Source organism: Clostridium sp. CM041 (assembly GCF_055081035.1).
In genome coordinates, this window is sequence record NZ_CM143648.1 from 519,041 (window position 1) to 576,711 (window position 57,671).

General features: G+C 30.6%; 59 protein-coding genes and 1 pseudogene (2 of these 60 running past the window's edge). 42 read left to right on the plus strand and 18 right to left on the minus strand.

Translation table 11 applies throughout. The annotated features are described in order from the left end of the window. The 5 genes from ACWJJT_RS02525 to ACWJJT_RS02545 form a co-directional block, all read left to right on the plus strand. Window positions 1-149 carry the end of a hypothetical protein gene (locus ACWJJT_RS02525; RefSeq protein ID WP_462955963.1) on the plus strand. 190 nt of this gene lie to the left of the window's left edge, so only the last 149 of its 339 coding nucleotides appear in the window; the start codon falls outside the window, past its left edge; it ends in the stop codon at window positions 147-149. A 248-nt stretch (window positions 150-397) separates the two neighbouring features. Continuing rightward, complete coding sequence (locus tag ACWJJT_RS02530; RefSeq protein WP_216302821.1) at window positions 398-1,195, plus strand: amino acid ABC transporter substrate-binding protein; 798 nt, start codon at window positions 398-400, stop codon at window positions 1,193-1,195. A gap of 12 nt (window positions 1,196-1,207) precedes the next feature. Beyond that, window positions 1,208-1,891, plus strand: coding sequence for an amino acid ABC transporter permease (locus ACWJJT_RS02535; protein ID WP_216302822.1), 684 nt, complete (start codon window positions 1,208-1,210; stop codon window positions 1,889-1,891). A gap of 13 nt (window positions 1,892-1,904) precedes the next feature. Then, the gene (locus ACWJJT_RS02540; RefSeq protein ID WP_462955964.1) at window positions 1,905-2,648 is read left to right on the plus strand and encodes an amino acid ABC transporter ATP-binding protein; all 744 of its coding nucleotides are present in this window, start codon (window positions 1,905-1,907) and stop codon (window positions 2,646-2,648) included. 65 nt (window positions 2,649-2,713) lie between these two features. After that, window positions 2,714-2,920 (plus strand): hypothetical protein, encoded by a 207-nt coding sequence (locus ACWJJT_RS02545; RefSeq protein WP_220286563.1) that lies wholly within the window; start codon window positions 2,714-2,716, stop codon window positions 2,918-2,920. 59 nt (window positions 2,921-2,979) lie between these two features. On the opposite strand, the gene ACWJJT_RS02550 is transcribed toward ACWJJT_RS02545, so the two are convergent. Next, entirely contained in the window at window positions 2,980-3,486 is a 507-nt protein-coding gene (locus ACWJJT_RS02550) for a methylated-DNA--[protein]-cysteine S-methyltransferase (RefSeq protein ID WP_216302841.1), read from the minus strand. A gap of 575 nt (window positions 3,487-4,061) precedes the next feature. Between ACWJJT_RS02550 and ACWJJT_RS02555 the strand changes: the two are divergent. The 6 genes and pseudogenes from ACWJJT_RS02555 to ACWJJT_RS02580 form a co-directional block, all read left to right on the plus strand. Beyond that, window positions 4,062-4,229 (plus strand): annotated as a pseudogene (locus tag ACWJJT_RS02555) (RNA polymerase sporulation sigma factor SigK); the annotation flags it as partial. A gap of 142 nt (window positions 4,230-4,371) precedes the next feature. Continuing rightward, window positions 4,372-4,560, plus strand: a complete 189-nt coding sequence (locus ACWJJT_RS02560) for an alpha/beta-type small acid-soluble spore protein (RefSeq protein ID WP_165413544.1) — start codon at window positions 4,372-4,374, stop codon at window positions 4,558-4,560. A 231-nt stretch (window positions 4,561-4,791) separates the two neighbouring features. Next, window positions 4,792-4,920 (plus strand): hypothetical protein, encoded by a 129-nt coding sequence (locus ACWJJT_RS02565; RefSeq protein ID WP_258280755.1) that lies wholly within the window; start codon window positions 4,792-4,794, stop codon window positions 4,918-4,920. A gap of 75 nt (window positions 4,921-4,995) precedes the next feature. Further along, the gene (locus tag ACWJJT_RS02570; RefSeq protein WP_462955965.1) at window positions 4,996-6,258 is read left to right on the plus strand and encodes a putative DNA modification/repair radical SAM protein; all 1,263 of its coding nucleotides are present in this window, start codon (window positions 4,996-4,998) and stop codon (window positions 6,256-6,258) included. Then, a complete protein-coding gene (locus ACWJJT_RS02575; RefSeq protein ID WP_462955966.1) occupies window positions 6,251-6,982 on the plus strand; it encodes a TIGR03915 family putative DNA repair protein in 732 nt (243 codons plus the stop codon). The genes ACWJJT_RS02570 and ACWJJT_RS02575 overlap by 8 nt, the downstream gene beginning before the upstream one ends. 117 nt (window positions 6,983-7,099) lie before the next feature. Then, entirely contained in the window at window positions 7,100-7,465 is a 366-nt protein-coding gene (locus ACWJJT_RS02580; protein ID WP_216302826.1) for a hypothetical protein, read from the plus strand. Window positions 7,466-7,598: 133 nt separating this feature from the next. On the opposite strand, the gene ACWJJT_RS02585 is transcribed toward ACWJJT_RS02580, so the two are convergent. The 3 genes from ACWJJT_RS02585 to ACWJJT_RS02595 all read right to left on the minus strand — a co-directional run bounded on the left by ACWJJT_RS02585 (window position 7,599) and on the right by ACWJJT_RS02595 (window position 11,851). Continuing rightward, window positions 7,599-8,876 carry an aspartate aminotransferase family protein gene (locus ACWJJT_RS02585; protein ID WP_462955967.1) on the minus strand — a complete coding sequence of 426 codons (1,278 nt, stop codon included), beginning with the start codon at window positions 8,874-8,876 and terminating at the stop codon, window positions 7,599-7,601. Continuing rightward, window positions 8,869-10,818, minus strand: a complete 1,950-nt coding sequence (locus ACWJJT_RS02590; protein ID WP_216302828.1) for a peptidase U32 family protein — start codon at window positions 10,816-10,818, stop codon at window positions 8,869-8,871. The genes ACWJJT_RS02585 and ACWJJT_RS02590 overlap by 8 nt, the downstream gene beginning before the upstream one ends. Window positions 10,819-10,900: 82 nt before the next feature. Next, entirely contained in the window at window positions 10,901-11,851 is a 951-nt protein-coding gene (locus ACWJJT_RS02595) for an ABC transporter substrate-binding protein (protein WP_462955968.1), read from the minus strand. Window positions 11,852-12,271: 420 nt separating this feature from the next. Here ACWJJT_RS02595 and ACWJJT_RS02600 point away from each other — a divergent pair, with 420 nt between their 5' ends. The 10 genes from ACWJJT_RS02600 (at window position 12,272) to ACWJJT_RS02645 (ending at window position 22,461) form a co-directional block, all read left to right on the plus strand. Beyond that, entirely contained in the window at window positions 12,272-14,128 is a 1,857-nt protein-coding gene (locus ACWJJT_RS02600) for an FAD-dependent oxidoreductase (RefSeq protein ID WP_216302830.1), read from the plus strand. A 176-nt stretch (window positions 14,129-14,304) separates the two neighbouring features. After that, window positions 14,305-15,276: a polyprenyl synthetase family protein gene (locus ACWJJT_RS02605; RefSeq protein WP_216302831.1), complete on the plus strand. Its 972-nt coding sequence runs from the start codon at window positions 14,305-14,307 to the stop codon at window positions 15,274-15,276. Between the two features lie 24 nt (window positions 15,277-15,300). Then, window positions 15,301-16,746, plus strand: a complete 1,446-nt coding sequence (locus ACWJJT_RS02610) for a menaquinone biosynthesis decarboxylase (RefSeq protein ID WP_220320193.1) — start codon at window positions 15,301-15,303, stop codon at window positions 16,744-16,746. Beyond that, complete coding sequence (locus ACWJJT_RS02615; RefSeq protein WP_462955969.1) at window positions 16,727-17,590, plus strand: UbiA-like polyprenyltransferase; 864 nt, start codon at window positions 16,727-16,729, stop codon at window positions 17,588-17,590. Before ACWJJT_RS02610 ends, ACWJJT_RS02615 begins: the two co-directional genes overlap by 20 nt. Before the next feature lie 12 nt (window positions 17,591-17,602). Further along, the gene (locus ACWJJT_RS02620) at window positions 17,603-18,184 is read left to right on the plus strand and encodes a UbiX family flavin prenyltransferase (protein WP_220320191.1); all 582 of its coding nucleotides are present in this window, start codon (window positions 17,603-17,605) and stop codon (window positions 18,182-18,184) included. Beyond that, entirely contained in the window at window positions 18,181-18,927 is a 747-nt protein-coding gene (locus ACWJJT_RS02625) for an ATP-binding cassette domain-containing protein (protein WP_216302834.1), read from the plus strand. Before ACWJJT_RS02620 ends, ACWJJT_RS02625 begins: the two co-directional genes overlap by 4 nt. Window positions 18,928-18,929: 2 nt before the next feature. Then, complete coding sequence (locus ACWJJT_RS02630; RefSeq protein WP_462955970.1) at window positions 18,930-19,673, plus strand: ABC transporter permease; 744 nt, start codon at window positions 18,930-18,932, stop codon at window positions 19,671-19,673. Window positions 19,674-19,818: 145 nt separating this feature from the next. Then, a complete protein-coding gene (locus ACWJJT_RS02635; protein ID WP_462955971.1) occupies window positions 19,819-20,169 on the plus strand; it encodes an FMN-binding protein in 351 nt (116 codons plus the stop codon). A 20-nt stretch (window positions 20,170-20,189) separates the two neighbouring features. Continuing rightward, window positions 20,190-21,764, plus strand: coding sequence for an ATP-binding protein (locus ACWJJT_RS02640; RefSeq protein ID WP_462955972.1), 1,575 nt, complete (start codon window positions 20,190-20,192; stop codon window positions 21,762-21,764). Between the two features lies 1 nt (window position 21,765). Beyond that, complete coding sequence (locus ACWJJT_RS02645; protein ID WP_462955973.1) at window positions 21,766-22,461, plus strand: response regulator; 696 nt, start codon at window positions 21,766-21,768, stop codon at window positions 22,459-22,461. Window positions 22,462-22,509: 48 nt separating this feature from the next. Here the strand turns inward: ACWJJT_RS02645 and ACWJJT_RS02650 are convergent, their stop codons facing one another. Further along, the gene (locus ACWJJT_RS02650; RefSeq protein WP_462955974.1) at window positions 22,510-23,688 is read right to left on the minus strand and encodes a DUF4317 family protein; all 1,179 of its coding nucleotides are present in this window, start codon (window positions 23,686-23,688) and stop codon (window positions 22,510-22,512) included. Window positions 23,689-24,263: 575 nt separating this feature from the next. Further along, window positions 24,264-25,091, minus strand: coding sequence for an NAD(+) diphosphatase (gene nudC, locus ACWJJT_RS02655; RefSeq protein WP_462955975.1), 828 nt, complete (start codon window positions 25,089-25,091; stop codon window positions 24,264-24,266). Between the two features lie 407 nt (window positions 25,092-25,498). Between nudC and deoD the strand changes: the two genes are divergently transcribed. Further along, entirely contained in the window at window positions 25,499-26,212 is a 714-nt protein-coding gene (gene deoD / locus ACWJJT_RS02660; RefSeq protein ID WP_165412790.1) for a purine-nucleoside phosphorylase, read from the plus strand. Between the two features lie 123 nt (window positions 26,213-26,335). On the opposite strand, the gene ltrA is transcribed toward deoD, so the two are convergent. After that, window positions 26,336-27,745 (minus strand): group II intron reverse transcriptase/maturase, encoded by a 1,410-nt coding sequence (gene ltrA / locus ACWJJT_RS02665; protein WP_258280593.1) that lies wholly within the window; start codon window positions 27,743-27,745, stop codon window positions 26,336-26,338. 459 nt (window positions 27,746-28,204) lie between these two features. Then, window positions 28,205-28,993, minus strand: coding sequence for an EFR1 family ferrodoxin (locus ACWJJT_RS02670; protein WP_462955976.1), 789 nt, complete (start codon window positions 28,991-28,993; stop codon window positions 28,205-28,207). 196 nt (window positions 28,994-29,189) lie between these two features. Between ACWJJT_RS02670 and ACWJJT_RS02675 the strand changes: the two genes are divergently transcribed. The 5 genes from ACWJJT_RS02675 (at window position 29,190) to ACWJJT_RS02695 (ending at window position 34,876) form a co-directional block, all read left to right on the plus strand. Then, a complete protein-coding gene (locus ACWJJT_RS02675) occupies window positions 29,190-29,426 on the plus strand; it encodes a TIGR04540 family protein (RefSeq protein ID WP_462955977.1) in 237 nt (78 codons plus the stop codon). A 338-nt stretch (window positions 29,427-29,764) separates the two neighbouring features. Continuing rightward, window positions 29,765-32,509, plus strand: a complete 2,745-nt coding sequence (gene pulA / locus ACWJJT_RS02680; protein WP_462955978.1) for a type I pullulanase — start codon at window positions 29,765-29,767, stop codon at window positions 32,507-32,509. Window positions 32,510-32,586: 77 nt separating this feature from the next. Further along, window positions 32,587-33,495, plus strand: coding sequence for an alpha/beta hydrolase (locus ACWJJT_RS02685; RefSeq protein WP_462955979.1), 909 nt, complete (start codon window positions 32,587-32,589; stop codon window positions 33,493-33,495). 14 nt (window positions 33,496-33,509) lie between these two features. Beyond that, window positions 33,510-34,454, plus strand: coding sequence for a TRM11 family SAM-dependent methyltransferase (locus ACWJJT_RS02690; protein WP_462955980.1), 945 nt, complete (start codon window positions 33,510-33,512; stop codon window positions 34,452-34,454). 116 nt (window positions 34,455-34,570) lie between these two features. Beyond that, window positions 34,571-34,876, plus strand: a complete 306-nt coding sequence (locus ACWJJT_RS02695; RefSeq protein ID WP_165412794.1) for a hypothetical protein — start codon at window positions 34,571-34,573, stop codon at window positions 34,874-34,876. Between the two features lie 74 nt (window positions 34,877-34,950). Here the strand turns inward: ACWJJT_RS02695 and ACWJJT_RS02700 are convergent, their stop codons facing one another. Continuing rightward, a complete protein-coding gene (locus ACWJJT_RS02700) occupies window positions 34,951-35,103 on the minus strand; it encodes a lmo0937 family membrane protein (protein ID WP_462955981.1) in 153 nt (50 codons plus the stop codon). A gap of 316 nt (window positions 35,104-35,419) precedes the next feature. Between ACWJJT_RS02700 and ACWJJT_RS02705 the strand changes: the two genes are divergently transcribed. From ACWJJT_RS02705 to ACWJJT_RS02715, 3 genes are all read left to right on the plus strand, one after another. After that, window positions 35,420-35,560, plus strand: a complete 141-nt coding sequence (locus ACWJJT_RS02705) for a hypothetical protein (RefSeq protein ID WP_462955982.1) — start codon at window positions 35,420-35,422, stop codon at window positions 35,558-35,560. Window positions 35,561-35,869: 309 nt separating this feature from the next. Beyond that, on the plus strand, window positions 35,870-36,841 hold the full coding sequence (locus tag ACWJJT_RS02710) for an ROK family protein (protein WP_462955983.1): 972 nt from the start codon (window positions 35,870-35,872) through the stop codon (window positions 36,839-36,841). A 61-nt stretch (window positions 36,842-36,902) separates the two neighbouring features. After that, the gene (locus ACWJJT_RS02715) at window positions 36,903-37,217 is read left to right on the plus strand and encodes a hypothetical protein (RefSeq protein ID WP_462955984.1); all 315 of its coding nucleotides are present in this window, start codon (window positions 36,903-36,905) and stop codon (window positions 37,215-37,217) included. Window positions 37,218-37,334: 117 nt separating this feature from the next. On the opposite strand, the gene ACWJJT_RS02720 is transcribed toward ACWJJT_RS02715, so the two are convergent. Beyond that, on the minus strand, window positions 37,335-37,721 hold the full coding sequence (locus tag ACWJJT_RS02720; protein WP_462955985.1) for a hypothetical protein: 387 nt from the start codon (window positions 37,719-37,721) through the stop codon (window positions 37,335-37,337). A 201-nt stretch (window positions 37,722-37,922) separates the two neighbouring features. On the opposite strand from ACWJJT_RS02720, the gene ACWJJT_RS02725 reads away from it, so the two are divergent. Beyond that, the gene (locus tag ACWJJT_RS02725) at window positions 37,923-39,917 is read left to right on the plus strand and encodes a YgiQ family radical SAM protein (RefSeq protein WP_462955986.1); all 1,995 of its coding nucleotides are present in this window, start codon (window positions 37,923-37,925) and stop codon (window positions 39,915-39,917) included. A gap of 47 nt (window positions 39,918-39,964) precedes the next feature. Here the strand turns inward: ACWJJT_RS02725 and ACWJJT_RS02730 are convergent, their stop codons facing one another. Continuing rightward, window positions 39,965-40,153, minus strand: a complete 189-nt coding sequence (locus tag ACWJJT_RS02730) for a hypothetical protein (protein WP_462956728.1) — start codon at window positions 40,151-40,153, stop codon at window positions 39,965-39,967. A gap of 288 nt (window positions 40,154-40,441) precedes the next feature. On the opposite strand from ACWJJT_RS02730, the gene ACWJJT_RS02735 reads away from it, so the two are divergent. Beyond that, entirely contained in the window at window positions 40,442-40,921 is a 480-nt protein-coding gene (locus ACWJJT_RS02735; protein ID WP_462955987.1) for a PIN domain-containing protein, read from the plus strand. A gap of 67 nt (window positions 40,922-40,988) precedes the next feature. On the opposite strand, the gene ACWJJT_RS02740 is transcribed toward ACWJJT_RS02735, so the two are convergent. Next, window positions 40,989-41,576: a protein kinase gene (locus ACWJJT_RS02740; RefSeq protein WP_462955988.1), complete on the minus strand. Its 588-nt coding sequence runs from the start codon at window positions 41,574-41,576 to the stop codon at window positions 40,989-40,991. A gap of 186 nt (window positions 41,577-41,762) precedes the next feature. On the opposite strand from ACWJJT_RS02740, the gene ACWJJT_RS02745 reads away from it, so the two are divergent. Continuing rightward, window positions 41,763-42,761, plus strand: a complete 999-nt coding sequence (locus tag ACWJJT_RS02745) for a LacI family DNA-binding transcriptional regulator (protein WP_462955989.1) — start codon at window positions 41,763-41,765, stop codon at window positions 42,759-42,761. 274 nt (window positions 42,762-43,035) lie between these two features. Further along, a complete protein-coding gene (gene pulA / locus ACWJJT_RS02750; RefSeq protein ID WP_462955990.1) occupies window positions 43,036-44,928 on the plus strand; it encodes a type I pullulanase in 1,893 nt (630 codons plus the stop codon). Between the two features lie 165 nt (window positions 44,929-45,093). On the opposite strand, the gene ACWJJT_RS02755 is transcribed toward pulA (ACWJJT_RS02750), so the two are convergent. Then, on the minus strand, window positions 45,094-45,276 hold the full coding sequence (locus ACWJJT_RS02755; RefSeq protein ID WP_165412806.1) for a hypothetical protein: 183 nt from the start codon (window positions 45,274-45,276) through the stop codon (window positions 45,094-45,096). Window positions 45,277-45,957: 681 nt separating this feature from the next. Next, a complete protein-coding gene (locus ACWJJT_RS02760) occupies window positions 45,958-46,173 on the minus strand; it encodes a YwbE family protein (RefSeq protein WP_165412807.1) in 216 nt (71 codons plus the stop codon). Between the two features lie 247 nt (window positions 46,174-46,420). Between ACWJJT_RS02760 and ACWJJT_RS02765 the strand changes: the two genes are divergently transcribed. The 3 genes from ACWJJT_RS02765 to ACWJJT_RS02775 all read left to right on the plus strand — a co-directional run bounded on the left by ACWJJT_RS02765 (window position 46,421) and on the right by ACWJJT_RS02775 (window position 48,884). Continuing rightward, complete coding sequence (locus ACWJJT_RS02765; RefSeq protein WP_462955991.1) at window positions 46,421-47,050, plus strand: hypothetical protein; 630 nt, start codon at window positions 46,421-46,423, stop codon at window positions 47,048-47,050. Window positions 47,051-47,288: 238 nt separating this feature from the next. Continuing rightward, window positions 47,289-47,447: a hypothetical protein gene (locus tag ACWJJT_RS02770; protein ID WP_462955992.1), complete on the plus strand. Its 159-nt coding sequence runs from the start codon at window positions 47,289-47,291 to the stop codon at window positions 47,445-47,447. A 288-nt stretch (window positions 47,448-47,735) separates the two neighbouring features. Beyond that, window positions 47,736-48,884 carry an aminotransferase class V-fold PLP-dependent enzyme gene (locus ACWJJT_RS02775; protein WP_462955993.1) on the plus strand — a complete coding sequence of 383 codons (1,149 nt, stop codon included), beginning with the start codon at window positions 47,736-47,738 and terminating at the stop codon, window positions 48,882-48,884. A gap of 23 nt (window positions 48,885-48,907) precedes the next feature. Here the strand turns inward: ACWJJT_RS02775 and ACWJJT_RS02780 are convergent, their stop codons facing one another. The 3 genes from ACWJJT_RS02780 to ACWJJT_RS02790 all read right to left on the minus strand — a co-directional run bounded on the left by ACWJJT_RS02780 (window position 48,908) and on the right by ACWJJT_RS02790 (window position 51,493). Then, the gene (locus ACWJJT_RS02780) at window positions 48,908-49,570 is read right to left on the minus strand and encodes a DUF4489 domain-containing protein (protein ID WP_462955994.1); all 663 of its coding nucleotides are present in this window, start codon (window positions 49,568-49,570) and stop codon (window positions 48,908-48,910) included. Between the two features lie 153 nt (window positions 49,571-49,723). Next, window positions 49,724-50,482, minus strand: a complete 759-nt coding sequence (locus ACWJJT_RS02785; protein ID WP_216303466.1) for a hypothetical protein — start codon at window positions 50,480-50,482, stop codon at window positions 49,724-49,726. 237 nt (window positions 50,483-50,719) lie between these two features. After that, window positions 50,720-51,493 (minus strand): hypothetical protein, encoded by a 774-nt coding sequence (locus ACWJJT_RS02790; RefSeq protein ID WP_462955995.1) that lies wholly within the window; start codon window positions 51,491-51,493, stop codon window positions 50,720-50,722. 242 nt (window positions 51,494-51,735) lie between these two features. Between ACWJJT_RS02790 and ACWJJT_RS02795 the strand changes: the two genes are divergently transcribed. The 4 genes from ACWJJT_RS02795 to ACWJJT_RS02810 all read left to right on the plus strand — a co-directional run bounded on the left by ACWJJT_RS02795 (window position 51,736) and on the right by ACWJJT_RS02810 (window position 56,362). Then, window positions 51,736-53,271, plus strand: a complete 1,536-nt coding sequence (locus ACWJJT_RS02795) for a hypothetical protein (protein ID WP_462955996.1) — start codon at window positions 51,736-51,738, stop codon at window positions 53,269-53,271. 106 nt (window positions 53,272-53,377) lie between these two features. After that, entirely contained in the window at window positions 53,378-53,650 is a 273-nt protein-coding gene (locus ACWJJT_RS02800; RefSeq protein WP_216303469.1) for a DUF3343 domain-containing protein, read from the plus strand. 105 nt (window positions 53,651-53,755) lie between these two features. Next, window positions 53,756-55,270: a YncE family protein gene (locus tag ACWJJT_RS02805; RefSeq protein ID WP_462955997.1), complete on the plus strand. Its 1,515-nt coding sequence runs from the start codon at window positions 53,756-53,758 to the stop codon at window positions 55,268-55,270. 219 nt (window positions 55,271-55,489) lie between these two features. Further along, a complete protein-coding gene (locus ACWJJT_RS02810) occupies window positions 55,490-56,362 on the plus strand; it encodes a tRNA 2-thiocytidine biosynthesis TtcA family protein (protein WP_220286555.1) in 873 nt (290 codons plus the stop codon). Window positions 56,363-56,381: 19 nt separating this feature from the next. On the opposite strand, the gene ACWJJT_RS02815 is transcribed toward ACWJJT_RS02810, so the two are convergent. Further along, entirely contained in the window at window positions 56,382-56,654 is a 273-nt protein-coding gene (locus ACWJJT_RS02815) for a hypothetical protein (RefSeq protein WP_462955998.1), read from the minus strand. A 410-nt stretch (window positions 56,655-57,064) separates the two neighbouring features. Between ACWJJT_RS02815 and ACWJJT_RS02820 the strand changes: the two genes are divergently transcribed. Further along, window positions 57,065-57,671, plus strand: the 5' end (the start) of a protein-coding gene (locus ACWJJT_RS02820; RefSeq protein WP_462955999.1) for a TRAP transporter large permease. It continues 764 nt past the right edge of the window; the window shows 607 of its 1,371 coding nt (coding positions 1-607); its start codon is at window positions 57,065-57,067; its stop codon lies beyond the right edge, outside the window.

The window sequence follows — 57,671 nt, forward strand, 5'->3', positions numbered from 1 at the left end:
TTGAGGCGGATATAGTTGAAATGAAAGTTAATAAAGAAGAGCCTCAAACTTCAAGCGAAGAGGGAAAAAAAATTCGGTTAATGTATGTAAAAGAATATGAATTCATAAGGCAACTTCCAGAAGATGAGTATGTGGAAATAATCAATTGAAATAGATTGTAGGGGGATGAAAGAGTCGAAGAGGTGCTTTGAATATGTATGTTTATATAGGGAAAATGAAAAAAAGAGCTCACTAGGGCTTTTTTTTGTTTTCAAAACAAATGAATATGGTGATAATATATAATTAGTCTTCACTATAGTAACTTAAAAATAAATATTGACAGTAAAAGAAAACCTATGGTATTATAAATACAATGCAATACATTACTAAAACGATAGGAATACTAGGAGGGTAATAAATGAAAAAAACATCTGTATTAATTAGTACTTTATTAATAGCAACACTGGGACTTGTAGGATGCGCCACAAGTAGTAGTAAAAACACTGAATCTAAGGACCTATTATCAAAAATAAAGAGTGAAGGGAAAATACAAATTGGTACTGAAGGAACATACGCACCATACAGCTTCCATGATAAATCAGGAAAGTTAACTGGTTTTGATGTTGAAATTGCAGAGGAAGTATCTAAACGTCTTTCCGTAAAACCAGAATTTGTGGAAACAAAGTGGGATGGTATGTTTGCTGGGCTCGACGCAAAGCGATTTGATATGGTAGTAAATCTAGTTGGAATTCAACCAGATAGACAAGAGAAATATGATTTTTCAGAACCATATATAGTTTCAAAAGCAGTGCTTATAGTAAACAGTGATGATAACACTATCAAAAAGTTTGAAGATTTGAAGGGGAAGAAATCTGCTCAATCATTAACTAGTAACTTATCTAAAATTGCAAAAGATAATGGTGCAATACTTCAACCAGTTGACAGCTTTAATCAAGCAATTGACCTTTTAGGTTCTAAAAGGGTAGATGCCACAGTTAATGACAGTTTATCTTATCTTGATCTTAAAAAACAAAAACCAGACCTTGCTATAAAAGTTGTTGATGAGGAAGGAAATGCACAGCCAAGCGCATTTATGTTTAAAAAGGGAAATAAAGAATTAGTGGATGCGGTTAATAAAGCACTTATTGATATGAAAGCAGATGGTGCTTATTTAAAAATTTCAAATAAGTGGTTTGGCAGCGATGTATCAAAATAAGAGGGTGATAAGATGAATTTTGATGTGCAAACACTAAGAATATTAAACATAATTAAAGACTCTTTTTTTCCTTTATTAATAGCTGGTGTAAAATTTACCATTCCAGTGGCAGTGCTTTCTTTCATACTCGGTTCAATTGTGGCTATGGCAACGGCTCTTGCACGTATATCCAAACATAAATCATTAGTTTTAATATCAAGTTTTTATGTTTGGATAATAAGAGGGACACCGCTTCTCGTGCAGTTATTTATAATATTCTACGGATTACCAGCTGCTGGTATAACCATGGGAGCTTTACCGGCAGCAATTATAGGTTTTACATTAAATGTTGGAGCTTATAATTCGGAAGTAATTAGGGCTGCAATTCTATCTATACCTAAGGGGCAGTGGGAAGCAGCATCTTCAATTGGTATGACTCATACTCAGTCGTTGATTCGTATAATTTTGCCACAAGCAGCTAGAGTATCTGTACCGCCGCTGTCAAATTCATTTATAAGCCTTGTTAAAGATACATCCCTTGCTGCGTCGATTACTTTAGCGGAAATGTTTCAGATTGCTCAAAGAATAACAGCAGTAACATATGAACCACTTGTATTGTACTGTGAAGTGGCCTTTATATATCTATTATTTTGTACTATACTATCTACAATTCAACAGAAAATAGAGAAAAATCTTGAAAAATATGTCGCTAGGTAATTGGAGGAAATTCATGATTAATATAAAAAATTTACACAAGAGTTTCGGAAATAATGAAATATTAAAAGGTATAGATTTGCGAATTGTAAGAGGCGAAGCAACCATTATTATAGGGCCTTCAGGTTCGGGTAAAACCACACTTCTTAGATGTATGAATTTGCTAGAACTGCCTAATAAGGGGACTATGAGCATTGGGGATAATGAATTAGTGTTTGGGGAAAATAAAAATCCAACTGATAAAGAAGTAATATCACTTCGCAGGAATACCGGAATGGTATTTCAAGGATTCCATTTATTCCCTCACATGACTGTGGTAGAAAATATTATGGAAGGGCTTGTTAGTGTACTTAAGCAATCTAAGAAGGCAGCCCATGATAAAGCACTTAAGCTTTTAGATAAGGTTGGGCTTTTAGACAAGTGCAACAGTTATCCTCATGAGCTTTCAGGAGGACAACAACAAAGAGTTGCTATAGCGCGTGCTATGGCTATAGAACCATCAGTACTATTATTTGACGAGCCAACATCTGCACTGGATCCTGAGCTTGAAGCGGAGGTGCTTAAAGTTATGAAGGATCTATCACTTGAAGGTATGACAATGGTAGTTGTTACTCATAATATGAGTTTTGCAAGAGAAGTAGCAGACAATATAATATTTATGGATAACGGAATCATTGTTGACAGGGGAACTCCGAAGGAGTTATTAATTAACACAACTAACCCAAGAATAAAACAATTTTTAAATTTAGTATCTGATTAGATAATAGATTGTTTGAGAAAAAATAATTTCGACACTAATAATTTTATTAAGTTGGAGGCGTGAAAATGTTAAATAAAGAAGTTAAAGAGAATCTATTGAGAGAAGGCATTCATGAAGATGCTGTAACTGCTTTAGATGAAAAGGGAAAGTGCCTATTTGATATAGATAGTACAAGGGATGTATGCTTTGAACTGATTGATGTGGGTGTTAAATTTAGTTGTGAACTAAGTATTTTAGATGATGGATTGTATTTGATAAAAATTTTAAATTAGATTATAGACATAACCATTATTAGGGCTATGTCTATAATTATTATTATGTGTAAAAATTACTATTGGAAATTGAATCCTTCAATTTCCAATAGTAATTTTTGTGTAGGCGTTCTATTACCAGCAAAGCCTACCAACTTACCACTTTTACCAATGACCCTGTGACAGGGTATAATTATAGGCAATTGGTTATATTTATTAGCTTGACCTACTGCCCTTACAGCTTTAGGGTTTCCGATGGATTCTGCAATTTGCAAATAATTCCGCGTTTCACCATAAGGTATATCTCTAAGGGCTTTCCATACTTTCTTTCTGAACTGTGTGCCTTCTATAGATAAAGGTATATCGAAATTTTTCCTTTTACCTTTGAAATATTCGTCTAGCTGAACTATAACTTCCTTGCATAACTCATTATCTTTGGGAATAGCTTCATGTTTTTTCTTGTATTGTATCCAATCTTCTTCAAAAATTTCTACTTTTATAACACCAATCTCATTCACTACTACATGGATAAGCCCAATAGGGGAATCATAAACATCATAACCGATTTTCACAAAACGCCTCCTCAATTGTATAATAGAAACCATAAATAAAAGGTAGCATAAGATTCATATTCTGTCCAGTTTAAAGCAATTTTTTTATCATATAAAATGAGTACGTGAATATTAATTTTCTCCAAATGAAAAAGGCCAGACTTTAAGGCGGGCCTTTCAATTTCTTAATCTATATAAGTTTTTTATTAAATATATTAGTTAAATTTAAATTTTCTATTTTACCTTTAATCTCATCTATATCTAAAGTATAGAGTCCAAGTTCCTGCATTCTTTTAAAATAGTATTATTACTCCTATGAGTATTCATTTATGAATATTGATTTATCAAAACTTGTTTTTGTAATGCAACATTGAAATCAAGAAAATGTCTAATTGTTGGTTATCAATTATAAATGCGTAAAAAAATATAATGTGGTAGAATAAATAAAATTTTTAGGGTATGAGTATGTAAAGAGTCCTCTAGTGGGTCCCTTCTGCATAAGCATTTTAAAAACCGGCCTTAAAAGTTCTTATTTAATAATTAAATAATAGGTACATGAAAACAAATAACAAATCATATTATATTTAGAAGCTCTAGTAGGAGGAACATCTGTGTTTTTCATGAATTGTTTATTAAATATGATTGGAAATATTACATTTTTAACAGCCTATATAACTGGCAGTAGTTCATTCCCTCAACCATTGTGTGAAGAAGAAAAAAAATATTCCTATCCAGGAAAGGATGTAGATGAGCTAATATCTATTGGAATAGTGGGACTCAATTTATATAATAACTAGCCCTTAAAAATCATCTATTTAATTATATTGGAATAGACATAATTTTCTATGAATATTGTTTATAATAATACACATGATAATAGTGTAATTGAAAACGATTATCAAATATAGAGGAGGTTATTATATGTCAAGAAATAGAGTATTGGTTCCGGAGGCTAAGGTTGGATTAAACAAATTTAAAATGGAAGCTGCTAAAGAAGTAGGAGTAAATCTTACAGACGGTTACAATGGAGATTTAACCTCAAGAGAGAATGGTTCGGTAGGCGGACAAATGGTTAAGAAAATGGTTGAGTCTTACGAAAAGAATTTGTAATAAGAAATGTGGAAGAAGTTAGCCTAGCGTAATTGCTAGGCTTTTTTGTAAAATCATTTAAATTTGATAAACAGCCCCATAGAAATATGGAAATTGTCAGTTTGCGTGGGAAGAAAGAGAAAATAAATGGTTACACATGGTAAGTAAAGAAGCTATTGCACTAATAAAAGTTAATCAAGAATAAATATATATTCTTTAGAATTTGAAAAAGAGAGTGAAATAAGTTTTCCCATTAATAATGGAAGACAGGTATATTTAGTTCAAGTAGAGGGATGTTCAAGTATAAATAGTATTAAGATAGGAAAAAGATGCTATGGAAATGGTAGCGTGGTTAATGTGTATTTTAATAGAGTTTCGTGATTATCCAGGAAATATATCTTTCAAAATTGGACAAAACGTGATAAAATAAGAACAAACGTTTGTGGGGTGATGAAAGTGGATATAATGAAAAAACTTGAAATATTATCTAATTCAGCGAAGTATGATGCGTCTTGTTCTTCGAGCGGTTCTAATAGAAAGAACACAAAGGGAGGCATAGGTAATGCAGCATCAACAGGTATTTGCCATTCCTGGTCACAGGATGGTAGATGTATTTCGCTACTTAAAATTTTGTATACCAATAAATGCATATACGATTGTAAATATTGTATTAATAGAGCTAGTAATGATCTGGAGAGAACAAGCTTTACTCCAAAAGAAGTAGTAGATTTAACTATAAATTTCTATAGAAGAAATTATATTGAAGGATTATTTTTAAGTTCTGGGGTAGAAAGAAGCCCAGATTACACTATGGAAAATTTAGTGAGAATTTTAAAGGATTTAAGACTGATTCACAAATTTAATGGATATATTCATGTAAAGGCTATTCCAGGCTCTGATCCAAAGCTCATATATGAGGCGGGATTGTATGCAGACAGAATGAGTGTAAATATTGAGTTGCCGTCAGAAAAAAGCTTAAAACTCTTAGCACCTCAAAAGAATAAGGCAGATATATTAAAACCTATGGGACTTATTAAACACAGTATAATAGAATCTAATGAATATAAGAAAAAAGGATTTAAAGCTCCAAGATTTACTCCTGGTGGACAAAGTACTCAGATAATGGTAGGGGCAACTAATGAAAGTGATTTAAGAGTAATTAGTCTTACTGAAGGATTATATAATACTTTCGGGCTTAAGAGGGTGTATTATTCTGCTTATGTGCCGGTGGTGCGGCATGCAAATTTACCTGCTATTCAAAGCACACCTCCAATATTAAAAGAACATAGAATGTATCAAGCAGATTGGCTTTTAAGGTATTATGGATTTAAGGCAAATGAATTATTAGATGAGCAAAATCCGAACTTTGATATAAATTTAGATCCCAAAGCCTTTTGGGCATTAAATAATTTGGATAAGTTTCCGTTAGAAGTAAATAACGCTCCCTATGAAACATTACTTAGAGTGCCTGGAATAGGAGTAACATCGGCTTTAAGAATTATAAAATCAAGAAGACTTTGCAATCTTTCCTATGATAATTTAAAAAAAATAGGAGTAGTGCTCAAAAGAGCTAGATACTTTATAACTTGTAGTGGTAAATTTTATGGAGATAAGGCGATGGAAAGAGGAAGGATCAAAAATTATTTATTAGACTATGAAAGTTTTGATAAGCCACAACAAATGAGCTTGTTTACTCAAAGGAGTGATTTATTTGGTTAGATACATTTATGATGGAAGTTTTGATGGGTTTTTATCTGTTGTATATGATTGTTACTATGATAGAATACCTGAAGGCATAGATAGGATAGATAGCTATACTTTTGATATGATATATAAGGACAAGTTTATAGAAACTGATATAATAAAATCAAATAAAGTATCTAAGTCAATACTAGAAAAAATCTCAAAAGATGCATTAATTCATGTGTATCAAGCGTTTTTGTCTGAGGTACAAGGAATAGAGTTAATATTATTTAAATATATACAGTTAGGGTTTAAGTTAGGGAATAAAGTTAATGATTTTCTAACAGATGACATTGTAAATGAAGTACAGAAATATTCTAGAAAAGTTGGCTTTGAAGCACATAGATTTTTAGGATTAGTTAGATTTCAAGAATTCAAGGGCATATTGTATGCAGCAATTGAACCTACTTACAATATTCTTGAGCTCATAGCAAATCACTTTAAAGTAAGACTTACAAATGAAAAGTGGATAATTCATGATGTGAAGAGAAAAACAGGTGTAGTTTATGAAAATCATGAATGGATATTAAGGGATTTGAAATTTGAAAAATTAGAAAGTAATGAGAAGGAAGAGTTATTCTATCAAGATCTTTGGAAAGTTTTTCATAAAAGTATTAGCATACAGGAAAGGAGTAATAATAGATTACAAATGCAACATATGCCAAAGAAATATTGGGATAATTTAATTGAAATGAAATAGTGTCACTAGTTGCACTATTTTAAATTTCAGTATTTTTAAAAAAAATGTTAAAAGTCATGTTATAATAGATATAAACACATTATTAGGTTATTGTAATTAAAGGAAGGAACGATGATTATGAAAAAATCAGTAGAATACACAGAAGTTGAAAGTCCTAGCATAAGTATTGAAAGAAAAAAACATATGATGGAAAAAATCTATAAAACACTAGAAGATTTGGGGGCTACCAGTAAAGAAAAAGGTAAAACGAGTAAAGAAATAAACAACTCTATTCCTAAGGAGCCTACTATTAAAGATATAGATAGTGTGAAAAAAATCAAGAAAGTACAATTAAATACACCTTCATTTGTAGGTTCACTTGCAGGACTTATGTCTAAATCTCGAATACTTGGTAAAGTATCAAGCGTAGAGAAAAAGGAAGTTAAATGGTACATACTGGGGACTGCAAAAATGATTAATGATATAGATCCTAGAGATATGTAATATTTATCATTTGTTTTTCAGCAATATAACACATAACCACAATAAAAAACTAAGTCTTAAAAGTTAAGACTTAGTTTTTTTTTATTCGAATATATCATTAATGAACATATTGTATTATATTAGCGCGTGGAAACTAACATAATTTACTCAAAGCTAAATTTAATTTATCTATCATAAAATCTACATCATTTTTTGTTATAACAAGAGGTGGCTGGAAAGCTAGCACATTTCTACCTATTCCATTTTTACCCAAAAGAATGCCTTCATCCTTTAATATCTCTAATACAAAGTCAGTTTCTTTAAACGCTGGTTCACCATTTTCTTTTACTAGCTCTACACCTAACATAAGGCCTATACCTCTAACATCATAAATTATTGGGTACTTTTCCTTTAGTTTTAGAAGGCCACTTTTTAATTTTACTCCTAAATTTTCTGCATTTATACATAAGTTATTTTTAGTAATGTAGTCAAGGACAGCTATAGCAGTAGTTGCAGCTACTGGATTTCCGCCTAAGGTAGATGCAGAAGCTTTGGTAAATGTTGCTGCAATTTTATCATTCGTGCAAAAAGCTGATATCGGCATTCCGTTTCCAAGAGCTTTTGCCACTGTAATTATATCTGGAATTATTTCATAATGTTCTATGGCAAACATCTTACCAGTTCTTGCAAATCCCGTTTGAACTTCATCAATAATTAATAGTATTCCATGTTTTTCAAGTAGAGTTTTTAATTTTTTGAAATACCACTGAGGTGGAGTTATAATGCCTCCATTACCTTGCACGGGCTCTGCAATTAAAGCAGCAATCTTATCTGGTCCTTTAGCCTCAATTAATTTTTCTACAGATTCTAAGGATTCTGTAGCTGCTGCTTCAATGCTTTTCTCTTTAGCATAAGTATTGGGGACAAAGGTAACACAATCAGAAAGCGTAGGATCTGCTCTCCACATAGGTAGTCCTGTAACACTCATAGTTAAATAAGTTCTACCATGTAAGCTATTATTCAATGAAATAAATTCATTTCTGCCTGTGTAAAGTCTAGCAAGTAAAAGAGCACCTTCATTAGCTTCTGAGCCCGTACAGCAGAAGAACGAATGATTAACATCCCCAGGTAATACAGATGAAAGCTTTTCAGCTAGATCAACTATTGGCTGTGTTAAATATATAGTACTTGTATGTTGAAGGGTTTTCATTTGTTCTATTGTTGCATCTAAAATTTCAGGGTTACAATGACCGCAATTAACAACAGAAACTCCTGCAAAAAAATCGAGATATTTTTTACCTTCTGAATCAAATAAATACTGCATTTCTCCACGTGTAATCTGAGGTGGGTTTTTATAAAAATGCTGCGAACAGGGAAAAAGGAATTCTTTTTTCTTTTGAATAATTTTTTCAGGACCTATATAATTACACATTATTATAACCGCCTTCATTATTAAATTGAAATGCTCCAAGGGTAAATCCAGCATCACTAGGACTTAGGGAATGGAATAATTCTTCACATTTGCTTAAGTCATTAATGGCTTCTCTGTAAATGCTTAAAACTTTTCGTAGATTATTAGTATCATAATGACAAGCTTCAATTCTAAAATGGTTTACACCAATATCATTTAGTTCTTTTAAAAAGGGAAGATAACAAAGCTCTTTATAAAGCATCATATGATTCCTGCCATAGTTATCTTGATATATTGGGTGTTCATGTTTTTTTTCATCAACTAAAACTAACACCTTGTTATCAACGTGAGAATTATTCTCGCATATCACAGACTCTAAGACTTTGGTATTCTCATATAAATTATGATCCATATACATAACTGTTGGAGAGCCGTGAACTATGATTTCAATAGGAATTGGTGATTTAGCAATGGTCTGTTTAGCGTCTAGCAGTGGGGTCTCTACAGAAAGTGTAGCAACAGATAAACCTTGCTTTTCATAGAAACTAGTCGCATATTGATTATAAATGTTTAAGGAATAATCTCCAATAAGCTCAAGTCCTAAAGATTTGTATTTATGAATAGCTCCTAAATTGGTTACTAATAAGCCATCAAGTCCTAAGTTATTTTTCACAAGTAAATGATTGTATTTTGAAAAATCCTCTTCAAACATCATTTTTGGAAAGCCTAGATATATTTTTGTATTTCCTTTTCCATTTGTTAATTTAAGTATTTCACTCTTGCTAAAAGGAAGGTTTGGCGCAAAAACTTCTCCAGATAAATAAATCGCGTCTACACCGACCTCTATCGCGACTTTAGCTTGTGAATAGGAATTGACTTTTACACTTAGATTAGGTTTCTGTGCTAGAGAAGTTTTTTCATTCAAAAGGGTCTTGATTTGTTCTACCGTTTCTTTACTAATTTCGATTTCTTCTACAGGCTTACTAAAAACTTTACCATGGCTATAAAATTTCCCCGTACCTTCATAGCGTCTATTGATATTTGAGAGCCCTGGGTTTCCAAAGGCACTGCAGGTAGATAAGTCTCTAATGCGGGTTCCATAAATACTTTGGGCATCTTTTTTTCTATCATAGCAAATAGGGTCATCAATATATCTATTTATAGCATCGCTGTAGTAATTAATCATGGTAACTAGATAATCTGCATCTTTCATTCTTCCTTCTATTTTAAAGGAGAGGATACCTGCCTCAATCATTTCAGGTAGATGTTCATACATATACATATCTTTTACAGCCATTGGATATTCTGTAGGATAAGCTAGACCATCTTGTTTCATTGTAAAATTCCAACGGCAAGGCTTCATGCAAAGTCCTCGATTACTACTCTTTCCGAAAAGCATGCCACTATACAAACATTGAGCACCATGGGCAATGCACATATCTCCATGAGCAAAATATTCGAATTCCATATCGGTTTGGTAATGCAAGTTCTTTATGGTTTGTAAATCCATGTCCCTGGACGCAACAATCCTAGTAATTCCACAACCTCGAAGTGCTTTAATAGTCTCTAAGTTGTGAACATTCATCATTACAGATGAATGGATAGTTAGGTTTAAATTTAAACTATTTATTAACTCTAATATGCTAAAATCTTGAATAATTAAAGCATCTGGTCCAGCTTTTTCTAAGAATTTTAGATATTCCACCGCATCTTTTAAATCCTGCTGACTAAAAAGATTGTTTACTGTTACATAAACTTTTTTATTTAAAGAATGAGCAATATTGATTGCTTTTTCTAATTCATCATTTGACAGGTTGTAATCTTTTCGATGCATACGCATATTTAATTTTTTGCCGCCCAAATATACAGCATCAGCACCGCTGTGAATAACCTTTTCAAAAATTTCGAAAGTTCCTGCAGGAGCTAATAATTCTATTTCATTGTTGTTAAAAAATCTACTCATATTAAAGCACCTTCCTTTACTAGTGATGTAGCCTCTTTCTACACTAAGTGAAAAAGAGGTTATATATTATTACAGTGGTATATTATTTAATAAATGAACTATTTGATAAGTCTTGTAATTTGTAATTATTAGTAGTTAGTTTTTTTGCTTTAAGCCAAGTCATAACTTCCTGTAACTCTTTTTCTGGTGGCATAGAAGCCTTTGAATAATTCGGAATAGTTAGTGTGCTTTTTATTGTATCAGGGAAGCCAGCTTCTTTAATTACAAAATCAATATAGCTTTCAGGTTTTTCTTTATTCAAGTATTCAACAGCTTTATTATAAGCTCTATAAAATGATTTTATCTCTTCAGATTTTGAGGATACTGCATCTTTTGTGAATAACATTACACCAGGGTTTATACCTAGTTTATCAGAACTACTCAAAATTTTGCCACCTGCAGAAATCGCAGTACTTGCAAGAGGTTCTGGTAATGTAGCCATATCTAATTTACCATTAGTTAGCATCTCAAGGCGAGTAGGTATTTTTGGTATTGCAACTTTTTTTTGTGAGTTAACATCTATGTTTGAACTTTCTATAATTCTATCTGTTAAGTAGTCAATAATAGTATTTTTAGAAATCCCTATGGATTTTCCATCAGCTTGTTCAATTTTAGAAATATTAGAATTCTTTCCAGAGATCAATTTAAAGCTACCTTCTGTCTTTGATGTGATTTTAACATCAAAGTTATTGTCGTTAAAAAATACTACCGAAAGCATATCAGATATTGCTCCATGAATTTTCCCGGTTTGAAGAGCTGTATCCCTATCCGATGCACTTTTAAAATGCTCTAGTTTTACCTGGAAACCTTCTTGCTTAAAATATCCATTGTGCTCTGCTATAATAAGTGGAAGGGAATCTAAATCAGGCATAACACCAATAGTTAGAGTCTTTAGGGATTGTGAACTTGTATCTTTTTTTTGATTGTTAGAACAACCAATGATGCTTATACTCATTATTAATACTAACATAAGTGTTAAAAAAATTTTTTTCATAAAGTGCCTCCAATAATATAATTTTAGAAAGTTTAAAAAAAGTGAAGTATGGATAAAATAATATAAAGCGCTGTAATGAAATGTAAATAACGCAGTTATCATAACACTTATTTAAACTAGTGTAAACAGCTATAGACCCAGCTCGTGGAACATATACATGAACTAAATTAACAAAATACATTATTAATGAACAAATCGCTTTCTTATTTGCTTAGCTAAAATTATTATGATAAAATTTTAACTAAGGAAGTTCAAAATAAATAAAGACTTGGTGATAGTGTTAATAACATATTTAATTTTTTATAAAGTAATATATTTTAATCTAATGTATTAATAATTCTATGGTTTGATATTTATAAACTATGATTTTTATAAAAACAGTCCTATAAAATAATAATTTTAAACAGAAGGGGATATAGTATGAGTGAAAAGAAAAGAATAGCTATACTTGGAGGCGGATATGGCGGAATATTAACCGCGAAGAAACTAGCTAAAAAGTTTAAAAAAGATGAGAATGTTGAAATTACTCTTATAGATCAAAATCCATACCATACATTACTTACTGAACTTCATGAAGTGGCAGCTGGAAGGGTAACGGAAGAATCAATCAGAATTGATCTGAAAAAAATATTTGCAAAAAGAAAAGTAGAGGTTGTACTTGACGAAATTACAGATTTAGATTTTAAAAATAATGTGTTAAAATCTAAAAATAATAACTATAATTACGATTATCTAGTTATTGGTGCTGGCTCCAAGCCAACTTACTTTGGCATAAACGGCGCGCAGGAATACTGCCACAAATTATGGTCATACGAAGATGCTGTAAATTTAAAAGAGCATATCCTTCAAATGTTCAGAAAAGCTGTGAAAGAACCAAACAAAGCAGAAAGACAAAAACTGCTAACGTTTATTGTTGTTGGCGGTGGGTTCACAGGTGTTGAAATGATGGGTGAATTAGGGGAGTGGAAAGAAAGATTATGTAAGGAATTTTACATAGGAGAAGAAGAGGTAACGTTATATTTAGTAGATGACTTGCCTAAAATATTACCTACTTTTCCGGATAAGTTAATTGCAAAAGCTAAGAAAAGACTTAACAAATTAGGAGTTAAAGTACTAACTAATGCCGGTGTTACGGAAGTTACAAAAGATTGTGCTACAATAAGAAATAATGGTACCATTAATACCTACACGGTAATTTGGACAGCTGGTGTTGAAGGTTCAGATATTGTCGGTAAAATGGATATAGCGCAAAAGGGTAGAAAAAGAATAGTAACTGACGACAAGTTACAATCTTTAGATTATAAAAATGTTTATATTGTTGGTGATAATATCTTCTTTATTCCTGAAGGTGAGGAAAGACCTGTTCCTCAGATGGTTGAAAATGCAGAAGCATCTGCTGAATTAATTGCACATAATGTTTATAGTGATATATTAGGCTTAGAAAAAAAATCTTATAAACCTACATTCCATGGTGCAATGGTATGCATAGGTGGTAAATATGGATTAGCAAGCATTGGATCCGGCAAAAAATTCTATAGTTTATCTGGGTTCTTCGCATTATTTGTTAAACACTTTATAAATATTGTGTACTTTATCCAGGTTGCTGGGTTTAACAAATGCTTTTCATATTTATTGCATGAATTTTTCCATGTTAAAGATAATAGAAGCCTTGTAGGGGGACATTTTTCAAAGTCATCTCCAAATTTTTGGCTAGTAGTACTAAGAATATTCGTTGGTTACAAGTGGTTATCAGAAGGGCTTGCAAAATTACCTAAAATAATAGCCGATCCTTCAAAAATATTCTTAATACCTGCTCCAGTAGTTGATGGAGCAACTGCAGCAACGGCTGCGGCAGAAGGAGCAAAGACTGCAGTAGAAGCGGCAACGACTGCAGTGGCATCCTTGCCAGTGCCAGGTTTTATAGGGAAAATGGTTAAATTGTCTATGGATACTTTCTTTTATACAGGGGACGGTGGATTTACGACTTTAGCTTCAGTTTTCCAAACAGGTATGGTAATTGCAGAAATATGCGTAGGATTATTATTGATAGTTGGATTATTTACAGCATTAGCTTCGCTTATGTCAATTGCTATGGGTATAATGATTTGGACTTCAGGAATGGCTCCTACTGAGATGTTATGGTACTTAAGTGCAGGAATCGCGCTTATAGGTGGATCTGGAAGTACTTTCGGGTTAGATTACTATGTATTACCAGTACTTAAAAAATATTGGAAGCGTATAGGATTTGTTAAAAAATCTTATTTATACGTTGATTAACAATTATACATTTAAACAACAGTTATATAATTAAAAATTGAATTTTATAAATCAAATGTCCTTTTAAAAATAATTAAAAGGACATTTGATTTTGTAGTGGAATAATTATAATAAGAAATTAATAGTTATAGAATGAAAAAAAGATTTTAAAATAATAATTGGACATAGGTGATAAAATGAGTAAGTTTTGGGGTGATTACCCTGATATTGCAGAGGAATTGAAAAGCATTCAGAAAATAATTAAGAACAATGTAAAATCTAGTGAGAAAAAGTTTGATGAAGCTATTTCTCCATTAGTTGACGCAGGAGGCAAGATGTTAAGGCCTGCCTTTCTGTTATTAGCAGCAAAATTCGGGGAGTATAACTGTGATAAAATGTATAATTTAGCGGCTGCCATTGAAATGATGCATATGGCAACATTAGTTCATGACGATATTGTAGATGAATCAAAACTGAGGCGCGGCACAGAAACTATACAACATAAATACAGTAAAGAATATGCAGTGTATATAGGTGATTTTTTATTTTGTCAATGTTTTATAATGCTATCTGGATTTGATTATTCTACGGAAAACTTAAGAGATATTTCAAAGGCTATATCTAAAATATGTATAGGGGAAATAAGACAATACAATATAAGATACGCAAGAAACACAAGCCTTAAAAAATATATAAAGATTATATCTGGAAAAACAGCAGCTTTATTTGCTATCAGCTTTTACACTGGTGCAAAGGAATCTAACTGTAGTGAGAAAACTTCAAAATTACTCGGAAGAGTTGGTTACTATATTGGAATGGCTTTCCAAATTATAGATGATTCGCTGGATTACAGTGGAGATGCTAATAAACTAGGGAAAAATCCTCAAAGTGATTTAATAAAAGGGTATTATACACTACCCCTAATATATGCTATGGTAGGGGACAAAGAAAATAGGATTGCTACTATTTTAGATAACTCTTCATTAAGTGATGAAGATGTACGCGAAATAACTATATTAGTTAATAAATACAAAGGAATAGATAAAGCTCAAAACTTAGCGAATAAATATACTAAAAAAGCTTTTGATTATATAGAAAAATTGCCTGATTGTGAAAGTAAAGAAATAATTAAAGATATCACACAAAAATTATTAACTCGGAATTCTTAATGAATTCTAGAAAGGAGTCATTTTATGGCTTATAAAGATTTACAGGATTTTATAAATTATTTGAAAGAAAAAAAACTTTTAGATGAAATTGAAATAGAAGTAGATAGTGATCTTGAAATTACGGAGATAGCTGATAGGGTTTCAAAAAAAAATGGTAACGCATTGCTTTTTAAGAATGTGAAAAATTCTGACTACCCAGTATTAATTAATTCTTTAGGAAGCTACGAAAGAATTAACTATGGACTAGAAGTGGAAGATCTTGATGAAATTGCGGAGACTATAATGGATTTTATGGACGTTACTAATTACATAACGTTAATGAATAAGGTAAAATCTATTCCAAAACTTGCTAGGCTTGCAAGGGTATTTCCTAAAAAAGTCAAAAATGCACCTTGTCAAGAGATAATAGAGGAAGCGGATTTAAGTACACTTCCAATATTAAAGTGCTGGCCAAAAGATGGAGGACGATACATAACACTGCCACTCGTAATAACAAAGGATCCAGAGACTAACCAGCAGAACGTTGGAATGTATAGGCTTCAAGTATATGATAAAAATACCACTGGTATGCATTGGCATCTACATAAAGACGGCAAAGAGATATATGAAAAATATAGGAAGCTTGGAATGAAAATGCCTGTATCTGTAGCCATAGGCTGTGACCCGGCAACTATATATGCAGCAACTGCACCACTTCCAAAAATGATAGATGAAATGATTTTTGCAGGATTTCTTAGAAAATCACCTTTAGAAATTGTTAAATGTATCACCAATGACATTTATGTACCTGCTAATGCTGAATTTGTACTAGAAGGATATGTAGACTTAGATGAAAAAAGACTAGAAGGCCCCTTCGGTGACCATACAGGATATTATTCTCTTGAAGATATGTATCCCGTGTTTCATATTGAAAAGATTACAAGAAAAAAGAATCCAGTATATGTTACAACCGTTGTAGGTAAGCCTCCTATGGAAGATTGTTACCTAGGAAAAGCTACAGAACGGATTTTTTTACCCCTAATAAAGGTTCAATGCCCAGAAATAATAGACATGAATTTCCCTTTAGAAGGAGTATTTCATAATTGTGTAATTGTTTCTATTAAAAAAGCCTATCCAAAGCATGCTCATAAAGTTATGAATGCGCTATGGGGTCTTGGACAAATGATGTATACAAAAATGATTATAGTTGTAGATGAAAATATAGATCCACATGATATTTCAACCGTTGCATGGAAAGTATTTAACAATATTGACCCTAAGAGGGATCTGGTAATTTCAGATGGACCTTTAGATGCACTAGACCATGCATCAAATACTCCTCATTATGGATCTAGAATAGGTATAGATGCTACAAAAAAATGGCCCACAGAAGGACATTTAAGACCTTGGCCAGATGATATAGAAATGTCGGATGAAATTAAGGAAATGGTAGATAAGAGGTGGAAGGAATATGGTATTAAAGAAACTTAAAAAATATGGAGAGTTAGTTATGTTTTCGCATACATTATTTTCACTTCCTTTCGCTTTAATAGCAATGATTTGGGCAGCAGATGGGTTACCTTCAGGTCCTACAATATTTTGGATATTAATTGCTTTGATTGGAGCTCGCAATGGAGCTAATGCTCTCAATAGAATTGTAGATAAAGATATTGATAAAAAGAATCCTAGAACGGCAAGTAGACATATGCCAAAAGGAATAGTAAAGGATTATGAAGTCTGGGGAATCATAATACTGTGTTTTTCAATCTTTATTTTAGCAGCCTATGAATTAAATGATTTATGTTTTCTATTATCACCAGTGGCGCTTTTTCTTTTTATAATTTATTCCTATACTAAAAGATTTACATGGATATGCCATATTATTCTAGGTATTACTTGTGGAGGAGCTCCTGTGGGAGCATGGCTTGCAATAACAGGAAAATTTGCGCTCACACCAATTATTTTAGGTGCTGTAGTTACTCTATGGGTAGCAGGGTTTGATATAATTTATGCAACTCAAGATATTGACTTTGATAGAAAGGCAGGTTTATTTTCTATACCTGCTAAATTTGGCCTAAAGGGGGCTTTATACATATCCACCTTGTTTCACTTTATTATGATTTTACTTTTATTTAGCTTATATTTTATAATGCATACAGGTCTTATATATTTATTTGGTATTTTTATAAGTGCTATTTTATTAGCATTAGAACATTATATTGTATCGCCAACAAACGAAAAGAAGATGAAAATTGCTTCTTATCACATAAACCAAGTTGTAAGTGTTTTGATATTTGTTTTTACTGTATTAGATATGTTTATATATTATAATTAAGAGGTGATTTATTTGGGAAGATATATAGTAGGGATTACTGGAGCTAGTGGTAGCATTTACGGTGTACGACTTATAGAAGAACTAATAGTAAAAGATAATGAAGTTTATTTGGTTATTACAGATAATGGTAGAAAGGTTTTAGAATATGAGGTTGAAATTAATTTTGAGGAATGGCTCCAAAATATGAATAAAACCAAAGGAACGCTTAAACTATGTGAAATAGACGATATGTTTTCCTCTATAGCAAGCGGTTCCTTTAAGACTGATGGAATGGTAATTGTGCCATGCTCAATGGGAACCCTTTCAAAAATACGAAGTGGTACTTCCGATAATTTACTAATAAGAGCTGCGGATGTAATTATTAAAGAAAAAAGAAAGTTGATTTTGATTCCAAGAGAAACTCCTCTAAGTTCTATTCACCTTCAGAACATGCTTTTTTTAAGTGATTTAAATGTTAGAATAATACCGCCTATGCCAGCTTTTTATCAAAAGCCTAAAACCATTGACGATATTATAAATATCACTGTGGGGAGGATTCTTGAAAACTTAGATATAGATAGTGATTTATGTCATGAGTGGAGTGGAAATAAATGATAAAAATAAATAATTTAAATGTTTGTTATAAAAATGTAGACAAAAATGTAAAGGCGATAGAAAATGCAAATTTAACAGTGAAAAAGGGGGAAATATGTGCTGTAATTGGCCCCTCAGGGGGAGGCAAATCAACCTTATTAAAAGTTTTAGCAGGAATTATTGTAGACTATGAAGGTGAAGTTTTAATAGATGGAAAAACAGTAGATCCTAAAAATCATAGAATTGGGTTAATACCTCAGAATTACGGACTAGTTAAATGGAAAAACGTAGAAGAAAACATATTTCTTTCAACTAAAATTAAAGATGGCAAGGTGAATATAGATATAGAATTTTATAAAAAAATTCTAAAAGAGTTAAAGCTTGAAGACTTTGTTAAAAGGTACCCCAGTCAGCTAAGTGGGGGACAAATGCAGAGAGTTTCCCTGGCTAGAGCTCTATTATTAAAACCAGATTTACTTTTAATGGATGAATCTTTTTCTGCATTAGATGCTATGACTAGGGAGGATGTTCAAAAATTGTTTTTAGAAGTATGGGAAGAACATAAGGTTACCACCATCCTTGTAACCCATGATATTAAGGAAGCAATATATTTAGCAAAGGACATAGCTGTAATCTCATCGTCTCCAGGAAAAATAGTTGAAGTTATAAGCAATCCATTGTTTGGACGTGTAACTACGGAGGTAGATTTAGAATATATCCATGTAAATAGTAAACTTAGAAAAATTCTTAAAGGGGACGCATAGTAATGAGACTTAAAGAATATAAAATAATTAATTTTGTTATTGCTTTTATCATTATTTTTAGTTTATGGAAAATAATAGCAATGATTATTAGTAAGCCTTTATTTCCACCACCATATGCAATAGTTATAAATATATTTAGAACTTTTCATAAGGATATTTCAATCCATGTTATTTACAGTTTTAATAGAATTATGGTAGGTATATTATTTACATTGGCAATAGGTGTGCCAGTGGGTATTTTAATGGGATACTTTAAAAAAATTGATTTAATATTTTCACCAATTATATATTTTAATTATCCAATACCCAAGATTGCATTACTTCCTATAGTAATGCTTATTTTTGGGTTAGGAGATTTGACAAAAATAGTTATGATATTTTTAATTACCTTTTTTCCCGTAGTAGTTAATATACGAGATGAAGTGAAAAATATTCCTGAAGATGTTTTTTATCCTATGTATTCATTGGGAGCAACAAATTTTCAAATAATAAAAGAAATTGTTTTTCCAGGGATTCTTAAAGCTATATTAACATCTCTTAGGATAGGCATAGGCACAGCAATATCGGTTTTATTTTTTACTGAAAATTTCGGAACTGAATACGGCATGGGATATTTTATTATGGATTCATGGATGAGAATTAACTATATACAAATGTACTCAGGAATTTTAATTCTAAGTATAATTGGCTTATTTTTCTTTATTATAATCGACATTTTAGAGGGGATATTTTGTCCTTGGATATAAAAATATTAAAATAATTCTCAAGAGTTTTATAATGGACTAGTAAATGGTATACTTGAAATGAGAAGAAGCTCAAAATCGATTTTATTATAATAACCGATATTTACTCCAGAGAAGGTCAAGGGTAATAACAAGAGGGGAGACTTATTTGAAAAAATTATTAGGACTAACTTTAACAATAGTTTTAGCAACTAGCCTAGTGGCTTGTGGTTCTAAAAATATAATTTATAAAGAAGGAATCTATGAGGGAAATGCAGAAGGACATATTGGGCCTATAAAAGTGCAAATAGCAACTGACAAATATGAAATAAAAGAAATTAAGATAGTGGAGCAACAAGAAATACCAATAATAGCTAATATAGTTTATGAAAAGATCCCAGTGAGAGTAATTAAAGCCAATAGTTCAGAGGTTGAGGTTGTGGCAGGAGCTACATATACGAGTGATGGGCTCATAAAAGCAATTAAGGATGGGTTAAATAAAGCAAAAGTTAAAAAATGACAATATGAGGTGGAGTGTTATTGAAATTACAGTATAGATTAACAATATTTGTGAGCATTATAATATTTATCGTGATCGGTAGTATAGGAGTTGTTACTTATTACCAAGCTCGATATTCTGTGGAAACTCAAATGGGAAATAATGCTATGGATTTAGCTGTAACTATTGCTTCTATTGATATAATTGAAGAAACGTTAGCAACCTCAAAAGATTATGGAACTGTTCAAAAGACTATAGAAAGTTTCAGAGATAAAACTAGATTTAAATATATTATTGTTATGGATATGAAGGGAATAAAATATTCTTATCCCTTTGGAAATTCGCTAGGCAAAAAATATGCTGACGGTGGAGAAGAACGTGTAATTACAAAGGGTGAGTCTTATGTATCTAAGGACAGGAATGTGCTGATTTCTGCAATAAGAGCCTTCGTACCCATATATTATAAAGGAGAACAGGTAGGAGCAGTTTTAGTGGGTCTATTAACGGATACCGTGTATGCTGAACTTAGCTTTCATTTGTTTTGTTTAAAGATAGCTTTAGTAGGTGGACTTTTAATGGGTATAATTGCTGCAGCCATTTTATCAAATAGAATAAAGAAGAGCATATTTGGTCTAGAGCCAAAGGAAATTGCACTTCTATTAGGTCAGAGAGACTTAATTTTGCAGAATCTAAAAAATGGAATTCTAGCTATTGATAAAGATGGTAAAGTAATACTCTTTAATAAAATAGCTAAGGAAATATTAAAACTAGAAGATGAGGATATAGGGAAAAAGATTGCTAATTTTAACTTTAATTATACAGATGAAATGATGGAAGTATTGAGGACTCATGAAGGGGTATATAATCAAGAAATTAAAATACGTCAGAATAGAACCCTTATGTGCAGTCATACCTTATTAAAAAATCATAGAGAAGAAATTATAGGTGTTGTATCCAGTTTTCAAGACTTAACAGAAGTTAAAAATATGGCAGAAGAATTAACGGGAATTAAAAAAATGACCTGTGCATTAAGAGCCCAAAATCACGAGTTTATGAACAAACTTCACACTATTTCAGGACTTATACAATTAGAAGAATATGATGAGGTAATTGAATATATTTGTCATATATCAAAGCTACGAGGTGAAATTTCTGATATTCTCAATAAAAAAGTTAAGAATGCGCACATAGCAGGGATCTTACTTGCCAAATATAACAAGGCAACAGAAGCAAAGATTTCTTTAGAAATTGACTCAAATTCTTATATAGATAAAATTCCTGAAAACATAACAGTAGATGAAATTTGCTCTGTTATTGGAAACTTAATAGAAAATTCTATTGAAGAATTAGTGAAATTTGAAAATGGTAGAATATTTATAAGATTAAATTCTACTAATGAAGCACTTAGAATAAGGATCCAGGATAATGGACGTGGAATTAGTGAAAATATAATAGATAGTGTTTTTCTTCGCGGATTTACAACTAAAGTTGGTAATAGAGGATTTGGGCTTAGTATTGTAAAACAAATAATAGATTATGCTGGTGGAGATATAAATATTCTACAAGAAAATGGAACAATATGGGATATTTTTATACCAATGAAAAGGGGTAGATGATATGATTAAAGTTCTTATTGTTGAAGATGACCCAATGGTGGCAAAAATCAACGAAAAATTTTTAAAAAAGATAGAGGGATTTACACTATATGATAGCGTTAACTCAATTGAAAAAGCAAAAGAAGTTGTATTAAGTGGGAAACCTGAATTAATATTATTAGATGTTTTTTTTCCTCAAGGGAAGGGTATAGATTTATTAAAGTGGATACGACTCCAAAATTTAAAATGTGATGCTATATTAATCACTGCAGATAGGAACGCAGAAACGGTTGAAGAAGCCTTTCGATATGGTGCAGTAGATTATTTAGTTAAACCCTTTATATTCAATAGATTTAAAGAAGCACTTCTTCAATTTAAAAGTAGAAAGAATAGTTTTAAAAACCTTGATAGTATGGAGCAAGGAGCTATTGATAAATATACCATAAAAGAGAATAGACATGTAATAGAATATGATGGGAATATTGGTGACATCAAGGGATTTAATCAATACACCTACGAAAAAGTTTTAGTGGGTATATCTAACATGAAAGATAATTCTTTTACATCAGAGCAGATAGCAAAGAATATCGGAGTTTCTAGAATTACTGCTAGAAGATACTTAGATTATTTAGAGAAAGAACAAAAACTTGTAGTTGAAATGGAATACGGTAAAGTTGGTAGGCCTAAGAACAAATATAGAATAAAAGGAGAATATTAGTGACATCTAAGATGCACTAATATTCTCCTTTTATTCTGAAGGTTAGAATTAAAACTCTTCAGTTTCTAATTTAAATCCTTCTATAACAATATCCTCATCAATTTCAATAAGTAGACATCTTCTACCGTCCTTATTTTTAACTTGTTTAATTGAATTTAGTTCCTTAGGTGTTAAAGTAATATTTGCAATTTCACTAGTAATTTTAATGGATTTTGCATTAAATTCAGGTACAATATTGTTTATCTTAAAATCATATTCGCTACCGCAAGTTTCCTCAAAAGCAGTTTCTATATCGCATATAATCTCTGCACCAGAGTTATTAAGGATATTTTTAATATCTTTAGCGCAAAGAGTAGGAGTTTCACCTTCGTCAGCTTGCTCCGCAAATTCGTGGATATTCGCATAAATATCTTGCATAAGTTCAGGTTTTATTTTATCTCCAATTATAGATTTTAATATATCACTAAAGCAATTTTTTTCATCCTCAGCAGTAAATTTAAAAGCACAGTTGAGAACATTTTCAATAAAGGCTGTGTTTAATTCCTTAGGTTTTGAAGCGTAATATAAAATTTTATTAATATCTGAATACCCATTAGTGAGGCTAGGAAACATAAAGCCTTCCAAGGGGACATTAAGATTAATAACCGAATCTAGGGCTGAATTTGCTTTAAATTCCTTATCAGTGTAGTCGAATTTTAGGGTTCTCTTTGGAATATCTATTTTGTTTACACTTGCTAGGATAAAATTAAAGGCTTGGACAGCATCATCGATACTTTCATTTGCATCCATATTTTTGTGGCTAGAGCCTAGCCAGTATTCAGCTTTAATGAAAGTAACCACCACATCAGTTTCATATTTATAGTTAGCCGCAATTTTTTCAATAAGCTTATTAATGTAGCTTTGAATTTCATTTTTATCACTTGATTTTAAAGCTCCACCTAAAATTTCTTGAGTATTATTTTCTTCTTCTATATTTTGAACATTCAACTCGAAAATTTTAGTATCAATAGCACCGGTAAGAACTTTCTTAAAATTACCTAAGAACAACTCTTTTTTATCCATATCCATTCTATCGAAGTAATCAAATTCTGAATGAATAACTGGCTCATAATCAATTCGTACATTATCTTTTTTTAGATAAACACTATAAATTTCCTGGATTTTCATCATGCCACTATCTAATTTAAACTCTTTTCTTATGTTCGCCAACTCTTTTTTATTCATCATTAAACCTCTTTTCATTGTTATTTTATATTAAGCAATTCAAGAAAATATTCTCGAAATCGGTGACTTGTTATTTTCCTTCATATGAATAAAATTATAACACAAAATTATGGATTGTAATTATAAAATTTCCTTTATTGATTAATAATAACTATTGACAAATTATAATTATCATGTTATATTGTAAATATAAGAAGCGCAACTTATCATATATTTAGTAAAATCTTTAAACAAGCTTGATACCCCCAATAAAATATAATAGAGTGGGGAGAGGTCATAAAAAATATATAGAAACTATACGTAAACTAAGAATTCAAAGATGATTGCCATTGCAATCGGCTAAGAAGCCATTTTATTAATTACTTAGGAATACAAAAGTTAAATTTAACCGTAATAAATTAAGTATTAAGATTGTAACACTATACTGATTTAATGATTAAAATTTAAAAAAGAAAATATAGTTTAAGGAGAAAAAATATTGTTAAATATATTAAGGAAAATAGAAGTTAGAATCTAATTCGTTGTGAATTAAGAATTCTAACTTCTATTTGTTTGTGTATTAATATATATTTTCTGGTTTAATTATTTTCAGTAAACCAGTCAATCAATTTTTTAGCTATGCTTATACTATCAGGTGTTAAAGGTAGTTCAGTAGAACTATACCATTTAGCATGCCCAATTTCTTTTCCGTCTACTTGTATTTCTCCGCTTTCGTATTCGCAAGTAAATCCTATCATTAAAGAATTAGGAAAAGGCCAAGGTTGATTCCCAAAATATTTTATATTTTTTACAGTAATTCCTGTTTCTTCGCAAACTTCGCGAACAACACACTCCTCAAAAGTCTCTCCAACCTCTACAAAACCAGAAACTACACTATATAAATCTTTAGGAAATTGATTATTATGAGCAAGAAGTAATTTCCCATCCTTTACAACAGCTACAATTATAGCAGGGCAAATCCTAGGGTAATTTACAAGACCACACTTGGAACATTTTTTAGATCTTTCTCCATCAACGCTCTGAGTTAATGTGCCACATCTGCCACAATATTTATGATCATTATTAAAGCTTACTATTTGTTTAGCTCTCCCAGCTATCCAAAACATTTCGTTAGGTAACTGGTGAGTTAAAGATTTAAGGTCGAGCAAACACATACTGTTTGGGATAATAGCATCTTTATTCATTTCTCCACAAAAGCAATTTTCACCATTTATGGAGCCAAGATATTGAATATTATTTAATTTTAAATCTACTAGATCTCTAATTGTAGGTATTGTTGTTTTATTAGCGTCAGATTTAACTAATAACTCATCCTTGTAAAATAAAAAATAAATATCATTATTTGTTTCAGGTAAAATTGAAGCTACTGAGGGTATAAAAGTTGATATAATTTTATCGTTATGCATTAGTATCATATCTCCAATCTATAATTTTAAATTGTCTAAACAATTAGAATTCATTTTAATTATCATACAATTATATCATACACGAATAATTATTAATATTATAAAAATTAATAAATAAAAAGAATTTGAGATATAACGAAAATAGGTTTACATAATGGTAATTATGTAAACCTTTAAAAATGTAAACCTACATTAATAATTAATATTGTAAAAAAGCCGAAATAACAATCTATATATTAGATATGCTTGAGTTTGTAAATTAAATCAAAAATATTGTCAAATAAATAGCATATAGCATTTTTTTATACTTTTAATTTGGTATAATATGAATGTACCTTAATTGTTATTAGTAGGAATACAGTTCACTATATTTCAAAAAATAAATATAAGTATAAGGAGGTTTCAATATGATACCAACAGCGCATATTGAAGTAAAAGAAGAAGGAATTATTGCAAAAACAGTCTTAATGCCGGGGGATCCATTACGGGCACAATTTATTGCAGAAACATTTTTACAAAATGTATCCAAATTTAATAACGTACGAAATATATTTGGATACACGGGTACATATAAAGGACGTAAAATTTCTGTAATGGCTAGTGGCATGGGTATGCCTAGTATTGGTATCTACTCATATGAATTATTTAATTTTTATGGTGTAGAAAATATTATACGAATTGGTTCATGTGGTGCTTACACTGCTGATTTAAACTTATATGATGTAGTACTTTGCACTGAGGCTTGGAGTGAATCCACTTATGCAAAAACTCAAAGTGGATATGAATCCGATACAATTGCTGCATCATCTGTCTTAAATAGTAAGTTAGAGAAAACGGCAGAGGATTTAGGCATAAAAATTCATAAAAATAGAGTTCACTCATCGGATGTATTTTATCGTGAAAATTTTGATGAGTATAAGGATATTTATGAAAAGTATGGTTGTACTTGCGTAGAAATGGAATCATTTGCTCTATTCCATAATGCAAATATATTGGGGAAGAAAGCATCTTGTTTATTAACAGTCTCTGATAATTTAGTAACTCATGAGGTGACTACGTCTCAAGAAAGACAAGAAGCCTTTACTAATATGATGAAAATAGCTTTAGAGATGGCTGAATAATAGTCAAGTAGTAAATCTAGTTCCATTCATGCTTAAAATCGAGTAGGAGCTAAATAATTAATTTATTTAGCGACCTCTCACACCACCGTGCATACCGTTCGGTACACGGCGGTTCAATAGAAATTAATGTTTTAATAAATATGTCTCAGATATAGAAACTAATCCTATATTTTTAAGGTATTTATTGGTCAATGTTTTGTTTAATATAGGGCTATTGGATGTTCTCCAATAGCCTTTCCTTGTATTTGCATATTGCAAAGCTTTATTGTTTGGTATTCCTAATTTAACAAGGTTCCCATATTTTGTTTTAATCTTTTTCCATTGTTTCCAAAAACACATTCTAATTCTTCGCCTTAACCATTCATCAAGTGTTTTAAGAATACTTTTAATGTCTGCAATAGCAAAATAATTTATCCATCCAACTATCACTTGCTTAAGTTTCATAAACCTATATTTCATGCTCATCGCATTACTTCTTGAAGTTAATTCTTTTAGCTTTGCTTTGAATTTGATTATAGGTTTTTGAGGAACTCTCATTCTGTATTCACCTTTTGCCCGGTAAAATGAAAATCCTAAAAATTTAAGTTTCCAAGGTCTATCTACTGTACTCTTTTCTTTATTCACTCTAAGCTTTAACTTTTCCTCAATAAATCTCGTAATACTCTTCATTACTCTATTTGCTGATTTCTCACTTTTGACGTATATATTCGCATCATCAGCATATCTACAAAAGTTTAGTCCTCGTTTTGTTAGTTCTACATCGAGTTCATGTAACATTACGTTACTTAATAATGGGGACAAAGGCCCGCCTTGAGGTGCTCCTTCTTCTGTATTCATAAATACCCCATTTATCATCACTCCACTTTGTAGATACTTTCGTATCAGAGAAATTACTCTACTATCTTTAATATCTTCCGATAGTATCCTTATTAATTTATCATGATTTATCGTATCAAAGTATTTAGAAAGGTCTATATTCACCGTCCATGTATGTCCAGCATTAATATATCCCCTACATTTTTCAACAGCTTGTTTTCCACTTCTTAAAGGTCTAAAACCGTAACTATTATCAGAAAATTTCTTTTCATATACTGGTATTAGAGTTTGTGATATCGCTTGCTGAATAACTCTATCTAATACAGTAGGTATTCCAAGTAGCCTAATTCCACCGTCAGGTTTTGGTATTTCTACCCTTCTTACGGCTAGAGGTCTATATCTACTTTCTAATAATGATTGCCTTAATTCTTGTCCATGCTCTTTTAGATAATGTAGAAGTTCATCTACTGTCAAACCATCAATCCCATGACTTCCTTTATTGGCTTTTACTCTTTTATATGCTTTATTCATATTATCTCTCGATAATATCTGCTCGAGTAAACCATTATCATATTCATTCACATCGTTTCTTCCTTCTTCTGACATAGAGGAAATACTATGCACTTCTACATTACCTTCGAGTTCCACTCTATTCTCTCGTAGAGAGCCTTCTTTATGAAGTTGTCTGCTTTTATCATATTTTCTCGTATCCTTCAAAATTCCAAAACCTCCTATTGTTCAGTCCTTCCCACGCTAACGCGTTTTGCATGGTACTATGACGTCTGCTGACTTCTGATAGTTCAGCCATACATCACTGTATGGGTTGTTATTTCTAAATTCATATCCACAACTTACCTATCAGATCTCCCCGGGTAAGAACGCAATCTTTCACTCCATCTATCTGCTACATTTACACCACTTGTTTCGAATAGTTTTGGGCTTCGTTTTGTATTGCAAACTTACCCACAAGCATATGCCTTATATGTAGTTTCTGTTCGTCAGACCGGAGTTTGGCCGCCAACTTCCTTCAGATTCCATCTCACGATGGACACCCTTGTCTTAAGCTATGCACTTGGCACTATTAACCAGTGCTAGGGACTTTCACCCATTAGATTGCGCCCATGCCGGGCGCACAATAAAAACCCTCAATATAAAATTATTGAGGGTTTTTTACAGTTAATTTATTATCATATCATTAACCCTAATTTTAGGATTCTTATACCTGCCTTTCTTTTCTGTATTTTTACCATATTGAATTGCATTAGTAGGACATAAATGAATGCAAGATAAACATCGGGTACAATTTTCGCCCCATATAGGCTTTTCCTGAACTTTAATTGTTCCGCTGTTGCATACCTTTTCGCATAACCCACAGCCATTACATTTCTCATTGACATGAAAATTCTTTGTGTCAAGAGCGTGCTTATTAAATAGTGGATTTGCTATATAAGTCATCACTCTAGGTATCAATCCTTTTTCAAGATGATAAACATTATTTAGCCTATTCTTTAATGTATTGTTTATGATAGCTAGTACCTTCTTAGATTCTAAAAGTTTTTTATTTTCAACTTCCTTAGTGTCAACATCCCCTAAAATAATATAATTATTGGGCATTACTACTGAAAATCCACTATTTAGATGGAAATTATTTTTTTTCAAGACTTTATCAAACATCTGAACAGTATTGCCTATATTTGCTCCACAAGTTGCCACAGTAAATATATAGTTATTATTATAGTTCATAAATTTGAATTTATTAATAAATTCAAGAACCTGTTTTGGTGGTCCCCATGCATAAACAGGATAAACAAATCCTATTAACTCGTTATCTTTTAATGTGTATTCATAGGATTCGTTATCTTTCTTCAGAGTAGCTGCTATGGAAACTAGATTTTCGTTATTTTGAATTGCTATGCTTTTAGCAATATAAAGTGAATTACCAGTTCCTGAAAAATAAAATATCATAAACTACCTCCAATTAGCAATTACATCATGCTTGCCTAATATTAGTATAATTTCTTTAGTTAAAATTGTAAACAATACATTTTCAAAGGTAATTATATAGAAAGTAGCTACAATTCCTTCAACATATCTTTAAATTTTAAAGATATTAGACTATAATAAGAAGATACACATTAAAATGAATAATAAGGAGTACAGTATGAGAAAAGTTTATAAGGACCCAAAAGCATTAGCATCATGTTTAAAGGATTTAGTGGATTTTTATTTGGATGATGTTATTGCATATGAAAAGTTAAAAGAAAAAATAATGGTATTAGTTAATGCAAATGAGGATAGAATTTATAAGGATGGTAATATATCTTTAAAAATATCTAATATAATAGGTAGTTCTAGAGTAGATATTATTAACAAGGTATTCTCAGAAAGCCAAGATTAATTATGTAGCTATAAGAAATGAAAAGAGTAGCTCCGCAGGAGTTGATTTAAGTAAAAGTCTTCTTATTTAGATGATGTTACAAATAAAACTAATGATAACCGTACACTTTAGATAAAGTGTACGGTTTTTCACTTGTGGAGTAGGATACAGCCCATGCCGAAGGCGTTAAGCCATCTCCTGCGGAGCTATCGCAGCTTCGCAGAAGATGATTTAAGAGAGTAATAAATTACTTGTATATATCTCTCTAAAATTATATAATGGATTAAGATTAAAAATGTTTATATAGTAAGTGGTAGTACATAGATTAGATGACCATAATTTTTTTAGAGGAGAAATTTATGAACTTTGATATACAGAGTAACAAAAGTAAGGCATTTAGCATTTTTCTTGCAGCTATTATAGTTATAACAGAGTTGTTTTTTCAATTCCCAAGCATGCATACCTTTGCTAAAAGCGGTAAGATGAAGATAATTGTTCATTATGCTAAAAATCCAACCAGTGATTTAAAATGGAACATGTGGTTGTTGACTGATGACGAAGAGGGAAGTAAGTTCGCTTACACTGGCAAGGATGCATTTGGTCAGATATGTGAAGTTAAATTCGATGGTGAATTTAATAAAGTAGGGTTTATAGTACGTACAGACAAAGGGGAAAAGGACACTGAGGAGAATAGATTTATTGAGAAATTTAATGATGGTGCTATAGAAGTTTGGATTAATGGAGGTGACCCTAAAGTATACTATTCAGTAGCTGAAGCTAAAGCAGGTGCTCCAAAGGTGGTCGTACCTGCTGGAAATGATTTGGATAATTCAGGTGAATTTGTAGTTGCAAAATTAGACGACTTGAATAGCATAAGCATAGAAACAAACTTAGCATTTCAATTTATTGCGCAAAGTACTGAAGGCATTATAGTTAAGGCTGATGGTAAGTCTGTAAAAATAAAAGAAGTAACAAGTAATGAAGTAAAAAATGGTATTACAACAGTTGCAAAACTAGAGCTTAGTGAAAATGTTAAACTAGGTCAAAAACTTACGGTTTCTAAGGATGGTTTTCCAGAAAAGGACGTAGTGCTTGGGGATGTAATGGGAAGTGCTGGTTTTGAAAAAATGTATTATTATGAAGGAAATGATTTAGGTAATACTTATTCTACTAATAAAACAAGCTTTAGGGTATGGGCACCAACTGCAACCGAGGTAAAGCTTGTAACATATAAAAAATGGGATGATAAAATTGGTAATGAATCTAGCATGAAAAAAAGTGTCAAAGGTACCTGGTCCTTTGACTTAAATGGAGATCAAAAGGACATATTTTATACTTATAAGGTTAATATTTCAGGAGTTTGGAACGAGGCCGTAGATCCTTATGCTCGTTCTGTGTCAGTAAATGGTGATAAGGGCGCTGTAATTGACTTAAAGGAAACAAACCCTAAAAAATGGAGGCCGAGTGAAAAACCTAATTTTACAAATTTAAATGATGCAATTATATACGAACTACATGTTGGAGATTTTTCTATAGACCCAAATAGTGGCATAGAAAACAAAGGTAAATATTTAGCGTTTACTGAAGCTGGGACAAAGGGAACTGATGGTACCAAGACGGGTGTTGATTATATAAAAGACCTAGGAGTAACTCATGTGGAGCTTATGCCAATATTTGATTATGCTAGTGTGGATGAGACTTCAAAAAAGCCACAATTTAACTGGGGTTACAATCCTAAAAATTATAATGCACCTGAAGGAAGTTATTCAACAGATCCATACAATCCTATCACTAGAGTTAAAGAATTGAAACAAGCAGTACAATCTCTTCACGATAACGGATTAAGGGTAACCATGGATGTAGTTTATAATCACATGTACAATAGCTATGATTCTAATTTCAATAAATTAGTACCTGGATATTATTATAGATACGATAAAGATGGTAGCAACACAGATGAAAGTGGGTATGGAAATACCCTTGCTTCAGAAAATGCAATGACAAGAAAGTTTATTGTAGATTCCGTAATGTATTGGGCAAAAGAATATAATATAGATGGATTTAAATTCGATAATATGGGGCTCATTGATATAAATACAATGAATGAAGTTAGAAAAAAATTAAATAATATAGATCCTTCCATTATCATTACAGGAGAGAGCTCTAATATTGGGACTACTCTTCCAGAAGATAAAGCGGCAATACAGAAAAATACCAGTAAAATGCCTGGAATATCACATTTCAATGATAAAATGAAAGATGGAATAAAAGGTAGCGTATTCGAAGTAAAATCTAAGGGATTTGTTAATGGTAAAACTAATGCGGAGACAGACATTAAAAAGGGAATAGTCGGAGGTATAGATTACTCAAGTGGTATAAAAACTTGGGAAAAAGTTGACCCTGTACAATCTATTACTTATGCTGAGTCTCACGATAATAATACATTATGGGATAAACTTATTTTAACAAACCCAAAAGATAATGATGAAGCAAGATTAAAAATGCACAGAATGGCAGATGCTATAATTCTTACTTCCCAAGGTATTCCATTCTTTCAATCAGGACAGGAATTTTTGAGAACTAAAGGTGGCGATAACAACTCCTATAAGTCTCCTGATAGTGTAAATAAACTTGATTGGACTCGAAAATCAGAAAACATCAACACTGTTAATTATTTCAAAGGTTTGATAGAGTTAAGAAAAGCACATCCGGCTTTCAGAATGTCTTCAGCGGACATGATAAAGAAAAACCTTAATTTTTTAACAGTCCCTGAAAATGTGGTAGCATATGAAATGAACTACAGTGCAAATATGGATACTTGGGCGAATATTGTAGTAGCTTTTAATGCAAATAGAGAAGACACAACCATTAAATTATCTAAGAAAGGAACGTGGAATATTGTAGTAGATGGAGAACAAGCAGGTGTTAAAACTATAAAACAATTTAAAGGTGATTCATTAGTAGTCCCTGCTCTAAGCTCTACTGTAATTTATTTCGAGTCAGAATATATTTTTATGACATTAACCTTTTGGATTTATGCCGTGTTTATCTTAGCTGGGATTGCTTGCATAATATATGTTTTGAAGGTTAAAAAGAAATCTTAGTATTATAACTTATTGTGTATTTTGAAGGGCCCTTATTATAAAATACAAGGGTCTTTTTTTTAGAGGGGGGTATTGTCATGATAAATATAACATTTTTTATATTAATTTTAATTATTATTACTATTTTTATTATAGGGTGGCATTTTTCTAGTATAATTATATATCCTAGGGTTGCAAAATATAATTACACATACGATTATGAAGTAGAACAAGGTAAAATAGATATAGAAAAATTTAATAATTTGGAAAAACAAGAAGTATACCTAGATTCCCAATATGGTTATAAAATTCATGGTTTCTTCTTTCCAAATAACAATTCAAAAAAAGCTATAATATTGTGTCATGGAATAACTTCGAGTTTGTATGGCTCTGTTAAATATATGGATATGTTTTTAAAAAGAGGTTTTGCTATCTTTATTTATGATCATAGAAATCACGGTCTAAGTGGTGGTAAAAATACCTCATTTGGTTATTATGAAAAGTTTGATTTGAAAAAATGCACTGATTGGCTGTTTAATAAATTAGGAAATGATATCATCGTCGGATTGCATGGCGAGTCCATGGGTGCCGGCACAGTTCTTCAAAATATTGCAATAGATGATAGAATTAAGTTTTGTATAGATGACTGTGGATACTCTGATGCACAAGATTTATTTAAACACATATTAGAAAAATATTACGGTATAAAAAGATTTCCACTCATAAAATTATCAAGTAAAATCAGCAAAATTCGAGTTGGATGGGACTTCAAAGATGTATCACCTATAACTACCTTACCTAATGTGAAAATTCCGATATTGTTTATTCATGGTGAAAAAGATGACTATGTACCTACTTTTATGTGTAACCAAATGTACTCAGTAAAGAAGGGCTACAAAGATATATATATTGCTCCGGGTGCAGGGCATGCCGAGGCGTATTGGAAGAACAAAGATGAATACGAAAAAAAAGTTGATGGATTTTTAAAAGCTATCAATATAATTTAAGAGGATGTGCTTTAATGTTTCAGCTACCACAAAATGAAAAGAAGTATTTATACACAACTAATTATTCGAGTGATGAAGAAAGCCTATGCAAGATGGAAATAAAGTGCCTCTTTAATAAACCCCTTGATGAAAAGCACTTGTTTTCTGATATTTATGTGGATCCATCTAGAAGTCCTTTTATAAAAAAATGCATTTCTATAATGTATACCGGAGAAACAATGAAACAGGTCATTGATCAAATTGTTATGGACAAACTTACCGGCATAAATTATAAAGTTGCTTATATCAATGCTACTGATGAAAATATTGGTTTTCATGAGAGGCGTAGGATTGAATTCGAAATAGGCTTTAAAATACTGGGAGAAGCTGAAATGAAAAATCCCAGAATTATCTTTGGCATAACAAAAGTAGCTAACAACTGGATATTTGGTGAATGTGAGAGCAATGCTTCTGAATGGCTATTGCACAATAAAAAACCTTTTTCTTATTCAAATGCACTAAAGGTGAATGTATGTCGGGCCCTTGTTAATATAGCTGTAGCTAATAATTTAAATTGCAGCGTTGTAGATCCATGTTGTGGCATTGGGACGGTACTAATTGAAGCTATTTCAATGGATATTAATATTAAAGGTTATGAGATAAATCCATACATTGGTGAAAATGCAAAGGCAAACCTCCGGTATTTTGGATATGATGATGTAATAACTATTTGTAATATGAATGATATTGCGAATAAATTTAATGTGGCCATCGTTGATCTTCCTTATGGTATATTCACTCAAATTACGACCGAGGAACAGTTAGCCATTATGAGTAGTACTCGTAGAATAGCGGATAGAATGGTAATAATTACTTTTGATAATATGGAAGAGCAAATTACTTCCGTTGGCTTTCACATAGATGATCGGTGTACGGTGTCTAAAGGGACCTTTAAAAGACACATATTCATATGTAGTTAATATATTAAATCATCTCCTGCGGAGCTCTGCAATATAGAACTGGGAGACTTTCCTTCTGAAATGTCTTTAAAAGTAATGTTAAATATAAAACTTCAAAAAATAAAGAGGTGTTAGATATGACAAAAAAAAGCAGTAAAAATAATGATCTTTTATATAATTATAAGGGGACGGCTTCTCCCCAAATATATTCTATATTAATTAATTTAATAAATGAGGATAAGGAAGACTTAGCAAAAGTAGTTATAAAAATTGATTATTTACTAGAATATGCAAGTTCTTGCATAAAGCAACTGGACTTTGATGAAGCAAAGGAAGTTCTAGATAAGGCTAAAAGTAGAATAGATATATTAAAAATGGGAGACGTTAATACGAATCACCTAGAATATTTATATGCTGGAATAGCAAAAAAGGCGAAAAAATAATGTTACACAGGATATTTAACAATAGATATCCTGTGTAGCATTATTTTTTCTCATGAATCCAATAGGATATTTCCCTAGGTTCTTCTTTTTCCTGAAAGCATATCCACGATGAATACAATTGCAGCTATTAGAAGTAATATATGAATCATACTGCCACCGATTCTAAATATAAGCCCCAATACCCAAAATAATACTACTATTCCGCCTATCCAACGTAAAACTCCCATATAAAACACCACCTTTCACATTTATATTTATTTGTTAAATTATTTTAATATTATAATTACCTAAATTCAGCTGAAATATGCGAAGTGATTTTAACGAAATTTCAAAAAGATAGTCTCCCACTTATATAATTGGGAGTTACATGCCCTAACAAATAGAAAACTTCAGTGGGAGTATAAATCTCCTTCTGAAGTCGTCAATGCATCTTCTGCGAAGATGTTGCAGCTTCGCAGAAGATTATTTAACTCCATTTCTTGTATAAAAATAACGTATAAATATTTTTTTTATGGCAACCATATTATAGAAAGAGGTGGATACATGGCTAATAAACTTAAAACTACTAATAAACAAATGGCATCTTTAGGAATTAGGAAAAATGAAGTAGGTGATTATGAATATATAAATCCGGACGAAAAAAATAATTCAAAATATAAATCTATTAAAAAAGAGCCCAAGTAATTTAAAATTACTTGGGTTCTTTTTTTTAATTTACAAAGTAAAAATACGTATATATGGTATAATTTATTCATATACAAAAGCAAACCAATTTTAAAAATATTCACTACTAATCCGTCTGAAATTGTTTAAACTGATATCTTTCTAATCCTTTATGAATATAATGTCAAAGCATATTGGAATAAAATGATGAAATTTTAATTATTTTTTAGGTTGATGGCGAATACCTTTAAATGAAATTTATGGTTTTAAATTGAATATATATTTATTGACTAAAAGAACTGTAGCAGAGGCTATGAAAGGAAGAAGTATATGTATATAGGTATTGATTTAGGAGGCACTAATATTGCAGTTGGCATCGTTGATGATCAAGGAAACATAAAGTATGAAAAATCATGTGCTACAAGAGTGGGGAGGGACCCCAATGAGATAATAGAGGATATGGTAGCTCTAGTTTTAAACACTTTAGAGGATTTCAATATGCCACTAAAAAGAATAAAAGCGATAGGTATAGGTATTCCAGGCTTAGCTGATAAAAATGGTAATGTAATATTTTGTGTCAATCTTGGATGGAAAAATGTACATTTAAGAGAGATGTTGGGAACTGCACTTAATAAACCAATTTATATAGATAATGATGCTACGGTGGCTGCACTTGCGGAATATGAGAATGGCTCAATGAAGAATTGTAAAAGTAGCTTGATGATTACATTAGGAACAGGTATTGGTGGGGGAATTATTTTAAATGGTGAAGTATATAGTGGATTTAATGGTATAGGCTCTGAAATTGGACATATGGTTGTTGGTGAAAATTTTTATAATTGCAATTGTGGAAGAAATGGTTGCTTAGAAACCTTCGCTTCCTCTACTGCCATAATAAAACATACAAAAAAATTAATTGGGGAAATGAATGAAAGCACTATAATAATAGAAAGGGCAGGAGGAAATATTAACAATCTAGATGCAAAAACAATATTTGATTGTGCTAGAGAAGGAGATATAATAGCAAATTTAGCAGTGAATCGCTTAGTAAAATATCTAAGCATAGGAATACTTAATATAGTCAATTTCATTGATCCAGAAATAATAGCATTAGGTGGTGGTGTTGCAGGGGCAGGCCAATATCTTTTGGATAAAGTTATAAATGAAGTAGCGGCGAACAAGTCTTATTCTGAATTACCTATTGCTAAAATTGTTTTAGCAGAACTAGGTAATAAAGCAGGTATAATTGGTGCAGCGATGATTGCAAAACATGGAACTAAAGACCCCCTTTCTAAGAACTAAATAATTATATATATTGTTTAATAAAAGTACATTTTAAAACAGAAATTACTAAGGAGTGGTTATGTTGGAAATTCAAGATATAATTTCAGGAGATTTTTCTGCATATCCTGAAGAAACACAAACTTTTATGAAAAAATATACTGAAAAGCTACGAGAAAATATAAAAGAAGAATTAATAGAGGATATATCATATAAGATGCTTAAGGATATAGATAAAAGTAAAGATTATTTCATAAGTGTTTTAACTGATATATTGGACAATGGATATAAGGGCTTTAGTAAATTGTCTACTCAGTCACTTATAGACACATATTTAGAACGTAAAAATGAAGAAGACTTTTTTATTTTGTTAGAAAAAGTTAATGAACAAGTCTAATATTATAATCACTTTTTAAATTTTCTATAAACCATAAAATCCATTAAAATCTTAAGGTTTTAATGGATTTTATGGTTTAATATGAAAAGGTTTTTATTTTCAAACAATAACAGCGCTTTAGTACTTAATTGATAATTCTCCACTTAAAATTGTGTCTTTAACTTGGTTCCAAGTAACCTCAATTAAAAGATTTACTTTTAAGCTTGTTTTATAGTTAAATGAAATCTCTTTATCATGTACCACATGATAATTTTCATAAACCACTAAATTTTTTCTAGCCTTATCTTTAATTTTAATTGCCCATTCTCCCTTTTCAGGCTGAAAAATTTTTGCTGTAATCATTAAAGTTGACCAAAAAGCGGTGCTTACCCCAGTTTCATAAAAGCCTTTTCCATCATGAATACTTATTTCAAAAGCTTGTTGAATATTGTCACTGCTACTTGTTGCTGCTTCTTCTGTTAATTCAATATTTTCATTTTTTATATTATTAATTAACTTTTCCATATATTTTCTCCTTTTTATTATTCTCATCGAATGTTAATTTTCTAAGATAAATTCATTATATTTTATTATACGTAAGTACATAAGAAATGTTATTATTAATGTTATTTATTATTTTCAAAGAATTAAATAGTAAAGAATGATATAATTATATTTTAAATTATATATTGAGATTCACGATTAAAGCAAAAGAAGGTGGAAGTAATGAGTGATAATAAATATTTACCTATTAGTAAGAAAGATATTATAGATAGAGGTTGGACTGAATTAGATTTTATTATAGTTACTGGTGATGCATATGTAGATCATCATAGTTTTGGAACTGCAATCATTTCAAGAGTTCTTGAAAGTGAAGGTTATAAAGTAGGAATAATAGCTCAACCCGATTGGAAAGATATAGAGGATTTTAAAAAATTAGGCAAACCAAGACTTGGATTCCTAGTTAACTCTGGGAATATGGATTCTATGGTTAATCATTATACAGTAAGTAAAAAAATAAGAGAAAAAGATATGTATTCCCCTGGTGCAAAGATGGGCCTAAGGCCTGACAGAGCAACAATAGTTTATTGTAATAGAATAAAGGAAGCATATAAAAATGTTCCTATTGTTATTGGAGGAATAGAAGCAAGTTTAAGGCGCTTTGCACATTATGATTATTGGAGTGACAAAGTAAGAAAATCTATGCTAATTGATAGTGGAGCTGACCTGTTAATATATGGTATGGGAGAAAAACAAGTCGTTAAAATTGCAAAAGAATTAAATGAAGGTGTAGATATAAAATTCATTACTCAGGTACCTGGAACATGTTATGTGGTAGATAATATTGAAAATATATGTGACTACATTGAAATAGAATCATATAAAGAGGTCTGCAGAGATAAAAAGAAATATGCACAAGCCTTTAAAATACAATATGATCAGCAAGACCCAATTAGGGGAAATGGTATAATTCAAAAACATTCTAATAAGTATCTTGTGCAAAACAAACCAGAAATGCCCCTTACTAGAGAAGAATTAGATACTGTTTATGGACTGCCATATGAAAGAAATTATCATCCTATTTATGAAAAGCTCGGTGGAATACCTGCTATAGAGGAAGTTAAATTCAGCTTAGTTAGTTCAAGAGGATGTTTTGGTAGCTGTGCTTTCTGTGCCATAACCTTTCATCAAGGCCGAATTGTGCAAAGTAGAAGTGAAAATTCAATAATAGAAGAAGCAATTCAAATTACAAAACTCAAGGATTTTAAAGGGTATATTCATGATGTAGGAGGGCCTACCGCTAATTTTAGGCGACCTGCATGTGATAAACAATTAAAAGTAGGGGCTTGCATAGATAAGCAATGTTTGCATCCAAGCCCTTGCAAGAATTTAAATGTTGATCATATGGAGTATTTAAATTTACTACGATCGCTTCGAGAATTGCCGGATATTAAAAAAGTTTTTGTGCGTTCAGGGCTGCGTTATGATTATATTATGGCAGATAAAAATGACACCTTTTTTAATGAACTTATTAAGCATCATGTCAGCGGCCAACTAAAAGTTGCACCAGAGCATGTTTCTCATAAAGTTTTAAAATTCATGGGCAAACCAGCAGGTAAAACTTATGATAAATTCAGGGAAAAATTTTATAAAGCTACTGAAAAAATTGAAAAAAAACAATATCTTATTCCTTATTTAATGTCTAGCCACCCAGGATGTACAATAAGTTCAGCAGTAGAACTAGCAGAATACCTTAGGGATACTAATTACCAACCTGAACAAGTTCAAGATTTCTATCCAACTCCAGGAACACCATCAACAACCATGTTTTATACAGGACTTGATCCAAATACCCTTGAAGAAGTTCATATACCTAAAACTAAAAATGAAAAAGCTATGCAAAGGGCATTGCTTCAATATAAAGATCCTATGAAATATGATTTAGTATTATCAGCTTTAACAGAGGCTAATAGAGAAGATCTCATTGGTTATGAATCTAAGTGTTTAATAAAACCAAGAAGCAAAAAAAATAACACAAATATAAACCCAAAACAACAAAATGGCAAAGATAAAGGGAAAAATATAAAAAGTAAGAGCAAAGATACTCCGATAGATAAAAACTTTAAAAAGAAAAGCAAGCCCCTAAGCACCCAAGACAGAGCAAATTATGGAAGCAGACAAGATAATAAAAATAAGGCAAAGAACAAAAAAAGAAAATAGAACGTTATTATAAATACCTACATCCACGGCGTGGATGTAGGTGTTTATTACAATTCTGTTTTAACTATTTTGATTATACTTTCTTCTTCTACCAGTTCACTTTTACTGAAACCCTTTTTAAAATATCTGATTTGCTTATATTTAATTCCATTCATTTCAAAATCTAAAACATCAATTCTGTCACCTTTGTAAATAACAGCCTTTTTATTACCTTTTAAAAATATGTGTACTTCCATAGTTTTATTTATTAGCTGCAAAGCAGCTACTCCTTCCTATTTATTTTTGATTTATTAAGATTTTTGTTTAAGTATTCTTAAAATTATATATTACTATTTAAATTATAATGCCATTATTTATATTTATCAAGGTTAAGAAGTAACAATTTAATAGAAGCCTATGACCTTCCTTCTGAAATGTCGTTAACCATTTAATTATTAATGAATATAATATAAATAAAACTAATGATTCAGATATCTTTTTATTAAAAATTCAATATAGACTTACTTAGAAAAGGAGATAGTACAATGATTTGTAAAGAGTATTTGTTGGATACTAATATAATTATAAAAATGTGGAATAAATATCCTACCTTGCTTGATACTATTGAAAATATGAAATGTATTAATTTTAAAATATCTGAAGATATAGCTGGAGAATTATCAGTGAAAGAGTATGTAAAATTCAATGAAGACTTTGTACTCTCTAATAAATTTTTAAAATTATTAGGACATATAATTACTAATAATGATCATGCTTTTATTGAAGAGTGTGTAGGTCGTGATTTTATTAAATATGAGCAGAATAAAAATATATATTTAGTTAATGGAGATAAAATTTCTATAAATGACTATAGTTTAATTGATATTTGCAAGCAGAATGAAGACTACATCCTTGTGACGGATGATAAAAAACTAATTCGAAGCGCAAAAATTATATTAGATTCTTCAAGGGCAATAAACTTTCAAGAATTTCTAGATGAGTTAAGAGAATTAAATGTATTATAATAATACACTAATATAAGAGGCTGCTCCTTTAGTGGATTACAGCCTCTTATACTATTTTGATGTTCACTTATTTAATGGTTTCTTCTAAATACTGCTTGAATTTAAGATTCCACAACTTATAGATTTCAGGATTTTCATCACTAACTGTTGATAAAAATTCATCAACTACACCTAAGTTGTTTAGGCCTTTCATTAGATGTCTGGGGTAAATTACATTTTTAGAATAATTGTTTTTAGGATCGATTACTTTAATCGAAAAATCATCCGTTAAGTATAAGTCTTTACACCTAATATCTAGTCGTTTAAATTTAAGCTTCTTAAATTCTACAATAAGTTTGATTATGTTGAGTGATATTTCTTTGTTTATACCATGCTTCTTGATATACTTATCTAACCGCTCTCCACTTGCATAATCTCGTACAATGTAGTAGGCTCCATGTTCATAAACTTTAGGGAAGTATTTACTTCTCCTAGTTTTTATGAGAATATTATATTCACCCTCACAAACTTTCTTATCTTTAAAAATTTTAATTACTTTTTTGCCAGGAAGTAAATAAACTATTCCATTATGACCCGAACCTAAAAATTCTGATTTTCTAATCATTTTTTCAACCCTACTATTTAATTGAATATAATAATTTTTGTCCTCATTCATATTAGCATCTTCTTTATAAGAGATATTACTATATTATATGATTAAGTCCTGTAAATATTTCCTGAATAAAGATGAATAATATAGGTATTTCATTAATAAAAATAAACTAAGCTAGCCTTGATTAATATTATGTTTAATAATATAATGAGCATAGAATATTTTTAGAAATTAGGAAGTGAAGTTTTCATGTCTGTAACTATAAAAGAAGTGGCTAAGCTAGCCAATGTATCGCCATCCACAGTTTCAAGAGTAATTGCGGATAATCCTAAAATTAGTGACGCAACAAAAGATAGGGTTTATAAAGCAATGAAGGAAATAAATTATCATCCTAATGCAATAGCTAGAAGTCTGGTCAGCAAAACAACAAAGACTATAGGACTTATTTTACCTAATACGGATGAAGATTTATTTGTTAATCCTTTTTTCATTCAAGTTATGAGAGGCATAAGTCACTATGCTCAAAAAAAAGGATATTATATCATGTATGCTTACAGCAGCGATGAAGATCAAGAGGTTGAATACATATCAAGTTTAATGAATAGTAGAAGGGTTGATGGGATTATTTTACCAACAGTAAGGAAGGATGACAAATGTGTTGCTTATTTAAAAGAAGCGGAGTATCCTTTCGTAGTAATAGGTAAACCCGAAAGCACCGAAGGGGTTTTATGGGTTGATAATGATAACTTTAACGCCATGTACAATGTTGTTAATTCGCTTATACAAAAGGGTGAGAGAAAAATTGCATTTATAGGGGGTTCTCCTATGCTTAATGTAACTATAAATAGATTAGAAGGTTACAAGATGGCTCTTAAAAATATCGGAGTGGAAATAGACGGAAATATGGTACAATTAGGAGAGTTTACAGAAATTAGTGGTTATAATGCTATGAAAAAAATTTTAAATACTTCTACCCCTACAGCTGTTGTCACTACTGATGATTTAATTGCCTTTGGTGCATCCAAAGCTATAAGCGAAATGTCAGAGCGTCATATTTCAATTGTTGGATTTAACAACACGCCGCTTGCAGCTTATAGAAAGCCCTCGCTATCTTCAGTGGATATTAATTCTGAAGAATTAGGATATTTTGCAGTTAAGCTGTTAATAAACAAATTAGATAACGAAAAAGAGTCAATATACAATTATATTATTGAGACAAAATTAGTTGAAAGGGAATCAACTAAATAACTATAACTTTTTAGGATTATTTTTCATGCGTACTACATATTATGAATAAAGAATCACTTACCCTATTTATACCCATGCAAACGCATGTCCTATTTCATAAAATGTCTAACAGCATTTTACAATAAAGTCCGTCATTTTTATATGTGGGTGTTTATTGCCCTAGAAAAAAAGAACCTCAGTTGGAGTATAAATATCCTTCTGTCGTTAGTACATCTTAAAAAATATGTACTGCTCTGCAGGTGATGATTTAATGGATTTTTAAGGAGAGAGATTGATGATGATAAAAGTATTAGAAAACCCAGAATTCACATACTATGGGAATGATTTAGGCGCAGTTTATACTATTGAATACACCACATTTAAGGTTTGGGCACCTACTGCTCAAAAACTTGTAGTAATAGTGTATGAAACTGCCGGCGATGACTTAGGGCAAAAATATGAGATGAACAAGGAAGAAAAAGGAGTTTGGGAATTTAAACTTAAGGGTGATTTTAAAAATAAATACTATAATTATTTAGTATCAGATGGTGCCGAAGAAAAGGAAACACCAGATATATATACTAAAGGATCAAGTGCTAATGGTGAAAAGGGTATGATTATTGATTTCCCTTCTTTAAATCCCCCTAATTGGGATAATCATAAAAAACCTGTACCAATTAATAGAACTGAGGCAGTAATATACGAAATTCATGTTAGAGATTTTTCAGTATCAGAAGATTCCGGAATTGAAAATAAAGGAAAATATTTAGCATTTTGTGAAAAAAACACCAAAACTTCTAAGGGTGTTATTACAGGACTAGACCACCTTAAAGATTTAGGGATAACTCATGTTCATTTGATGCCTGTTTTTGATTTCAAAAGTGTGGATGAAACTAAGGGTGGATATAATTGGGGATATGACCCTTATTTATATAATGTTCCAGAGGGTTCTTATGCTACCAATCCCTATGATGGTACTGTGCGAATTCGCGAGTTTAAGATCATGGTTCAAACTTTGCATGAAAATGGCATCAGCGTAATTATGGATGTTGTATATAACCACACTTTTACAACCGGTAACTCACCAATGGATATCTTGGTGCCTGGCTATTATTATAGAACAGATGACGAAGGCAACTATACTAATGGTTCAGGCTGTGGAAATGAAACAGCGTCAGAGAAACCAATGATGAGAAAATTTATAGTTGATAGTGTTAAATTCTGGGCCCAAGAATATAAGATAGATGGTTTTAGATTTGATTTAATGGCGCTTCATGACATTGATACAATGAAAGAGGTAACACTACAAGCAAAAATTATTAATCCGAATATTATTATTTATGGTGAACCATGGACAGGGGGAACATCATCATTACCATCTTCTATGCAGCTTAGAAAAGGTAGCCAAAAGGGTATGCAAGTATCTGTATATAATGATGCTCTAAGAAATGCAATTAAGGGAGATAATGATGGTATCCAATCAGGATTTGTAAGTGGTAGAGTAGGCCTTGAGGTAGAAATTAAAAAGGGGATTGTTGGTGGGATTCAATATAACAATGAAATATATGATTTCTCGCAAGATCCTGGAGAAACAATAAACTATGTAAGTGCTCACGATAATTTATGCTTATATGATAAATTTGAAAAAAGCAATTCTAATAATACTCCTTTGGAAAGAGAAAAAATGAATAGATTGGCTTTATCTATAGTCCTTACATCTCAAGGAGTGCCTTTTATCCAAGGTGGAACAGAAATACTAAGGACCAAACAAGGAAATCATAATAGCTATAACTCTAGTGACGCTGTGAACGAAATACTATGGAGTAGAAAAGCTGAGTTCGCAGAAACCTATGAATATATTAAAGGGTTAATCTCTTTAAGAAAAAGCCAAAAAGTTATGACCTTAGAAAATGCTTGTGAAGTAAGAGAATCCTTGATATTTCTTGAATCGCCTTGTAACTGTGTAGCTTATGAATTAACTTCCCCATTCAAAGATGGTTATAGTAAATTAATTATAATTCATAATGCTAACAAAGAAGAAATAAAAATAATTTTACCAGATACTAAAGAATGGACTATTATAGCAAACGAATATGAAGTTGACAAAACAGGGGTAAGTAGAGGCATTAGAACTTGTATTAATGAGGTAAGTGTACCTTCTCTTTCTACCTATATTTTATGTAAATAATCATTAAAAAGGAGACCTAAAGGTCGTCTTGTTGTATAACATGAAAATACGTAAGTTTATAATTAAAATATACAAAAAACCTGCATCCTTATAGAAATGCAGGTCTTTGTATTTTATTCCAATTCATATCAAGAATTATTCATTACTTTGATATATCACTAAAACCTAAGGCTCTATCTCAATATAAGCTATTGCTTTCTTATTAAACAAATATTTTTTACCCATAGAATTAACTTCATGAGGCCTGGAGTTTTCAAAATTATAAAACCAACTTTTAAACAGATCACATTCAGATTGTTTTAAATCAAATAGCTCCGTATCACCGCTAATAAAAGAAATCGTTAACATTATAAACACTCCTTTTTAATTACATTCTCTATACTAACATATATTCTATACTTAAAAGAAATTCCCTCTATTTATAGCATTATTTATTTTAAAATATTCATTAGAGATTAAGAACTAGGAAACACTCCATAATATAACTTTAAAGTGAATATTTATAAATCATTTTTATAAAAAAAAAGAAACCTACACTAGAACGTCAATAGTGACAGATTTGCTTTTTTGTTGTTAGTCTAAACATTCTAAACATTCATTAATTACATCTTCTGTAATTTCAACTAGTTCGTCTTTTCTCATATAAACACCTCCTTGCTATTCTATGAGAGCACATGAAACAAATATTAATTGATTTGATTCCTTAGAGTGATTTGAAATCCTGCTAAAACATATTAGGATATGTTTTAAGCGGTATGAGTGCGTTATTCAACAAAATTTTAATAAGGGATACATTAAGAAATTTCAGAGTGAAAAGGGTAAGAATTTAAGAATTGGAATTTAAAATTCAGGTCTTCTCTTTTGATAAGTGTTTTAATGATCCGACTTTGCAATGTATTTGAAGATATTCTAATTTTACTAGGTAACTTTATTATTATATATCATTTGGGTTAGAAATGCAAGAAAATGATATATAATAAAATTTAAAAGTCAATTTACAATAGTAAATTGACTTCAAACTATTAGTTCTTATTTTGATATAATGGCTTGGACTCTTCCTACCTGGCCATCTTCTAGCATAACCTTTATACCTCTTGGGTGTACTGCAGAGTTGGTTAACAACCTTTTTACTACACCTCTGGTTAGTTTAGTTGTTCTTTGGTCTTTTTTTAATACAACGTCTACTGTAATACCTATTGGTATATTATTTCTTATTTGTCCTCTGTTATCACTTTGTGTATTCATGAGTATGTAGTCTCCTTCATTAAAATTACTTTAAAGCATATTTTTAATCTTTAGTAAAGATCTTATTTTTGTAAGCTTTACATACAAATAATACTCTAATTACTGCTTACTTGTCAAAATATATTTCAACCTGTTAATTCCTCTATGATTAGAATATAAATTAAAAGTATAGAAGGGTAGACGAATAAAATAAATTTGTAAGGAAACTATATTGTAGAAAATACTTTTTTAAAAAGGAGAAATTGGAATGTTAAAATCTTTACTATTCATACCTGCTAATCTTATAAATCCAATTATATCCTCTGTCTCCATTATAATTGGTGCTATTTTAGGCGGCGTTTTTAGTTGGTTCATAAATAAAAATTCTACTAATATTGCAATTGAGAGGGAAATCAAAATTGAAAAAGCTAATAGAGAGCAGCAAAAGCAAAGTAAATCTTTAAGACTTAGTGAATATGCTGCTATTATTCAATTAGATATATGTACCACTTTATTTCAAAGTTTAAGAATGTTGAAAGAAATTGATGGTAAGAATAAAATTAGTATTTATCCTATACCTATGAACTTTAAATATGCTGAAGCTATTGTAGCTTTAGATAAAATTTTCAGTTTAAAAGAAAAGAGCTATATTTATCAATTATATGGAATTATAGAAAAATTAAATAATGATATAAAAGGGTATCATTGTGATGAAATACATTATACATTAATAAAAGGAGATTTTGAGATGTTTATTAAAAAGATTTACGGAAACAATTTCTCAAAAGCATTAGCCTTTGATATCGATAAAGCAACCTATGAAAATTTGTATGATAATGAAATTATAAAACCAGGATATAAAAATGTACTTATTAAGTTAAATAGAATTACTTATTAATTTCTATGTATATGAAAATCTAAAAATATTTTACAGACTAAATAGCATTTTAATAAAAAAGTACTGTTATCTTTCAATATTATATTGAATTTTTACAAGAATTGAGATAGACTGATTAGTAGGGAAAACAACAAGTTGAGATTGAGTGTAGAAAATAAAAATGTAGAGACTATAAATTGAAACATAAATTCTATAGGATCTAACATTCTTTGATTTGATGCCAAAGGAGGAAAAATTTATGTCAAGTAATAATATTGAAATGATGAAAAAACTTATCGAGGAAAAGAAAAAGAAAAGTTCTGAGCAAAGTGGTATTTCAAGAGCTGATAAAGTAATCGGGAAATCAAAAAAAGCAGCAAGGAGCACTAAAAAAACTGGCGGTTTATTTGATAAATAGGATTATATTATTAATGGGACCTTGTTTCGATAATATATTTATACGATAATACTAAAATTAAATTAATAATGGTTAAAATAAATGAGCTCTTATTTTTAGAGGCTCATTTTTTGTGTTATTATTTTAATACATTAGTTTAAAATCCAATTTGAAATTTACAAACCGAGAAATGTCGTTAAAAATCAGATAAGTAAAAAAATTAACACTTTATTAAGCATACTATTAAGTATATCAAAATATTTATACTATATAAAGAATAAAACGCTATATTCAAAATAGGAGGATTTTATGATATATCTTGATAATGCTGCCACAAGTTTTCCAAAGCCTGTGGCAGTTTATTCCGAAGTGTTAAGATGCATGGAGAATTACGCTGCAAATCCTGGTAGGGGTTCGCATGATATGGCAGTTGAGGCTTCATCTAAAATTATGGATACCAGGCAAGAGATAAGTGAATTCTTCAACATCCCTGATTTATTAAATATTATTTTTACATGTAATGCTACCCAGGCTCTGAATATAGGTATAAAAGGAATCTTAAAGTCAGGAGATCATGTTATTAGCTCAATAATTGAACATAACTCAGTTCTTAGACCATTAAATTATCTAAGTGAAAAAGGGATAGCATTTACCCTTCTTGGTGTAAATGAAAATGGATATTTGAATATGAATAATTTAAAAAGAAAAATACGTAGAAATACCAAAGCAATAATAATAAACCATACTTCCAATGTATTAGGAACCGTTCAAGATATAAGAGCTATAGGGGAAATCGCGAAACAATCAGGAATAATATTCGTAGTTGATGCATCCCAAAGCGCTGGTGTTATCCCAATAGATGTAGTACGAGATAATATTGACTTATTAGCTTTTCCGGGTCATAAAGGATTATATGGTCCCCAGGGAACAGGAGGCTTATATATAAGAGAAGGGATTGTACTGGATTCGTTTATTCAAGGTGGCACTGGAAGTGAGTCCTTTTCTATGAAGCAACCTAACTTTTTACCTGATAGATTTGAAAGTGGAACCTTAAATACGCCAGCAATAGCAGGACTATGCGCAGGTATAAGGTTTATTAGAAAAGTCGGAATAGAAAATATAAGAAAGCATGAGATAATGCTCGTAGAATATTTAGTAAAAGAATTGTGTAAATTATCTTATGTTAAAATTTATGGAGGATGCGATTATAATAACAGAGGAGCTGTAGTTTCTTTGGCTATAGACGATATTGATGTTTCTGAAGTGGGATATTTCTTAAATAAAAAAGGAATAGCTGTGAGAACCGGGTTTCACTGTGCACCACTAATACATGAAATACTTGGCACAAATCGTAAAGGTACAGTTAGAATAAGTCCAGGATATTTTAATGATTTAGAAGATATTGAAAAACTTATTAAAGCTTTAAAGGATATACATGAAAAAAGGCCCTTTTTATAGAGCCTTTTTTATCTGTTATAGTACTAACAGCAATGACGTTTGTTTTCTGTTACTAAAACTGAAAGTGTTGGATTGTTAAAAGTGATGCTTGCGGGCTTACGATCATCACCGGGTGTGCCCGTAGTAGTTGACTGTACAAAATAGGTGCAGCATTCGGAATCACAATCACAATCACAATCACAATCACAAACGATAAAAGTAACAATATCATGCTTCATTAATTGGAAATCGTCTGAAGGATTTGATAAATCAAATATCCATTCAGGTCCAACTTCGGTTGCAACTCTATCACGTTTACAAAGCTTAAATAGTTGGAATCTAACAGTTACACTTGCCATTTTTTTATCATTACCTTCATCATCTGCTTTTGGTAGTGTAGAAAATATATTGGTTGAAAATTCAAACTTAAAGCATGGATTACAAAATCTTTCAGTATTTATACTAAGAGTAGCAAGTCTTTTAGTAACTTCATCATCAGTTGCTGCTGCCACTGATGCTGCGGTTCCAGGCTTACACTTTAATAAAATTTCAGCTTCATTTTCTCTATCCCTATCTCTATCTCTGTCTCTTTTACAACATTCCTCTTTTTCTCTATCTCTGTCTCTTTTACAACATTCCTCATTTTCTCTTTCTCTTTTAAAGCAATCCTCTTTTTCAGATTTACAATGACATGACATTGAATTCATATATTAATTCCTCCTAAATTTTAATTCGTTATATCTAGTAAAAGAATTCTAAATGTACTGTTTACGAGGTCGGATATCTTAGAATTCTCATATTACAATATATGAGATAGGCCTATAAATGTTCTAATTATTCGTAACTTTTCTAGAATTTACTTACTCATCATCTTCACATTCATCATCAAATAAAGGTCTAAGCTTTTGATCTGGGAAGAATTTTGGAACTGGTGCGCGATCAAATTTTTCACAAGCATCTTCTTCACATTCTTCTTCGCATTGACAAGGTACAGGACAATAACCATATGCAGGAATTAGTAATTGAACAATTAGTTCACATTTTACAATAAGATGGAATCCTAAAGTTATATCTAAAAAACTATGACAGTCATCATCTTTACAAAAAACTCCATCTAAACATTCTGCTACCAATTCAAGTTTTATAATTTCAGAATCAAGATCCTCTGATTTACCAGGCATAAAGCTAGCAGATATTTGGGCTATTGAATCTGGGCAATATAGTTTCGATATAACCTCTGTACGATTAATTTCAAAAAACTCGCATTTAGTCTCTCCATTACAATTTATATAATCTGCATAAAATGAAATTCTAAAGCAAATTAATACTTTCTTGTAACTAGGATTTTTCTTTAGTGGGATTTTCTCTACCGAAATAAGTTTAAGTTGAAAATCCCTACATCCTGTAAATATTTTCGGGTTACAAAGGGAGTCGCTTCTTAATTCTTCATCTGTATCCACCGTATCTTGTCCGCAAGAATAAACTAAACATCTTTTAATTAGGCACTGGTCAAAAACTTTTGGGATTTCAACGCAAACTAGTTCTGATGGATCAGGAAGGTGCCCTTGTTTGTTAATAATACCAGGTCTTGCAATAAACTCTTCACGAGTAATAGCCATAAATTATCCTCCTTTATTATGTTAAGTGATACACTTTTAATTCGTGTTCTCTATATTATAGTATGCAGGTGGTTATAAGTTGTGAATGAAATTTTTATTGATTAAAATTTATATATGGAGATTTAGAACTAACTCTGTAAACAATATCAAGCCTCAGTACGTCTACCATTTGTACTGAGGTTTGATTTCAACACTTAAAAAACTTTAGTTGCTTTGTGTTTTTTTATTAGAATTCACTTATTTATCAGATTCACTTTCATCATCTTCACAGTCATCATCAAATAAAGGTCTAAGCTTTTGATCTGGGAAGAATTTTGGAACTGGTGCGTGATCAAATTTTTCACAAGAATCTTCTTCACATTCCTCTTCGCATTGACAAGGTACAGGACAATAACCATATGCAGGAATTAATAATTGAACAATTAGTTCACATTTTACAATAAGATGGAATCCTAAAGTGATATCTAAAAAACTGTGACAATCATCATCTTTACAAAAAGCTCCATCTAAACATTCTGCAACCAATTCAAGTTTTACAATTTCAGAATCAAGATCCTGAGATGAACCAGACACAAAGTTAGTAGATATTTGCGCTATTGAATCTGGACAATATAATTTTGATATAACTTCTGTACGATTAATTTTGTAAAACTCGCATTTTCTCTCACCGTTACAATTTATAAAATCCGCATAAAATGAAATTACAAAGCAAATTTTTACTTTCTTATAATTAGGATTTTTCTTTAGTGGAATCTTCTCTACTGAAATAAGCTTTAGATCAAAATCCCTACATCCTGTAAATGTTTTTGGATTATCAAGAATGCCACTTCTTAATTCAGCATCTGTATCTAGCGTATCCGGTCTGCAATCATAAACTAAACATCTTTTAATCAGGCACTGGTCAAAAACTTTTGGAATTTCAACGCAAACCAGCTCTGATGGATCAGGAAGGTGTCCTTGTTTGTTAACAATACCGGGTCTTGCAATAAATTCATCACGAGTAATAGCCATAAATCATCCTCCTTTTATGTCAAGGGATACACTTCTAATGCGTGTTCTCGATATTATAGTATGCAGGTATCCAGGAGGTGTGATTGGTATACTTGTTTAGTAATACAAATAGTTCCTAAGTGTTAATTTTAAATTATCTAATACTATATTATGTAAATACTTTATATATGGCCTTTAATATTAATTTTTAGGTCATATATTACTTTGGAATAAAATATAATTTCTATAAGGAGATGAGTAATATGAGGATATGTAGTCCATGTTTATTTTATGATAGTGAAGATCATATATGGAGCTTCTATGTAAATGATGATAGGAATTTAATGTACAGTATTATGTATGATGAGAATAAATGGACTAAGGAAAACAAAATTGACGATGAAGTTATTGATTTTACCGTTAATTTTGATATAGATAACAAAATTTACATTATATATAGTGTTGGAGATAGCGATCTTAAGTATTGCGAATGGGAACAGAATAAATGGTTTGGAAAAACCATTTATAGTTTTGAAAATGAAGGCTATGAGATGACTGAATTAAATGTTATTACAATTGGTGAACAAATGCATATATTTTTCATTGGTAAAAATAGCATAAAGAGAATCCAATGTTCTTTAATGCATTTGTGCTTAAATAAAAATGAAAGTTTATTTAATACAATAGATACCATACCATTTCTAAAAGAGGTTTTCTGCCATTACCAGGTACAAAATTTAGAAAATGGTGATTTATCCCTAGTATTTATTAAGCATGAAAAAAATGAAATAGTAATTAATTTCACAGAATACAAAAACAATAACTGGAGTATTCCAAGAAGATTATATGGTATTATCGGCAATAGTATTAATTTTTGCACATTATTATATTTAAATAAAATAAATATAATAAATCTGTCTAAAGAGGGATCATTGTATTTTATAGAACATGTATTAATTGAACCTGATGGAAAAATGAAAAGCTATAAAATTCATGAAGGTTGTGATAAGCCAACTAATTTATCGCTAGTTGAAATTAGTGGAGTCCTTTGGTCGATATGGAGTGAAGGCAAAAACATTCTAACTTCTTCATATAAAAATCAATGGAGTGAACCCAATAAAGATTACACCCAATTAAACAATGAAATTTCACTGTATAAATTTTTATCTTTAAGTAAAAAGCATAGTAATATACAGTGTAAATATATGATAGGAACTAATCCTCCTGAAATAAATTTATTATTACCTCATTACAAAGATAATGACTCTAGAGATGACTTTCCAAAACTAAATAGTGTAGCTCCTGAAAATAAATTAGATTCTAATGTGAAAAAAAACAAACTAGATATTCAAGAAGAGATTTTAGCTCTAAAAAAAATTAACAAAGATTTAGAAAAAAAACTAATAGATTTACAAATAAAATATCAGCAAAAACTAAGAATTCTAGCGGAATCAGATAATAATTTCTTTAAGATTTCAAATGCAAAGAAAAAAGCTGAAGAGAAATTAAATATAATAGCTGAAATACAACAAACTTCTATAAAAAAATTAGAAGTAATGAAAATAGAAAAAACATCTACGGACAGATTAATAAATGAGTTAAAGAATAAATCAGAGCAACTTACTAATGAATACGAAGGGTTGAAAAAACAGAAGATGTTCAAAGATATTGTAGTAAATGAATTGAACAATAAATTAGAGCAACTAACTAGTGAAAAAGAAGGTCTGAAACAAGATCTAAAATATGAAAAAAACATAGGAATTGTAGATAGAATTTTAAAAAAAAGACCGGTCAGATAGATATCACATTAAGATGATATTTTCATATTATGGATTGGTCTACTAGTTTATCTATGATACAAATTAATTTATAAACTTGATTAGCTATAAGGGAGATGTTCAAGCTATGAAGGTAGAAGTAGTAGAAAGTGAATATTTAGTTGTTTACCCAGGTCATAATGTTGCAACACTTTTGTACCAAAGGCTTCTAAAAAAATCTTGCAAGGTTGAATTAGTATCAACCCCAACAAAAATATCCTATGGTTGTAGTCTATCCATCAAATTCAAAGAAGTCTATATGAATATTGTTAGCGATGAAATTCGAAAGATTAATATAAAAGCAAAAGGTGTGTACAGAATCGTTAAAAATGGAAAATTTGATAGCTACGAAAGGGTCTAGTTTGTATCCAAAGAAATTAGTAGGATTTGGAATTTCCAAATCCTTTATAATTTTAGCATATTTTCTATCGTTAGAGCATATTTTCTATTAAGAAAGATAAAGGGTGTGATTGAAATAGCTGAAAATATTAGAAAAAGTTTTTATTTTGTTTCAAACGTTAAAACTGGAACCTTAACTATAATTGATAGTCTTTGCAATACTATATTAAAAGAAATATCTGTAGGGAAAAGCCCATTTAGATTAGCCTTGAAAGATAACAATACCATTGGCGTTGCTTGTGATATGAGTAATACTATCTCATTTATTAACTGTATTACTGGTGAAATAAAAGAAAATATTATTCCCAATAATGGCAACTTTCAAATTGATACCATAAACAAAAAAATATACATTTCAAATACTTCTGAAGTAACTGTATATGATATAAACTTAGACAATTTAATAGGTCGCATTAAAGGATTGTCAGCAATTATTGATTTAAGACTTAATAAAGAAGGGACTAAACTATATGTATTAGATACATTACTAAAGGAATTAAGAATTTATAGTACAGAAAATTATGGACTTATACATTCATTTAAAAACTTAGGTATAAATCCAACTTATCTTTTAATATCCGAAGATGATAAAACTGCATACATTTCAATGCGAAATACTATATTAAAAATAGATATTAACTCAGAAAAGTTTACTGATTTAATTTTACCTAAGGGATCATTAATTGCTGGAATGATCTTAAAAGACGCTACCTTATACGCATCAAATTTTGGACTAAACAGAATAGAGTTAATAAATACTAATACTAATGAAGCATATGATTTTATTATTACATCAAAACCCGAACCTACCAGACTTTTTATAACTGACGACAATACTAAGCTCTTGGTAGCTAACAGAAACCGTGAAAATCATGGCGGGATTGATATAATTGATTTAAAATCTAATTCTGTAATTGGTTCAATTCTGATGAATACACTTAATAGCCAGCCCTATGATGTTATTTCACTGAGACTTCCTTATACATATGTTCCACCAGCTGCAATAACTAATCTACAACCAGGCAATCAGATAATAACCATTATAGCAAAAAAAATATTTGCATCATACAATGAAAATCTTAATTTCCCTATCATAAATATAAATTTACCTAAAAATATAAATTCTTCTTATATTTTTGAAAAAATAAAATTTGAACCTGGTATTATTGTAGAGCATTCCGAATTTAGAAGCCTTTTATCTACAACATCTGGGTTCGCAAGTATTAAATTTATTGTAAGAGTTAATTATATAATTGATTATCTTGAAGACAACAAAAATAACAGTATAAATGGATTTTTTGAAAAACCTATAGAAGTTTTTTTAGATATTCCTAAAGACCGTGAATTAAATGAATTTCAACTCAATATTAAAACAATCACTGAGCTTACAGGTGCTCCAAAAATTCTTCAGAATGTTATAAGCTTTGGTGTAACTACTTTGATGGAGTTAAATATAATAGGTGACGATGAAATATCTATTATTAATTCGAAAGAAACCCCTGATAATGTGGAAGAGCACTTCGAAGCATTCGATGGTTTTAGAGGCTCAATTTTTCCAGATGACACAGTGTTTACTCTTTAAATAAACATGCCAACATATTTATTCTGCTTACAAGATGATTTCTGTAACATAAACAGAAGTCATCTTTTTTGGATTACATTAATATATCATTTATAGTGGTTTGATCAGATGCTTTAAGTTTCTATTATTATAATAATGTGTATCAGCGTGTATTACTTTCCAAAGACAAACCCTTCTGGATTATGTTATAATATTCTAATATACAGGAGGGGTGATTTTATGAGTAGCATTGCAGGAGAAGGTTGTGAAATATTAGTTCCATTTAATGATAGAAAACCACTAGCGGAAATAGAACGTAGTCTTATTACAACCTTTAGAAAGCCTATTTGGAGAAAATTCATTAAGGCTATAATAGATTATAATTTAGTTTGCGAGGGTGATAAAATTGCTGTAGCTATCTCGGGAGGTAAGGATAGTCTAATAATGGCTAAATTATTTCAAGAATTACAACTTCACGGTAAATTTAATTTTGAATTAGAGTATATTGCTATGGATCCTGGTTACCATAAAAATATAAAAGAACTATTAATTGATAATTGTAAACATCTAAATATTCCTGTGAAAATATTTGAATCAAGAGTTTTTGATATAATTGATAGTATAGCTAAGGATTATCCTTGTTATATGTGTGCAAAAATGCGAAGAGGTGCATTATATGCAAAGGCAAAAGAGTTAGGTTGTAATAAACTTGCCCTTGGACACCATTTTAATGACGTAGTCGAAACCACTATGTTAAATGTTCTTTATTCAGGAAATTTTAAGACTATGCTTCCAAAATTAAAAGCACAAAATTTCGAAGGTATGGAATTAATTCGTCCTCTTTATTATATTGAAGAACAATATATTGTGGATTTCACTCAGAACAGTGGTATTTGGCCACTAAATTGTGCATGCATGGTGGCAGCTAAAAAGATAGGCAATAAACGTCATGAAATTAAAGATTTAGTTAAAGAGTTAAAGAAGAATTTTAGCGGTGCTGATAAATCTATTTTTAGAGCCGCACAAAATGTTAATATGGATTCTATCTTAGGTTGGCAAAAAAATGGTGAGAATTATTCGTATTTAGACTTTTATGATGAAAATGAAGATTAAAAAATAGTGCTTATTAGCACTATTTTTCAGTTGGTTTTAATTCTTCTATCATAAACTTATCAAAGTAAATTTCCTCTATAAAATTATTTTCGTCAAAACTAGTTTTATGTCTTTTATTGTATTCATTAATATTAGATTTTAGCCAGTAGGGTGTTGAAATATCAAATTTGTAACATAACTCTGAAACGCACGCTTTTAGATTTTCCTGGTAATTATCTTCTAGCTTCGACATTGACACTTCATCCATAATAATTCTATTATCTTTGATTAATTTACCCCAGATTTTTAACATGTTTGCCTCCTTGCTTATCTTTGCATATAGATAACAGCTGTTATCTATTATCCTCTTGGTTTAGAAAACATCAGTTGATTAAATGTTCCATAGAGTCGAATATTTTTTGCTAATCACAAGTTTATCATAAATGAAAGCTAAAGTCATGCAATATGTTATGTCCATAAACATAAATAGTAATACATTATACTAGCCTATTTATATTTATGTTCCTCAAAATATATTGCAAATTTTTTATCTTAATTGAAATAGTAAAAATTGATTATTTTCTTTGAATATTGCATATACTCAATTTAAGATATCTTAAAAAAACAACTAGATAGAGCATTTCGATTCTTAAAATAGTTAATCAAATTAATACACCAATATTTGTATGCATCGAGAATAAAACATAGGAGGGGCAACAACATATGATAAATTTAAGTGTAATTCATTATGCATATATAATCATTATTCTAATAATTACAGTTATAATTACACTTAAAAAAGATATAATACTTCTATGTATTTTAGGCATTGGCGTAATAGGTTATATTTTTACAGGTGATGTTCTAAGTGCTGTTCAGATTATATATAAGGCCGTAGTAGTGTCGGGTAAAGAATTTATTGAAATAGTTGTAGTTATTGCATTAGTTAATTCAATGTCTAGTTCATTACATGACCTGGGTGCAGATGAATTAATTATAAAGCCTATAAGGAAATTAATGATAAATAAAACAATGTCATTTTTTGTTCTAGGAATTACGGTTACTGTAACCTCGTGGTTTATTTGGCCCACTCCTGCAATAGTTTTTATAGGTGCTTTAATGGTGCCTGCAGCAATAGAATCTGGATTGACACCTGTTTGGGCTGCAGTTGTTTTATGTTTATTCGGAAATGGAGTTGCTTTATCAAGCGATTTTGTTCTTCAAGCAGCACCATCAATAACCGCTAAGACTGCAAACTTGCCTAATGCATTAGGAATTATTAAAGAATGTCTTCCTTTTTGGGGTATAATGAGTATAGTTACTATAACTT

What these genes read in the sequence shown, in the direction of transcription:
- ACWJJT_RS02530 (WP_216302821.1), top strand. Translation starts at nt 398, where the DNA reads ATGAAAAAAACATCTGTATTAATTAGTACTTTATTAATAGCAACACTG.
- ACWJJT_RS02535 (WP_216302822.1), top strand. Translation starts at nt 1,208, where the DNA reads ATGAATTTTGATGTGCAAACACTAAGAATATTAAACATAATTAAAGAC.
- ACWJJT_RS02540 (WP_462955964.1), top strand. Translation starts at nt 1,905, where the DNA reads ATGATTAATATAAAAAATTTACACAAGAGTTTCGGAAATAATGAAATA.
- ACWJJT_RS02545 (WP_220286563.1), top strand. Translation starts at nt 2,714, where the DNA reads ATGTTAAATAAAGAAGTTAAAGAGAATCTATTGAGAGAAGGCATTCAT.
- ACWJJT_RS02560 (WP_165413544.1), top strand. Translation starts at nt 4,372, where the DNA reads ATGTCAAGAAATAGAGTATTGGTTCCGGAGGCTAAGGTTGGATTAAAC.
- ACWJJT_RS02580 (WP_216302826.1), top strand. Translation starts at nt 7,100, where the DNA reads ATGAAAAAATCAGTAGAATACACAGAAGTTGAAAGTCCTAGCATAAGT.
- ACWJJT_RS02585 (WP_462955967.1), bottom strand. Translation starts at nt 8,876, where the DNA reads ATGTGTAATTATATAGGTCCTGAAAAAATTATTCAAAAGAAAAAAGAA.
- ACWJJT_RS02590 (WP_216302828.1), bottom strand. Translation starts at nt 10,818, where the DNA reads ATGAGTAGATTTTTTAACAACAATGAAATAGAATTATTAGCTCCTGCA.
- ACWJJT_RS02595 (WP_462955968.1), bottom strand. Translation starts at nt 11,851, where the DNA reads ATGAAAAAAATTTTTTTAACACTTATGTTAGTATTAATAATGAGTATA.
- ACWJJT_RS02600 (WP_216302830.1), top strand. Translation starts at nt 12,272, where the DNA reads ATGAGTGAAAAGAAAAGAATAGCTATACTTGGAGGCGGATATGGCGGA.
- ACWJJT_RS02605 (WP_216302831.1), top strand. Translation starts at nt 14,305, where the DNA reads ATGAGTAAGTTTTGGGGTGATTACCCTGATATTGCAGAGGAATTGAAA.
- ACWJJT_RS02610 (WP_220320193.1), top strand. Translation starts at nt 15,301, where the DNA reads ATGGCTTATAAAGATTTACAGGATTTTATAAATTATTTGAAAGAAAAA.
- ACWJJT_RS02615 (WP_462955969.1), top strand. Translation starts at nt 16,727, where the DNA reads ATGGTATTAAAGAAACTTAAAAAATATGGAGAGTTAGTTATGTTTTCG.
- ACWJJT_RS02625 (WP_216302834.1), top strand. Translation starts at nt 18,181, where the DNA reads ATGATAAAAATAAATAATTTAAATGTTTGTTATAAAAATGTAGACAAA.
- ACWJJT_RS02630 (WP_462955970.1), top strand. Translation starts at nt 18,930, where the DNA reads ATGAGACTTAAAGAATATAAAATAATTAATTTTGTTATTGCTTTTATC.
- ACWJJT_RS02645 (WP_462955973.1), top strand. Translation starts at nt 21,766, where the DNA reads ATGATTAAAGTTCTTATTGTTGAAGATGACCCAATGGTGGCAAAAATC.
- ACWJJT_RS02650 (WP_462955974.1), bottom strand. Translation starts at nt 23,688, where the DNA reads ATGATGAATAAAAAAGAGTTGGCGAACATAAGAAAAGAGTTTAAATTA.
- nudC (WP_462955975.1), bottom strand. Translation starts at nt 25,091, where the DNA reads ATGCATAACGATAAAATTATATCAACTTTTATACCCTCAGTAGCTTCA.
- deoD (WP_165412790.1), top strand. Translation starts at nt 25,499, where the DNA reads ATGATACCAACAGCGCATATTGAAGTAAAAGAAGAAGGAATTATTGCA.
- ACWJJT_RS02670 (WP_462955976.1), bottom strand. Translation starts at nt 28,993, where the DNA reads ATGATATTTTATTTTTCAGGAACTGGTAATTCACTTTATATTGCTAAA.
- ACWJJT_RS02675 (WP_462955977.1), top strand. Translation starts at nt 29,190, where the DNA reads ATGAGAAAAGTTTATAAGGACCCAAAAGCATTAGCATCATGTTTAAAG.
- pulA (WP_462955978.1), top strand. Translation starts at nt 29,765, where the DNA reads ATGAACTTTGATATACAGAGTAACAAAAGTAAGGCATTTAGCATTTTT.
- ACWJJT_RS02685 (WP_462955979.1), top strand. Translation starts at nt 32,587, where the DNA reads ATGATAAATATAACATTTTTTATATTAATTTTAATTATTATTACTATT.
- ACWJJT_RS02690 (WP_462955980.1), top strand. Translation starts at nt 33,510, where the DNA reads ATGTTTCAGCTACCACAAAATGAAAAGAAGTATTTATACACAACTAAT.
- ACWJJT_RS02695 (WP_165412794.1), top strand. Translation starts at nt 34,571, where the DNA reads ATGACAAAAAAAAGCAGTAAAAATAATGATCTTTTATATAATTATAAG.
- ACWJJT_RS02700 (WP_462955981.1), bottom strand. Translation starts at nt 35,103, where the DNA reads ATGGGAGTTTTACGTTGGATAGGCGGAATAGTAGTATTATTTTGGGTA.
- ACWJJT_RS02705 (WP_462955982.1), top strand. Translation starts at nt 35,420, where the DNA reads ATGGCTAATAAACTTAAAACTACTAATAAACAAATGGCATCTTTAGGA.
- ACWJJT_RS02710 (WP_462955983.1), top strand. Translation starts at nt 35,870, where the DNA reads ATGTATATAGGTATTGATTTAGGAGGCACTAATATTGCAGTTGGCATC.
- ACWJJT_RS02715 (WP_462955984.1), top strand. Translation starts at nt 36,903, where the DNA reads ATGTTGGAAATTCAAGATATAATTTCAGGAGATTTTTCTGCATATCCT.
- ACWJJT_RS02720 (WP_462955985.1), bottom strand. Translation starts at nt 37,721, where the DNA reads ATGGAAAAGTTAATTAATAATATAAAAAATGAAAATATTGAATTAACA.
- ACWJJT_RS02725 (WP_462955986.1), top strand. Translation starts at nt 37,923, where the DNA reads ATGAGTGATAATAAATATTTACCTATTAGTAAGAAAGATATTATAGAT.
- ACWJJT_RS02730 (WP_462956728.1), bottom strand. Translation starts at nt 40,153, where the DNA reads ATGGAAGTACACATATTTTTAAAAGGTAATAAAAAGGCTGTTATTTAC.
- ACWJJT_RS02735 (WP_462955987.1), top strand. Translation starts at nt 40,442, where the DNA reads ATGATTTGTAAAGAGTATTTGTTGGATACTAATATAATTATAAAAATG.
- ACWJJT_RS02740 (WP_462955988.1), bottom strand. Translation starts at nt 41,576, where the DNA reads ATGAATGAGGACAAAAATTATTATATTCAATTAAATAGTAGGGTTGAA.
- ACWJJT_RS02745 (WP_462955989.1), top strand. Translation starts at nt 41,763, where the DNA reads ATGTCTGTAACTATAAAAGAAGTGGCTAAGCTAGCCAATGTATCGCCA.
- pulA (WP_462955990.1), top strand. Translation starts at nt 43,036, where the DNA reads ATGATGATAAAAGTATTAGAAAACCCAGAATTCACATACTATGGGAAT.
- ACWJJT_RS02755 (WP_165412806.1), bottom strand. Translation starts at nt 45,276, where the DNA reads ATGTTAACGATTTCTTTTATTAGCGGTGATACGGAGCTATTTGATTTA.
- ACWJJT_RS02760 (WP_165412807.1), bottom strand. Translation starts at nt 46,173, where the DNA reads ATGAATACACAAAGTGATAACAGAGGACAAATAAGAAATAATATACCA.
- ACWJJT_RS02765 (WP_462955991.1), top strand. Translation starts at nt 46,421, where the DNA reads ATGTTAAAATCTTTACTATTCATACCTGCTAATCTTATAAATCCAATT.
- ACWJJT_RS02770 (WP_462955992.1), top strand. Translation starts at nt 47,289, where the DNA reads ATGTCAAGTAATAATATTGAAATGATGAAAAAACTTATCGAGGAAAAG.
- ACWJJT_RS02775 (WP_462955993.1), top strand. Translation starts at nt 47,736, where the DNA reads ATGATATATCTTGATAATGCTGCCACAAGTTTTCCAAAGCCTGTGGCA.
- ACWJJT_RS02780 (WP_462955994.1), bottom strand. Translation starts at nt 49,570, where the DNA reads ATGAATTCAATGTCATGTCATTGTAAATCTGAAAAAGAGGATTGCTTT.
- ACWJJT_RS02785 (WP_216303466.1), bottom strand. Translation starts at nt 50,482, where the DNA reads ATGGCTATTACTCGTGAAGAGTTTATTGCAAGACCTGGTATTATTAAC.
- ACWJJT_RS02790 (WP_462955995.1), bottom strand. Translation starts at nt 51,493, where the DNA reads ATGGCTATTACTCGTGATGAATTTATTGCAAGACCCGGTATTGTTAAC.
- ACWJJT_RS02795 (WP_462955996.1), top strand. Translation starts at nt 51,736, where the DNA reads ATGAGGATATGTAGTCCATGTTTATTTTATGATAGTGAAGATCATATA.
- ACWJJT_RS02800 (WP_216303469.1), top strand. Translation starts at nt 53,378, where the DNA reads ATGAAGGTAGAAGTAGTAGAAAGTGAATATTTAGTTGTTTACCCAGGT.
- ACWJJT_RS02810 (WP_220286555.1), top strand. Translation starts at nt 55,490, where the DNA reads ATGAGTAGCATTGCAGGAGAAGGTTGTGAAATATTAGTTCCATTTAAT.
- ACWJJT_RS02815 (WP_462955998.1), bottom strand. Translation starts at nt 56,654, where the DNA reads ATGTTAAAAATCTGGGGTAAATTAATCAAAGATAATAGAATTATTATG.